General features: G+C 69.2%; 54 protein-coding genes and 1 pseudogene (1 of these 55 only partly in view). 20 read left to right on the plus strand and 35 right to left on the minus strand.

The window, feature by feature from the left end; all coding sequences use genetic code 11:
* The first annotated feature begins 889 nt into the window (after nucleotides 1-889).
* The gene (locus tag ACFVAV_RS24810; RefSeq protein ID WP_379037601.1) at nucleotides 890-1612 is read left to right on the plus strand and encodes a hypothetical protein; all 723 of its coding nucleotides are present in this window, start codon (nucleotides 890-892) and stop codon (nucleotides 1610-1612) included.
* 27 nt (nucleotides 1613-1639) lie between these two features.
* Nucleotides 1640-3535 carry an endonuclease/exonuclease/phosphatase family protein gene (locus ACFVAV_RS24815; protein ID WP_379037602.1) on the plus strand — a complete coding sequence of 632 codons (1896 nt, stop codon included), beginning with the start codon at nucleotides 1640-1642 and terminating at the stop codon, nucleotides 3533-3535.
* A 135-nt stretch (nucleotides 3536-3670) separates the two neighbouring features.
* Here ACFVAV_RS24815 and ACFVAV_RS24820 read toward each other — a convergent pair whose 3' ends face one another.
* Complete coding sequence (locus tag ACFVAV_RS24820; protein WP_379037603.1) at nucleotides 3671-4198, minus strand: 2'-5' RNA ligase family protein; 528 nt, start codon at nucleotides 4196-4198, stop codon at nucleotides 3671-3673.
* A gap of 96 nt (nucleotides 4199-4294) precedes the next feature.
* Nucleotides 4295-4450: pseudogene (locus ACFVAV_RS24825) on the minus strand (ATP-binding protein); the annotation flags it as partial.
* 515 nt (nucleotides 4451-4965) lie between these two features.
* On the opposite strand from ACFVAV_RS24825, the gene ACFVAV_RS24830 reads away from it, so the two are divergent.
* A complete protein-coding gene (locus ACFVAV_RS24830; RefSeq protein ID WP_379037604.1) occupies nucleotides 4966-5628 on the plus strand; it encodes a trypsin-like serine protease in 663 nt (220 codons plus the stop codon).
* A gap of 178 nt (nucleotides 5629-5806) precedes the next feature.
* Here the strand turns inward: ACFVAV_RS24830 and ACFVAV_RS24835 are convergent, their stop codons facing one another.
* The 8 genes from ACFVAV_RS24835 to ACFVAV_RS24870 all read right to left on the minus strand — a co-directional run bounded on the left by ACFVAV_RS24835 (nucleotide 5807) and on the right by ACFVAV_RS24870 (nucleotide 14697).
* Nucleotides 5807-7186 (minus strand): hypothetical protein, encoded by a 1380-nt coding sequence (locus tag ACFVAV_RS24835; RefSeq protein ID WP_379037605.1) that lies wholly within the window; start codon nucleotides 7184-7186, stop codon nucleotides 5807-5809.
* Nucleotides 7187-7195: 9 nt separating this feature from the next.
* Nucleotides 7196-8032 carry an ABC transporter permease gene (locus ACFVAV_RS24840; protein WP_379037607.1) on the minus strand — a complete coding sequence of 279 codons (837 nt, stop codon included), beginning with the start codon at nucleotides 8030-8032 and terminating at the stop codon, nucleotides 7196-7198.
* A gap of 20 nt (nucleotides 8033-8052) precedes the next feature.
* Entirely contained in the window at nucleotides 8053-9000 is a 948-nt protein-coding gene (locus tag ACFVAV_RS24845; protein WP_379037609.1) for an ATP-binding cassette domain-containing protein, read from the minus strand.
* Nucleotides 8997-10310 (minus strand): glycosyltransferase, encoded by a 1314-nt coding sequence (locus ACFVAV_RS24850; protein ID WP_379037610.1) that lies wholly within the window; start codon nucleotides 10308-10310, stop codon nucleotides 8997-8999. The genes ACFVAV_RS24845 and ACFVAV_RS24850 overlap by 4 nt, the downstream gene beginning before the upstream one ends.
* Nucleotides 10311-10314: 4 nt before the next feature.
* Nucleotides 10315-11742, minus strand: coding sequence for a condensation domain-containing protein (locus ACFVAV_RS24855; RefSeq protein ID WP_379037611.1), 1428 nt, complete (start codon nucleotides 11740-11742; stop codon nucleotides 10315-10317).
* 412 nt (nucleotides 11743-12154) lie between these two features.
* A complete protein-coding gene (locus tag ACFVAV_RS24860) occupies nucleotides 12155-13408 on the minus strand; it encodes a diacylglycerol/lipid kinase family protein (protein ID WP_379037788.1) in 1254 nt (417 codons plus the stop codon).
* Nucleotides 13409-13529: 121 nt separating this feature from the next.
* Nucleotides 13530-13961 (minus strand): acetyltransferase, encoded by a 432-nt coding sequence (locus ACFVAV_RS24865; protein WP_379037612.1) that lies wholly within the window; start codon nucleotides 13959-13961, stop codon nucleotides 13530-13532.
* A 202-nt stretch (nucleotides 13962-14163) separates the two neighbouring features.
* Nucleotides 14164-14697 (minus strand): hypothetical protein, encoded by a 534-nt coding sequence (locus ACFVAV_RS24870; RefSeq protein WP_379037613.1) that lies wholly within the window; start codon nucleotides 14695-14697, stop codon nucleotides 14164-14166.
* Between the two features lie 101 nt (nucleotides 14698-14798).
* Here ACFVAV_RS24870 and ACFVAV_RS24875 point away from each other — a divergent pair, with 101 nt between their 5' ends.
* From ACFVAV_RS24875 to ACFVAV_RS24885, 3 genes are all read left to right on the plus strand, one after another.
* On the plus strand, nucleotides 14799-15251 hold the full coding sequence (locus tag ACFVAV_RS24875) for a hypothetical protein (RefSeq protein ID WP_379037615.1): 453 nt from the start codon (nucleotides 14799-14801) through the stop codon (nucleotides 15249-15251).
* Between the two features lie 102 nt (nucleotides 15252-15353).
* Nucleotides 15354-15923 (plus strand): hypothetical protein, encoded by a 570-nt coding sequence (locus tag ACFVAV_RS24880; RefSeq protein WP_379037617.1) that lies wholly within the window; start codon nucleotides 15354-15356, stop codon nucleotides 15921-15923.
* 69 nt (nucleotides 15924-15992) lie between these two features.
* The gene (locus ACFVAV_RS24885; RefSeq protein WP_379037618.1) at nucleotides 15993-16364 is read left to right on the plus strand and encodes a YybH family protein; all 372 of its coding nucleotides are present in this window, start codon (nucleotides 15993-15995) and stop codon (nucleotides 16362-16364) included.
* Nucleotides 16365-16386: 22 nt separating this feature from the next.
* On the opposite strand, the gene ACFVAV_RS24890 is transcribed toward ACFVAV_RS24885, so the two are convergent.
* A complete protein-coding gene (locus ACFVAV_RS24890) occupies nucleotides 16387-16728 on the minus strand; it encodes a hypothetical protein (RefSeq protein WP_379037620.1) in 342 nt (113 codons plus the stop codon).
* Between the two features lie 260 nt (nucleotides 16729-16988).
* Between ACFVAV_RS24890 and ACFVAV_RS24895 the strand changes: the two genes are divergently transcribed.
* On the plus strand, nucleotides 16989-17705 hold the full coding sequence (locus tag ACFVAV_RS24895) for a hypothetical protein (RefSeq protein WP_379037621.1): 717 nt from the start codon (nucleotides 16989-16991) through the stop codon (nucleotides 17703-17705).
* Here ACFVAV_RS24895 and ACFVAV_RS24900 read toward each other — a convergent pair.
* From ACFVAV_RS24900 to ACFVAV_RS24935, 8 genes are all read right to left on the minus strand, one after another.
* Nucleotides 17695-18033: a 4Fe-4S dicluster domain-containing protein gene (locus tag ACFVAV_RS24900; RefSeq protein ID WP_379037622.1), complete on the minus strand. Its 339-nt coding sequence runs from the start codon at nucleotides 18031-18033 to the stop codon at nucleotides 17695-17697. The genes ACFVAV_RS24895 and ACFVAV_RS24900 overlap by 11 nt on opposite strands.
* A complete protein-coding gene (locus ACFVAV_RS24905) occupies nucleotides 18030-19619 on the minus strand; it encodes an FAD-binding protein (protein ID WP_379037623.1) in 1590 nt (529 codons plus the stop codon). Before ACFVAV_RS24905 ends, ACFVAV_RS24900 begins: the two co-directional genes overlap by 4 nt.
* A 61-nt stretch (nucleotides 19620-19680) precedes the next feature.
* Nucleotides 19681-20616: a TauD/TfdA dioxygenase family protein gene (locus tag ACFVAV_RS24910; protein ID WP_379037624.1), complete on the minus strand. Its 936-nt coding sequence runs from the start codon at nucleotides 20614-20616 to the stop codon at nucleotides 19681-19683.
* Between the two features lie 106 nt (nucleotides 20617-20722).
* On the minus strand, nucleotides 20723-22063 hold the full coding sequence (locus ACFVAV_RS24915) for an LLM class flavin-dependent oxidoreductase (protein WP_379037625.1): 1341 nt from the start codon (nucleotides 22061-22063) through the stop codon (nucleotides 20723-20725).
* A 14-nt stretch (nucleotides 22064-22077) separates the two neighbouring features.
* On the minus strand, nucleotides 22078-22971 hold the full coding sequence (locus ACFVAV_RS24920; RefSeq protein ID WP_379037627.1) for an ABC transporter permease: 894 nt from the start codon (nucleotides 22969-22971) through the stop codon (nucleotides 22078-22080).
* Nucleotides 22964-23824 carry an ABC transporter ATP-binding protein gene (locus tag ACFVAV_RS24925; protein ID WP_379037629.1) on the minus strand — a complete coding sequence of 287 codons (861 nt, stop codon included), beginning with the start codon at nucleotides 23822-23824 and terminating at the stop codon, nucleotides 22964-22966. The genes ACFVAV_RS24920 and ACFVAV_RS24925 overlap by 8 nt, the downstream gene beginning before the upstream one ends.
* Complete coding sequence (locus ACFVAV_RS24930; protein WP_379037632.1) at nucleotides 23821-24903, minus strand: ABC transporter substrate-binding protein; 1083 nt, start codon at nucleotides 24901-24903, stop codon at nucleotides 23821-23823. The genes ACFVAV_RS24925 and ACFVAV_RS24930 overlap by 4 nt, the downstream gene beginning before the upstream one ends.
* Before the next feature lie 309 nt (nucleotides 24904-25212).
* On the minus strand, nucleotides 25213-25953 hold the full coding sequence (locus ACFVAV_RS24935; RefSeq protein ID WP_379037633.1) for an IclR family transcriptional regulator: 741 nt from the start codon (nucleotides 25951-25953) through the stop codon (nucleotides 25213-25215).
* A gap of 239 nt (nucleotides 25954-26192) precedes the next feature.
* Here ACFVAV_RS24935 and dhaK point away from each other — a divergent pair, with 239 nt between their 5' ends.
* From dhaK to ptsP, 3 genes are read left to right on the plus strand one after another with little or no spacing between them, the layout of a single operon-like run.
* A complete protein-coding gene (gene dhaK, locus ACFVAV_RS24940; RefSeq protein WP_379037634.1) occupies nucleotides 26193-27194 on the plus strand; it encodes a dihydroxyacetone kinase subunit DhaK in 1002 nt (333 codons plus the stop codon).
* A complete protein-coding gene (dhaL, locus tag ACFVAV_RS24945; protein ID WP_379037635.1) occupies nucleotides 27194-27814 on the plus strand; it encodes a dihydroxyacetone kinase subunit DhaL in 621 nt (206 codons plus the stop codon). Before dhaK ends, dhaL begins: the two co-directional genes overlap by 1 nt.
* Nucleotides 27811-30288, plus strand: coding sequence for a phosphoenolpyruvate--protein phosphotransferase (gene ptsP, locus ACFVAV_RS24950; RefSeq protein WP_379037636.1), 2478 nt, complete (start codon nucleotides 27811-27813; stop codon nucleotides 30286-30288). Before dhaL ends, ptsP begins: the two co-directional genes overlap by 4 nt.
* Before the next feature lie 360 nt (nucleotides 30289-30648).
* On the opposite strand, the gene ACFVAV_RS24955 is transcribed toward ptsP, so the two are convergent.
* The 10 genes from ACFVAV_RS24955 to ACFVAV_RS25000 form a co-directional block, all read right to left on the minus strand.
* Nucleotides 30649-31320, minus strand: coding sequence for a class I SAM-dependent methyltransferase (locus ACFVAV_RS24955; RefSeq protein WP_379037637.1), 672 nt, complete (start codon nucleotides 31318-31320; stop codon nucleotides 30649-30651).
* A 254-nt stretch (nucleotides 31321-31574) separates the two neighbouring features.
* Nucleotides 31575-32333: a hypothetical protein gene (locus ACFVAV_RS24960; protein ID WP_379037638.1), complete on the minus strand. Its 759-nt coding sequence runs from the start codon at nucleotides 32331-32333 to the stop codon at nucleotides 31575-31577.
* Between the two features lie 144 nt (nucleotides 32334-32477).
* Complete coding sequence (locus ACFVAV_RS24965; RefSeq protein WP_379037795.1) at nucleotides 32478-32651, minus strand: hypothetical protein; 174 nt, start codon at nucleotides 32649-32651, stop codon at nucleotides 32478-32480.
* 36 nt (nucleotides 32652-32687) lie between these two features.
* Nucleotides 32688-34076: a hypothetical protein gene (locus ACFVAV_RS24970; protein WP_379037639.1), complete on the minus strand. Its 1389-nt coding sequence runs from the start codon at nucleotides 34074-34076 to the stop codon at nucleotides 32688-32690.
* 15 nt (nucleotides 34077-34091) lie between these two features.
* Entirely contained in the window at nucleotides 34092-34916 is an 825-nt protein-coding gene (locus tag ACFVAV_RS24975; protein WP_379037640.1) for an ABC transporter permease, read from the minus strand.
* 29 nt (nucleotides 34917-34945) lie between these two features.
* On the minus strand, nucleotides 34946-35911 hold the full coding sequence (locus ACFVAV_RS24980; RefSeq protein ID WP_379037643.1) for an ATP-binding cassette domain-containing protein: 966 nt from the start codon (nucleotides 35909-35911) through the stop codon (nucleotides 34946-34948).
* Nucleotides 35908-37164, minus strand: coding sequence for a glycosyltransferase (locus tag ACFVAV_RS24985; protein ID WP_379037645.1), 1257 nt, complete (start codon nucleotides 37162-37164; stop codon nucleotides 35908-35910). The genes ACFVAV_RS24980 and ACFVAV_RS24985 overlap by 4 nt, the downstream gene beginning before the upstream one ends.
* 2 nt (nucleotides 37165-37166) lie before the next feature.
* Nucleotides 37167-38594 carry a condensation domain-containing protein gene (locus tag ACFVAV_RS24990; protein WP_379037646.1) on the minus strand — a complete coding sequence of 476 codons (1428 nt, stop codon included), beginning with the start codon at nucleotides 38592-38594 and terminating at the stop codon, nucleotides 37167-37169.
* 301 nt (nucleotides 38595-38895) lie between these two features.
* On the minus strand, nucleotides 38896-39840 hold the full coding sequence (locus ACFVAV_RS24995; RefSeq protein WP_379037647.1) for a hypothetical protein: 945 nt from the start codon (nucleotides 39838-39840) through the stop codon (nucleotides 38896-38898).
* A 50-nt stretch (nucleotides 39841-39890) separates the two neighbouring features.
* Nucleotides 39891-40580, minus strand: coding sequence for a TVP38/TMEM64 family protein (locus tag ACFVAV_RS25000; protein ID WP_379037648.1), 690 nt, complete (start codon nucleotides 40578-40580; stop codon nucleotides 39891-39893).
* Between the two features lie 177 nt (nucleotides 40581-40757).
* Between ACFVAV_RS25000 and ACFVAV_RS25005 the strand changes: the two genes are divergently transcribed.
* From ACFVAV_RS25005 to ACFVAV_RS25035, 7 genes are all read left to right on the plus strand, one after another.
* Nucleotides 40758-42629: a methylmalonyl-CoA mutase family protein gene (locus ACFVAV_RS25005; RefSeq protein WP_379037649.1), complete on the plus strand. Its 1872-nt coding sequence runs from the start codon at nucleotides 40758-40760 to the stop codon at nucleotides 42627-42629.
* The gene (gene scpA / locus ACFVAV_RS25010) at nucleotides 42629-44893 is read left to right on the plus strand and encodes a methylmalonyl-CoA mutase (RefSeq protein WP_379037650.1); all 2265 of its coding nucleotides are present in this window, start codon (nucleotides 42629-42631) and stop codon (nucleotides 44891-44893) included. The genes ACFVAV_RS25005 and scpA overlap by 1 nt, the downstream gene beginning before the upstream one ends.
* 44 nt (nucleotides 44894-44937) lie before the next feature.
* A complete protein-coding gene (meaB, locus tag ACFVAV_RS25015; RefSeq protein ID WP_379037789.1) occupies nucleotides 44938-45984 on the plus strand; it encodes a methylmalonyl Co-A mutase-associated GTPase MeaB in 1047 nt (348 codons plus the stop codon).
* A gap of 58 nt (nucleotides 45985-46042) precedes the next feature.
* Nucleotides 46043-46408, plus strand: coding sequence for an ArsR/SmtB family transcription factor (locus tag ACFVAV_RS25020; RefSeq protein WP_379037652.1), 366 nt, complete (start codon nucleotides 46043-46045; stop codon nucleotides 46406-46408).
* The gene (locus ACFVAV_RS25025) at nucleotides 46405-46878 is read left to right on the plus strand and encodes an SRPBCC domain-containing protein (RefSeq protein WP_379037653.1); all 474 of its coding nucleotides are present in this window, start codon (nucleotides 46405-46407) and stop codon (nucleotides 46876-46878) included. The genes ACFVAV_RS25020 and ACFVAV_RS25025 overlap by 4 nt, the downstream gene beginning before the upstream one ends.
* Nucleotides 46879-47014: 136 nt before the next feature.
* Complete coding sequence (locus ACFVAV_RS25030) at nucleotides 47015-47644, plus strand: NAD(P)-dependent oxidoreductase (protein WP_379037654.1); 630 nt, start codon at nucleotides 47015-47017, stop codon at nucleotides 47642-47644.
* 122 nt (nucleotides 47645-47766) lie between these two features.
* Nucleotides 47767-48813, plus strand: a complete 1047-nt coding sequence (locus ACFVAV_RS25035) for an alpha/beta hydrolase (RefSeq protein WP_379037655.1) — start codon at nucleotides 47767-47769, stop codon at nucleotides 48811-48813.
* Here ACFVAV_RS25035 and ACFVAV_RS25040 read toward each other — a convergent pair whose 3' ends face one another.
* From ACFVAV_RS25040 to ACFVAV_RS25050, 3 genes are all read right to left on the minus strand, one after another.
* The gene (locus ACFVAV_RS25040) at nucleotides 48814-49695 is read right to left on the minus strand and encodes an amidohydrolase family protein (RefSeq protein WP_379037656.1); all 882 of its coding nucleotides are present in this window, start codon (nucleotides 49693-49695) and stop codon (nucleotides 48814-48816) included. It lies immediately after the preceding gene.
* Entirely contained in the window at nucleotides 49692-50735 is a 1044-nt protein-coding gene (locus tag ACFVAV_RS25045; RefSeq protein ID WP_379037657.1) for a nucleoside hydrolase, read from the minus strand. Before ACFVAV_RS25045 ends, ACFVAV_RS25040 begins: the two co-directional genes overlap by 4 nt.
* Before the next feature lie 129 nt (nucleotides 50736-50864).
* The gene (locus ACFVAV_RS25050; protein ID WP_379037658.1) at nucleotides 50865-52079 is read right to left on the minus strand and encodes an FAD-dependent monooxygenase; all 1215 of its coding nucleotides are present in this window, start codon (nucleotides 52077-52079) and stop codon (nucleotides 50865-50867) included.
* Nucleotides 52080-52182: 103 nt separating this feature from the next.
* Here ACFVAV_RS25050 and ACFVAV_RS25055 point away from each other — a divergent pair, with 103 nt between their 5' ends.
* Nucleotides 52183-52752 carry a TetR family transcriptional regulator gene (locus ACFVAV_RS25055; RefSeq protein WP_379037660.1) on the plus strand — a complete coding sequence of 190 codons (570 nt, stop codon included), beginning with the start codon at nucleotides 52183-52185 and terminating at the stop codon, nucleotides 52750-52752.
* A 28-nt stretch (nucleotides 52753-52780) separates the two neighbouring features.
* Here the strand turns inward: ACFVAV_RS25055 and ACFVAV_RS25060 are convergent, their stop codons facing one another.
* Nucleotides 52781-54178 carry a CoA transferase gene (locus ACFVAV_RS25060; protein WP_379037662.1) on the minus strand — a complete coding sequence of 466 codons (1398 nt, stop codon included), beginning with the start codon at nucleotides 54176-54178 and terminating at the stop codon, nucleotides 52781-52783.
* A gap of 42 nt (nucleotides 54179-54220) precedes the next feature.
* On the opposite strand from ACFVAV_RS25060, the gene ACFVAV_RS25065 reads away from it, so the two are divergent.
* Complete coding sequence (locus ACFVAV_RS25065; RefSeq protein WP_379037663.1) at nucleotides 54221-54973, plus strand: thioesterase II family protein; 753 nt, start codon at nucleotides 54221-54223, stop codon at nucleotides 54971-54973.
* Here the strand turns inward: ACFVAV_RS25065 and ACFVAV_RS25070 are convergent.
* Both ACFVAV_RS25070 and ACFVAV_RS25075 read right to left on the minus strand, forming a co-directional pair.
* Nucleotides 54954-55337, minus strand: coding sequence for a DUF2784 domain-containing protein (locus ACFVAV_RS25070; protein ID WP_379037664.1), 384 nt, complete (start codon nucleotides 55335-55337; stop codon nucleotides 54954-54956). The two genes, ACFVAV_RS25065 and ACFVAV_RS25070, sit on opposite strands and share 20 nt — an antisense overlap.
* Nucleotides 55338-55411: 74 nt before the next feature.
* Complete coding sequence (locus ACFVAV_RS25075) at nucleotides 55412-56842, minus strand: SDR family NAD(P)-dependent oxidoreductase (RefSeq protein ID WP_379037665.1); 1431 nt, start codon at nucleotides 56840-56842, stop codon at nucleotides 55412-55414.
* Here ACFVAV_RS25075 and ACFVAV_RS25080 point away from each other — a divergent pair.
* On the plus strand, nucleotides 56829-56898 hold the 5' end (the start) of the coding sequence (locus tag ACFVAV_RS25080) for a TetR/AcrR family transcriptional regulator (RefSeq protein WP_379037666.1). The gene runs 731 nt beyond the window's last position; only the first 70 of its 801 coding nucleotides appear in the window; it begins with the start codon at nucleotides 56829-56831; its stop codon lies off the right edge, out of view. The two genes, ACFVAV_RS25075 and ACFVAV_RS25080, sit on opposite strands and share 14 nt — an antisense overlap.

The raw sequence follows: 56898 nt of genomic DNA on the forward strand, positions 1-56898 counted from the left end.
CCTCCACGCCGACATGATCATCCACGTGGTGATGCAGTCACCCCTTGAGACCAAGGTCACAGGCCGACTGTCGTCTGAAGTAACAGCAGGTCAGGATGGGTATTTGGTCCCAAATAGCTACACCGAGCCGATCCTGCACCGCCGTCGCCGCGAGTTCAAGGCCGCGCAGAAATAGTGGTGTCGAGTGCTTGAAAAGTAGCTCATAGCAGCTCTTTTCGCTTGCGGCCCCGCGTCGGAGACATCCGAGGCGGGGCCGCTGCCGTCACTGGAGATCAGATGGGGCATCCTCGGCCGTTCGCCTTGTCATGCAGGAAGGCGACTTTCGGAGCAATCGTGAGTCCACCTGGCGACCGTTCGAGTCGTCATGAAGCTCGAGCCCACGGGGGACGGGCGCGCCCACCGTTGCCCGCGCTGCTCCCCGCGCGAGCGGGGATGGGGTTCCCGTAGAACTCGCCGAATTTCGGGCGGGTTGGCCGACGCATCGAGTGAGCCCGAACACCGCGACCCACCGGTGGTGCCGAAGCGATGGCAGCACGCGCAGGTTGCCTGTGCCGGCGCCCCAGAGCGCTGAACAGAGGAGGCTCAGTTGGGGGCGGCGTCGCCGCCGATCGCTATGGGGTCGGTGCCTAGCCGCCGTGCTGGCCGCCGCGGGCTTCGCCGAACTGGGGCGCAGGCAACGGCCTGCCTCCGGCGATGTCCGCGCCCACGCCGCGCTCGCCGTGCGCGCACTGCCGTAGGCGGTGGGCGCGGAATCGAGTACCGCACTACTCGCGCCGAGTGCCCAGCCCCGGACCGACAATCGGAGTCATCACCTGATATCGGCGGGTACCTCGCACGATGAGGTCCGGGGTGCACCGTCGCCGGACGGGTGCGACCGAGGAGGTGCGCGATGCCGAACTTCAACGAAGATGTCGTCATCAAGGGTCATGATCTGGTGCTGAAACACGCGGGCGGCGACGTCCTGGCCCGGCTCGACGAGAACGGCAGCCTGACCATGCACCGGGAGATCGCCGGGAAGGCCGTCCAGGTTCTTCAGTTCGCCGCGGGCCAGATCTTCGGCGCCCCGTTCACCGTGCTGGTCGTCGGCGCGGATCAGGCACCGGGCACCATTCAGGTCCGCGGCAGCATCGTCGTCAAGGACGGGAAGAACGAGGAACGGATGAAACTCGACGGCGACAAGGGCGACATCGTTCTCAGCAACGCCGACGCGGCCGAGGATTTCGAGGTCGCCACCGGCACGGACGTGGCTGCCGGAATGGTCATGGTGCTGGGTGAGGACGGCAAGCTCACCCCCTGTACCAGCGCCTACGATCAATCGGTGGTCGGCGTGATTTCCGGTGCCGGTCGGTATCGACCCGGACTCGTGTTCGACCGTGGCGCCGAACCCGACGACCATCGAGTGCCCATCTCGGTCATGGGCAAAGTGTCGTGCCAGGCGGACGCGAGCTTCGGCAGCATCCGGGCGGGCGATCTGCTCACGACATCACACAGCCCCGGCTGCGCGATGAAGGCCACCGACCCGACGCGTGCGTTCGGCACCACCATCGGAAAGGCGTTGGGCCCCTTGACCGATGGCCGGGGTCTGGTCCCGATCCTGATCAGTCTGCAATAGCGCAGCTACGGCGGCGGAGGCTCTACCATGTCCATCAGTGTTCGTTCGAAGCTGTCGACGGCGACGTATCCCGTCAGTCTGAAGAAGCTCGCCGGGTGGTACGGCGTCACCGGCCTCCGCGCGATCCTCGACCACGCGTGGCTCGGCGAGGCGACCAGCGATGCCGCTTCGACCGACGATATCGGTGGCACCTACCGCCGTTTCACCAACGGCGTCCTGTACCGCTACACCCACGACAACGGCAAACGCGTCGTCGGCGCGGTCCCGAAGGGCGGCGTGTACGGGCTGTGGACGAGGTCGCATCGGCAGCGCGGGCCGTTCGGCTATCCCGTCGGGCTGCCCGAGTTCAGCGAGAACAAGACGGTATGCCAATTCGAGGGCGGCACAATCACTTCGAGGGCGGAGAAACCTCGCCAGGTCATGTTCTACAACACCGCGCTGATCGGGGTGGACGTCCTCGGCGTCACGCAGGACCGGTTGACGGGGACGATGTGGGGCATCAAGATCGTCGACGAGAAGGTCTACGGGGGTCGCGGCCGCGCCAAGCAGCTGAAGGTGCTGATCGACAGGGTGTCCGAATCGACCGCCGATGTGGTGGTGCTCGCCGAGATGATGGGCAACAGCGACCGCGCCCAGCTCATCAAGGCGGTCAGGGCGAAGTTCCCGCACAGCGTGGAAGGCCCCGACGAGAAGGACCCCGAAGAGGACAGCGGGCTGCTCATCCTCAGCCGCCACCCCCTCTCACCCCCACTCGCCGACGCGCCGCACAAGGGTGACGTGTGGGGCACCGTCTACCGGTCGTGCTGCGGCGTCGACTGCTGGGCCAACAAGGGCGCGTCGATGGTGCGTGTCTCGCCGAGCGACGGACCGGCGTTCTACGTGGTCGGCACCCACGTGCAGAACGGCAACTCCTCCGACTGCGCCTGGCCGACCAACGCCGGCGTCGGCACCGGCGCGGCCGAGAAACGCGAGGCCCAGCTGCGCCACCTCGACTCCTGGATCATGGGCGTGCGCGACCTCGACCTGCCGGTCGTCATCGTCGGCGACTTCAATATCGACGTCAATGCGGCGACGGGCCGCGAGATCCTGTCGAAGAACCTGCCCGACGCCGACGACCTGTGGCTCGAACACAAGCGATGGCTGCCCGCGACCGCGGACCACACCGACCCGATCACCAGCCCCCACGGCAGCGACAGCAATTACGAACCCGGCCGCCCCCGCCGCACCGGAGTATCGACGCGAAAGGGAACGCGGATCGATCTGGCGTTGCTCGACCAGGGTGAACGCATCACCGCCCACGTCACCGGGATGGAGGTGTGGCCCTACGAGCTCGAGCGCGGCATCGACCTGTCGGACCACTTCGCGATCACCGCCGACCTCGGCATGTCGACGGTGACCCACAAGCTGACCAGGAAGGTCCGCACCACCACCGCCCGGTTGAAGTACCTGCACGCACTGGAACTGTCCGACGGCCTGTTCACCGGCGGCGTGCTGCAGCACTGGTCGAAGAAGGACCCGGACGAAATCGACGTCGCCGGGCGAATCCACAAAGGCAAGCCGGGTACCGCGGGCCGCCCGAGCGCCCGCGTCGGGGACACCGAGATCACCTTCTCGATGGGTGAGCGCCACAAGTTCGCTTCCGACCCGGACAAGACGCTGGTCTTCGACGGCACCGACGACGTCCACCTGGAAATCACCGTCGAAGAAGTCGACACCGCAGGCCCTGTCACCACGGACCGCACCGCGATCGGCCGAGACCGCGACGTAGTTGCCCCCAAGTCCTCCCAACTCCTCCACGCCGCCGGCGGCCGCCGCTACGCACCCCACGTGATGTACGGAAAAGGCGCCGAATACGTAGCCATCATGGAGGTCGACGTCGCCCTTGACCCCTTCCCCCACCGCCGCGAGCGCCCTACCCCCTAGTCCGCGCAGCCTCAGCGACCGAACAGACCCACTCGCGGATACCGTGAATTTGGACGGCACCCATCGGGCGTGGTTCCCCGATGACCAGGCAGCCCGCAGCAGGATGGAAGTCCAGCCGCTGAACGGGTGCGACCGTCAGAGGAGTGGGATTGTTCGTCCCGTTTCCAGTTCGACCATGTGGATCTGCGTTGCTCGCGCGGTGATCGCGGTGTAGGGGTGTAGGCATTCGATCGCTCGCATGAGTGCGGGCGCGTTCAAGTCCATTGCCAGCGTGCAGTGTGGAACCCAGTTCCCTGGCCGGTAGTGATCCCACAGTCCGGTGCTGCCCGTGGTGATGGCCGCGTGCACTGCCGAGTGCGTGTCCAAGAGTGCGGTGTTTGCGGTCACGCCAAGGAAGAGAACGGCCAGTTCGCCTGGAAAGGTGCCCAGCACCGGCATTGTCAGCTCGGACCCCGGAATCTCACCGAGGAGCTGGCGCGCACGATCGTCTACCTCGAACTGTTCGGCCACGGCTAACGTGACGTGTGGATGGTGTCGCTGGTGCGACCTCGTAGCCAGGCTCGACAAGCCGGCATCTTCCAGGCGGCTCCACAGTTCCCGCACGGCGGCGTCACCGGCCGAGTCGAAGAAGAGTTCCAGCGCGTATGTCACGACATTGATCATCGCAGGCTTGGTCGGGGCGTGGCGGGTAGCGACCAAGGTTCGGCCGCAACAGAATTCACGTTTGCGCGTGGAGGGTTAGGCCGTCGCCGAGGCAGCGCGTTCGGTGAGTACCTGGAACAACAGTTCCGCACCGCGCTTGTCGAGTTCCAGGTAGCCGAGTTCGTCCAGACAGATCAGGTCCACTCGCCCGTAGCGGGCGATCGTTGTGGACAGTTGTTTCTCGTCAGCTGCTTCGACGAGTTCGTTGACCACCTATCGTCTGATTGCGGGATTGCCGGAGAGAGTCGGCATGCGGTCGTCTCGGCCGAGAAGCGCCTGTCAGCGGCGATCACCCCGATGGCCCGTTCATCGCCACCGGGCATCGAGTCCGGGTACTCTTCTTCGAGCATGTGGTTGATCGTCTACGCAGTTAGCCGTGTTGGGATGTGCGGATGAGTTCGACCCGTTCGTGGCAGCCGCTGACGTTCGCGCTGGTCGCTGCCCATTTGCTTGGCGACCGGGCAAAGTCTGCCGGGACCGCCGAGCGGATCGACGCGCCACCGGTCGGGGCGGGTATGTGCTGGTCACAGCGACGGAAGTGGCGGCTGAGATCGGCGCCTGGCCCTCCCGCCCGGCAAGTTCACGGTCGAAACCATGGCGATGCCGGCCATGCCGACCGACCCGAACCAACCGGTGAGCCCGCCAAATATTCGCACCGGTTCCCCCGTGACCCGGCCCGGATGGCGGGCCGACATCACAGCTGAGCATTGTCGAGAAAGGGAACACCCGTGAATCTCGAGAAAACCATCTCCGCTGCATTCTGCGCCCTCGGCCTTGCCATCCTGCCCGCAGTTCAGGCACAAGCAGACGACCACGTCGTCGTCGGCCCGGGGACCTCGATCGGAACCTGCACCATCGCCTCCGTCGGCACCGACAACCACGGCAACCTTGTCGCGCTGACCGCCGGGCACTGCATGCGCGTCCCGCACCAGCGCGTGAGCGTCGGCGGCCGAGAGGTCGGGAATTTCGCGGCGTGGTCCAGCACGTGGCCTTCGAAGCTCTTCCAGGAGGACGCCCAGCTCGACTACGCGGTGATCAAGCTCGACCCCGAGGTCGTCACGCCCACCAACCTCACCCCGGAGGGCCATCGTGTCGACCGCATCACCCCTTACCCCGATCCCAGACAGCTGCTGTGCAAGTACGGCCAGGTCACCGAGCACACCTGCGGCAAAGTGCTGGAACGCGACCGCAACGCTGTGCGGTCCTGGCAGCTGGTCTTTCCGGGCGATTCCGGTGGTCCGGCCTACGTGGGCTCGGCGCTGGTCGGCATTGCCTCCTCGATCAACCTGATGCGCGTCTGGGCCCCCGTCCAGTTCACCGGAATCGGCGGCGTGCTGGCGGATCTCGCGGCCCAGGGCGGCGTCGGCGCCGGCTTCACCCCGATCAGATAACGGGCGGCCCCCGCGTAGGTGGCCGATCCTGCACCGGCGTCGTCGCGAGTTCAAGGCCGCCGACAACGGCTGATCGCGCTGACCGGAACCCCCGGTCGGACCTCGTGTCCGGCCGGGGGTTCCGGCATTTCCGGGCGGACCCGCAGCATCGCTCGAGCTCGGCGGGTCGTGCTGACTCTCACCAGAAGTGGGGTGTGAGGCCCCAGAAGTCGAATTCGGCGGTGAGTAGGGCGCGGAGGGCGGCGCGGGTGGGGAAGCGGTCGGGGTCGGCGCCGGTGACGGCGAGGGTGGCGGTGTGGCCGTCGGTGGAGAAGGAGAGGTTCACGCCGACCTCCACTCGGCGGAACATGTCGGGGTCGCCGGTGCAGACAACGGGGCGCATGAGGACGGCGACGGCGCGGTGGTTTCCGATGGCGGCGACATCCTGGGCGGTTTCACCGAGGTTGGTGCACAGGCATTCCGGGGCTTTGGCGGTGCGGGCGAAGTGGTGCAGGACGAAGCGGGGGAGGATCATCTGCAGGGGTTGCAGGTGCTGGAGGGCCGGGGTGGTGGCGGGGTCGCGGTAGGCGGTGGCGGCGCGCTTCACCGCGGTGCGGACGGTGGCGAGGTCGATGCGGTCGGTGGTGCTGTAACGGACCGAAATCGGCAGTCCGGTGGTGGCATTCGCGCGGGGATCGTTCGCGGTGCGCATCGAGTGGGGGATGTCGACGCGGATGTCGGCGGTGTTGCCGACGCGGCCGCTGCGACCGAGCAGGCCCGCGCCGAGGGCGATCAAGAGGCCGTTGGTCGTGCCGGAATGCGTTGCGGCGACAGCGTTCCACTGGTCCAGGTCGAGTTGTGCGACGGCATCCGCGGGCGACCATCGCTCGGGCAGTGGCAGCGGGGGAGTCGCGGGTCGGGGAGTGCGTTCGGGCTCGGTGACGGCGCGAGCCGCGAGAGCGGCGCGGATGCCTTTCACCACCGCGCGCAGCTGCGCGCCTGCATCGGAAAGGTTCGCGCTCAGCGTGTTTCGGGGAGCGCTGCCGACGAAACCTCCAGAACTTGCCGAGCGGTCGGGCTCCTCGGCTTGCGCCAGCCGGGCCAGCGCGTCACCGACGGCGAACAGCACCGCGCCGCCGTCGGAGGCGACGTGCGAGGTCACCAGCGACACCAGGGTCCCGCCCGCCGTGGTCGGGGCCGCGGACAATCGCCACACCAGACCGGCCTCGGGGTCGAAATCCACCCGGGTCTGGGCGAAGTACCAGTCCAGGATCTCGTCGCCGCCGACGGGCACCAGGTCCCAGCCGAGCGGGAGCGATGCCGTGGCAGGGACCCAGTACGGGCGGGCGAAAGGCACCCGGGTGCCCTGCACGCGGCGGGCAAGGAAACCCTGGGCGAGCTGGGCGTGCAAGTGGTCGAGCAGGTCGCGGCCGAGGGGTTCGTCGAACCGCCAGGCGAGCTGGTTGACCAGCGCGTTGCCGTAGAGGCTGTGCAGTTTGAGGAACAGGTCGTCGTCGGCGGTGAGCCGGTTGACGGCGGTGGGCAGGGCAACGGACGGGGCGTGGGAGATGAGCGTCATGGGAGATCCTCAGCGGGCGCGCAGGGTACGGACGGTCAGGGGCGCGAACACGGCGACGACGACGAGCGAGGCCACGACCGACCAGCAGGCATCGGCACCGGCAGTTCCGTTCTCGGCGAGCGTGCGCACCGCGGACACCAGATACGACACGGGGTTGTAGTCGGAGACATAGCCGAGCCAGGTGGGCATCGATTCCTCGGGCACCAGCGCGTTGGAGGCGAAGCTGAGGAAAGTGAGCACCAGCATCGACATGCCCTGCACGGCGGCGGGCCGCGACACGGTGACGCCGATGAACGCGAACAACCAGCTGATCGCGGTCGTCGCCAGCACGACCAGCACCGCACCGGCCAGGAAACCGATGGGGTGCGCGGGCCGGTAGCCCATGGCGAATCCCACGATCACCACTGTCGTCGCGGCGATCACATAGCGCGTCGCCCCGGCGAGCAGCGCCCCGGCGACCGGCGCGGATCGGGCGATGGGCATGGCGACGAACCGGTCGAAGACCCCCGACCGGATGTCCTCGGACAGCTGAACCCCGGTCGCGACCGACGACGTGAGCACGATCTGCACCAGCACACCCGGGATCAGAATCGGCAGATACGCCTCCATGCTGCCCGCGATGGCGGTGCCGAAGATGCTGCCGAACAGCAACGGTCCGACGATGGGCAGCAGGATGGCGTCGTAGAGCAGCTGCGGACTGTGCCGGAAGGTGAGCAGTCCGCGCCACGCCATCATGAGCGACTGGAACAACGAGGCGCGCAGGCTGACGTGGGTGACGCGCGGACGGCGATCGATCGTCGCGGGCGCGGTGCGCGCGACAGCGACTTCTGCGGTGGTGGCGGTCATGGTGGTCTCGGCTTCCGTGATCAGGCGGCGGCGCGTGCCGTGCCGGTGAGAGCGAGGAACACCTCGTTCAGGTCGGGTCGGTCGACGGCGAAACCGCGCAGCGCGATGCCGGCGGCCCGGCAGGCCGCGACGATGTCGGCGGCGGTGCCCGCGTCGGACAGGGCGACGGTCAGCGTGCCCGCCGACGACCCCTCGGGAACTTCGCCGGTCAGTTCGGCGACGATCGACTCGGCGTGCGCGGACTGGCTCACGTCGGCGAGTTCCAGGCGCAGCACCTGGTCACCGATGGACGACTTGAGTTCGGCGGCGGTGCCCTCGGCGACGATCGTGCCGCGGTCGATGACCGCGATCCGATCGGCCAGCGCGTCCGCTTCCTCGAGATACTGGGTGGTGAGCAGGACGGTCGCGCCGCGGGCCACGAGCTTGCGGATGATGCCCCACATGCGGTCACGGGTGTGCGGGTCGAGACCCGTCGTCGGCTCGTCGAGGAAGATCAGCGGCGGATCGGTGATCAGCGTCGCCGCCAGATCGAGCCGCCGCCGCATACCACCCGAGAACTGGCCGACCGGGCGATCGGTGACCGCGGTCAGCTCGAACTCGTCTAGGAGTTCGGCGCTGCGCGCGGCGGCTTCGCGGCGGGACAGCCCGAGCAGTCGCCCGAACAGGCGCAGATTCTCACCGGCGGTGAGGGTTTCGTCGACGGAGGCGTACTGGCCGGTGAGCCCGATCATCGAGCGCACCGCGGTGGCATCGCGCACGATGTCGTAGCCGAAGACCTCCGCGCTGCCACGATCGGGACGCACCAGGGTCGCCAGCATGCGGACGGTCGTAGTCTTGCCCGCACCGTTGGGGCCGAGCAGGGCGAAGACCGTGCCCGCGGTGACAGTCAGGTCGACGGCACCCACGGCCGTGAAATCGCCGTAGGACTTGCCGATCCCGGTGGTGCGGATGGCGATGTCGGTATTCATGGGAGCCTCCCGGCGGCGTTGATCAGTTCGGGGGTGACCGGTGCGAGTGCTTCGACGGCGTCGGCGGCTCGCTCGACACCATCGGTGGCGAACCCCGCTGCGTAGGCCGCGGCGCGGCGACGGAGCTCGGCGGTCGCGACCCGGTCGAGCAGTGTGTCCAGGCGCGGGCCGGTGAGCGAGCGGGCCGGAAGCGTCGCGGCCAACCCCAGCCGCTGCAGCGCCTGACCCCAATAGGGCTGATCGGCCTGGACCGAGCAGATCACCTGCGGCACACCGGCTCTCAGCGCGGCGGCGGTGGTACCCGCGCCGCCGTGATGCACCGCCGCCACACACAGCGGCAGCACCTCGGCATGATCGACCTGGTCGACGACGGCCATCTCGGCATCGATAGCGGGCGTGATCGTGGCCCAGCCCGAAGCCAGCAGCAGTCGACGGCCCCGTCGCGCACAGGCGGCGCGGAGCATGGTGACGAACTCGGCGGGATCGCCGACATCCATGGAGCCGAAGCCGACGTAGATCGGCGCGGAACCGGCAGCCAGCCACTGACGGAGTGTCGTCGGAGCATGCAGTCGGGACGTGGTCCCGGTGGTTTCCTCGCCGTAGCCGGCCGGTTCGCCGGAAACGCTCCGGGACTGCGCGGACTCTGTCGCCGCGGTGAGGAAACTGTCGACATCGACCGGGAAACCGGTGAAGGGGCCGGGTAACTCGTCACGCAGGCCGGGAAAGAGGGCAGGGTCGTACGCCTGGATGCGCACCTGCGCTGCGGGCTTACCCGCGGGCAGGACCGGAGCCAAGGCAGTGGCCCTCGCACGGGCCAGCGCCCTCCAACCCCAGCGGTGCACAACACCGGGGACCCGCTGCGCCCACCGCACGGGCACGACCGGAACGACCGTATTGGGCTGGATCGGGAAGAAATGCACCGCCGCGAACGGCACCCCTGCCTCGCGTGCCACGACCGCCGCGGCTTCCTCGCCCGCCATCCCGGCCACCACCACATCGTGACCCGGTGCCAGCTTCCGCAGATCGGCGAGCGATTCCGGCACTCCGCGCCGCTGCAGCTCGAGCAGGGCCCGCCACCGGGCACGCGGATCACGCGCACTGAACCGTGGGTCGGCGCGCTGGGTACGCAACAACTCCGCGCTGTCGCGGCCGAACGGGACGGCCGGTACTCCGCATCCGGTCGCGAACCCGACGAGATTCGGGGCGAGCGCCAGGGTCACCTCGTGCCCCCGGGCGATCAGTGCGCGAGCCAGCAGAATGCCGGGCTGGGCGTCGCCCCGGCTGCCGGTGAAGGCCAACAGTGCCCGCATCGGCTCACACCGCCTGCGCGACGACCGAGCCGGGCGCACCGATGACGGGTGCGGGCACGTCGGCATGGACAGCCGCGGTGATCGAGGACAGCGCCTCGCCGAACGCGGTGAGGAACTCGTCCATCACCTCGGCGGGCAACCCGGCGGGGTACCGGGTGGAGACATAGAGGCCGTCGTCGGCCCGCACGACCCACAGGAAGACCTCGTCGGCCGAGTACGACTCCGCGCGGAGGGTCCGACCGCGCAGGGCGGCGACCAGCTCGTAGCCGGGCAGCACCCGGATATCGAGGAAGGAGATCCCGAACCGGGGTGTCTCCTCGACCCCGAGCACTTCGAGCACCCGCGACCAGGACGCGTCGTTCGCCGTCCGCGACCGGCGCAGGGCCGTCCGCGCACTCTCCAACGCGGCGGCGATGCCCGCGCCGGGCGCCACGGTGATGTCGACCGGGACGACATTGACGAACCAGCCCATCGACTCCAGCCAGCGCAGGTCGGGCCGGGTCGCGATCGGCATCGCCGTGCGCATCCGGTCGGTGCCGAACCGCCGCTGATGCGCCACCGCCAGCGCGGCGAACACCGCCACCGACATCCGGTGCCTGACCTGATCGAGCACCGCCTCGACCTGTTCGAGCTCGACTAGGTCCAGCAGGCGGCGCGACACGCTCGGCTGCGGCTGATCGGCCGGGGCGGGTCGATGCGCGTGCGGGGCGAAGCGCGGCATCGTGCCGTCGCCACCGGCGAGGAACTCCCGCCACGTCGCGACCGCGGGCGAGTCGGCATGCAGCTCGGCGGCGGCCGCCCGTTCGATCACGGCGAAATCGGCCGCGCTGCCGAACGTGGCCGATTCGCGCGCCGGTTCGCCCGCCAGGACCTCGCGGTACAGGGTGCGCAATTCGAGGATGAGGATGGCCTGGGAGTAGGCGTCCATCACCGAGTGATCGGCGGCGACCAGGACGGTGAAGTCGCCGCTGCCGGCATGCTCGACCGTCGCCGCGAGCAAGTGCGGCCACACCAGCGGCGAGAGCCGCAGTTCCAGTGCGCCGCTGAGGAATTCGTTGATCCGGGCGCCATCGGTGAGCCCGTCGACCTGCTGCTCGGTGATGTCGACCGCGGTGGCGGCGACGAGCCTGCGCGGTTCGCCGCCCGATTCGAGGCGCACCGTGGTGCGCAGCCCCTCGTGCCTGGCGTGCCAGCGGCGCAGCGTCTCGCGCCAGGCGGCGCGATCGAGCGGGGCATCCATCTCGAAGACGGTGCCGATCCAGCGGCCACGGCCCGGCTGCGGATCGGCGGGGTCGACGCTCGCGCAGTAGCCGGCGTGCACGCTGGTCAGCGGCCGGTCGTCGAGCTGCCAGGCGTCGGCGGGAAGTTCGGGAGTCCAGATCGACAAGCGGCCGGGACGGATCGCGAATTCGGACAGGTGGGTGTATTCCATGGCCGGGTTCACCTCGTGACGAATACATGCCGAAGCGGCGGAAGACGGAAAAAGGGGCACGTCGATGTGTCACCACTGGTGCTCTGGAACTTCGACGGCGGATATTCCCGGGAAGCCTCGGCGAACTAGATGATATAGCCGGAGCGCTGAAACTTATGCTTGTGATCGCCGTCACGAGTCTCGTGAACAAAACTTGACGACGAGCGGTTTATGTCGATGAATCGGCGAATTGTCGCTGGCGCACAGAATATTTCGGATAGAAGTACTTGCGCACATCGGTGTCCCCCGATACTTTTGTTCACCCGGGGTCGGCGCGCGATGTCGTCGTCGTCACAGCGCAGGTGATTCGTAGTCCGGTGCTGGTTCCCGGCCGTTCACCCTGTGCATTTCGGCAGGGGGTGAAATGCCGGAATCACTCACTGCGTTCGGTGCCGCCGTGAATGGCCAAGTCCCGCAGTCGGACCCAATCGATCGTGGGCGCGGTGGCAGGTGTTCCCGGCCGGTTTCGCGGTACCCACACGCGCAGCGCGCCCGGTTCGATGACGCAGCGCACGGGCGTGTCGAACTGGAGGGATTCGCCGTCGACGCCGACCGGGATCCGCGGTGCGTCGGTGTCGACGATGACCTCGAGCGTGGTCCGCTGCGTCAGGCCGTGGCTGCGGGTGCGACGGATCAGGCCGACCGCGGCGCGGGTGTTCGCGACCGAGAGGGTGACCGCGCCGAGCGTGCCGCGATCGAGGCGATCGCGCCGGCTCAGGCCGGCGAGGTCGCTGGTGCCGTAGGGATTGTTGCTGACCAGGATCGCCTGCGGCCCCGCGACCGCCGTCCCATCGATGCGCGCGACGAGCCGGTTGCCTGCGTGCCCGGCGAGGAGATCGGGAAGCAATCGCAACACTGTCGCGGTCTTGTCGTCACGGTAGGCGGGACTGCGCACGATCTCGGCGTAGACGCCGAAAGACGCGTTGTTGACGAAGGGCAGGCCGTTGATGCGGCCGAGGTCGACGCGCAGCTCCACGCCGTCGCGGAGGGCGTCGAGCCCGGCGGCGGGATCGGCCCGATCCAGGCCCAGGTCCATCGCGAAGTGATTCCGGGTCCCCGCGCTGAGTACCAGGAACGGCAGTTCGTGTTCGGCCGCGATGCCTGCCACCAGCGCTTGGGTACCGTCACCGCCCGCCACTCCGAGCAGGTCCGCGCCTCGGGCGACGGCCTGCCGGGCCAGCGCCTCGACATCGACGTGGCCCTCCAGCAGGACGACTTCGGCGCCGAGTTCCTCGGCTTTGCGCCGCAGATCGAACTTCTCGACCTTCCCGCCGCCGGAACGCGGATTCATGATCAGGAACGGGTGCCGGGCCTGCGGGGCGGGACGTTCGTCCGCTGTGGTGCGGCTACTCCCGGTGCGCAGGGCGACGCGTGCGCAGGCGACCGCCAGCAGGGCTGACCCGGTGGCGAGCAGTACCACCCACAACAGGTGGGCGCGCACGAAGACCACGACGACGAAGATCGGCGACAGCACCGCGATCCCCAGCGACACCCAGCGCAACAGCCCGTACCTGGTCAGAAACCAGTACAGCGCGGCCGCCGTGACCACGACGCCGCCGGTACCGACGATCAGCAACCCGAGCGTCCCCACCACTCCCGCGAACAGCACCGGAACCACGGCTGCCATGGCGGCGAACAGGAAGGCCGCCCTGGCCGCCCAGCACCGGATCCGGGCCGCGGAGTCGTCGTTCACCGTGGGGCCCGCCGATCGTCGAGTCGCTCGTCGCCACACATCGTCGGGGTGGGGTTCAGCGTTGGGGCTGCCAGGCGATGAGGGCCCAGATGATGACCACGCTGAGCCCGATGATCAGGAGGGACCACGCCGGGTAGTAGGGCAGCGACAAGAAATTCGCGATGATTACCAAGGCGGCGATTCCCAGCGCGCAGTATCGGCCCCAGGTCGATCCCAGTACCAGGCCGACGCCGACGACCAGACCCAGTACGCCGAGTACGACATGGACCCAACCCCAGGTCGTCGTGTCGAATTTGTACACGTATTCGATTCCGGCGACATACAGTTCATCGTCCCGCAGGGCGGAAATGCCCTGTAGGACAGAGACCGCCGCCATGATGAGAAGCACGCACGCGGCCGTGACAGATAATCCCTCCGCGGCGGCCTGCCGCTGAAAAGGCTCTTCCACGGGCGGGGTGCGGTGCGTCGGCGATGTATTACCGGTCATTCTCGACTCCTCGGGGTGGTTGACGGCGGTAGATGTCGAGGTGGATCTGGTCGGCCGCGCCGATGCCGACCTGCACCGGCGCCGAGACGGGCGCACCGGCGGTGGTGGTCCGTCCCTACGGTCGGCCGACTTCAGCCAACCAGCGCACCGCGTCGGCGGCCTCACCCGGAACGGGTGAATCCCGTGGCGGGCGAGATCCCGGTCAGTGGGTCAAGATGACCTTGATCGCCACGATGGTGGTGGCCGCGCAGCTCAGGAGTATCGCCCCGGCCAGCGTCGAACGGTCGGGTCGCCGGCCCTGGAGCCGGTGGATGACGAAGGCGATGCCGCCGATCCGCACCAGCATCACCACCTCCGCGAGCACTTGCGCGGTGCGCGGCTCGAGCCACCCGAGGGCCGCGGCCGCCAGAATCGCGCAGGGCAGGACCGCCGAGCTGAGGATGGGCAGCGAGTCACGCAGATTCGCCCATCGCTGCGGTGGGGATTGCGGTGGGTTCTGCCGTACCGATCGACCGACGCTCTCGGCGAAGGTGTGCGCGATGAACGTGGACAGGGCGGTTCCGAGGACGACGAGGATGCCGACGTTCCCGGCGGACGGCGCGACCGGGATCAGCGCGGCGAGGATCAGGACGTTGCCGTAGATGTAGGCGCTGATGCGGCTGGCCGCGTTCCGCTGGTCGAGCGGGAACTGGGAGAACAAGGGTCTGTGCAGGAGCTGGTGCCTGTTGCCTGCCATCGGTCCTCACCGTGTTCGTCGGGGCGACTCCGGTCTCACTTCGGAAAGGTTGCTACCTCGGAACTATATTCGAGGTTCGCGACGGACTCACGGCTGGTCGAGTGTCCGTATTCGCCCGGACGCGGCGTCAGCTCCATGGCAGCGACACCGGCTCGATCTCGTGGGCGAATATTTCGACGGCGGAATTCTGCGGGCCGTACGCATCACTCGACAATGCGCCCGACCGGCAATTGATCGGCCGACGTGTCGACGGCGAGCGCAACTCGAGCACCGGGAAGATTTCGCGCCGGCACCCGTCTCACCTGCCGGAACGGCGATCACGTTGTCGGCGAGCCGAATGCGCGCGGGCGTTCGCTGGAAATGCTCCAGTGCGCCGATATCGCGTCGTGATCGGCTGCGGCGAGTTGCTATGGTGGGCAAGCGAATCGTTCATCCGAATGTTAGGAAGCTTGATGGGAAGCACTGCTCTCGACGTTATTGCCCTGCTGGTCAACCGTGCCGCCGGTTTCTGGAACTGGATGGCGACCGGCTCGGCGGGATTCCCGCCGCTGTGACGGTGTGACCTGTGCGCGCGAAACCCCCGAAAGCCCCTCGGCTTTCGGGGGTTTCGCCGTTTCCCGGCGGGCGGATCCGCCGGGGCTCCGTAGGGTGGGGCCATGACGACCGTGGAGACCGGGGCCGTGACACCGACCCGGCGCTGGGCGCTGGCGATGCGCACGTCGGTGGCGTTGGCGACCGGGGCGATCGTCGCCCTGCTGCTGAACGACGCCACCGAGTTCGACCTGCTGGTCGTGTTCGCCGCCGTTGTCGCACTGCTGGTCGCCGGCGTGCTGTGGATGGTCTTCGCGCCGATCGGGTGTGCGCGATACCGCCGCTACGGCACCGTGCTGATCGCGCCGCTGGTGGTCCTGGCCGGAATCGGCGTCGCAGCGGCGGGGATCCCGGATCGGGTGGCGTGGTGGCTGTCGGAATCGGCGATGACCGAGGCGGCGCTGGGGGAGTGCGACGATGCCGACGGCGGCTGGGTCGGCGTCGTCCGGGTGTACTCGATCGCGAGCCGGGACGGCGGCTGCCTGTTCGGGATCGGTGACTCGCTCGGCGGCCTGGCCCACTTTCCCGCCGGTTCCCGGCCGCCGGTGCACGTCCCGTCGGCGTACCAGCCTGTCTACACGCCGTTCGACGGGAACTGGTACCGGTTCTCCGTGGATCTGCACGAGGGGCACTGAGACGGACGTCCGGTTCTGTCGGACCCCGGCGTTACCGTTGGCGCACAGCCCATGTCGAGGAGGGTGACGATGACGGACAGTGTCGACGGTGTGCGGGAACGAGCGCAGCGCCCGGAGGATCTGAGCCGGCTGGTGGTCGAACGGCTGAATGCCGGCGACGTGGACGGCTTGGTCGAGTTGTACGAATCCGATGCCGTGCTCGCCTTGCCGGACGGCGTCGTGGCGACCGGAATCGAGGAGATCCGGGCCGCCTACGCGCGCTTGGTGGCCGCCCGCCCGGTGTTCCAGCCGGGTCCCCAGGCGCCCGCGCTGCGGGCCGGTGATCTCGCACTGACCTCGTCCCGGCTGCCCGGTGGCACCGGCGCGACCGTCGAGGTCGCGCGCAGGCAGCCCGACGGTAGCTGGCGCTGGATACTGGACCAGCCGAACGTGCTCGGCTGAGCAGGTCCGCACATCCGCTGCGTCAGTTCTGGTTCAAGCCCGTCGACAGCACGACGACGACCTTGTCCTGGGTCACTTCGCTGACCCGGATATCCATGCCGTTGGATGCCTGCGACTGGCCGACCGGCACCGTGACCTGCTGACCGCCGATGCTCAACGTGACGACGTCACCGTTGACGGCGACCAGTTCGGCATCGATGCCGAGGACCGAGGCCTTCGCGTTCACCCCGCGATCGAAGGTGACGGTGCAGCCACTCACGGTGCACTCGGAGGTGGTGCCGTGGCCCGTCATGGTGCAGGCGGACACAGCGAAGGGAAGCAGGAGGGCGAACGCGGACAGCGCGATCAGCCGACGAACAGGCATGACGGCCAGTGTAGTGCGAATCGGCCGGTCGCCGCGAAAAGCGTGGACTAGGGATCGAAGGTACAACGGATCGGTCTCGCCGTGTTGCGGGCCTGCCACGCCGGTAATAGCGTCGCTGAGAGGTAACTGGCATCGCAGCATTGGTGCCGATCGTGTCCGGTGCGCGTCGGGGTGACTGGTCGAAGCTGTCGATGGCGGACAGATCTGCCGGTCAGCCGGGTGGTCGCTGGAAGCGGCGGCGGAGATCGGGAGGTGGGACCATGATCGCGGGCGAGATGACTGTTGCCAGCCGCTGGTGGTGGCGGCCGGGGTGGACTCCGGGACGTTCGTTCTATGACTGGCAGGTCACCCCGACACAGCCGGTCGCCGACAAGCTGGTGGAGATCTTCGCGCCCACTCTCGCCCGGCTGCCCGGGCTCGAGCAGGTCGACGCGGCCCGCCTGCGCATCGGTGTGCAGGGGATCGGCTTCGTCGACGGGGTGAAGGGGGTGCACCTGGCGGCGCTGGTCGCGGGCGCCAGGGCGCGGCTGGCCGACCACGCGCCGTTCCAGATCGCCTTCGGCCCGCCGGTGATCGCCGCCGACTCGGTCCGCCTGCCGATCGCCCTGCCTGCGGAGCTCCTGAGTGTCCGCGCGGACCTGACCGGCGCGCTGACCGACGTGTGGATCCGGGAACGCATTCCCGAATTCGGCGAGCCGCTGCGCCCGTACCTGGCCCTGGCCCACGCCACCCGCCCCACGCCGGTCGAGTCGCTGCGCGCGGCGTTCGCCGCGGACGGCTTCACCGATTTCACCCTCGACGACACGGTCTCGGCGATCTCACTGGTCGAATTGCAGTGCGAGAAAGGGCGATACGACTTCGCCGAGGTCAGCACCGCCGACCTGCTCCGGGTGCCGGAACCGGTCGTCGAACCCACCGTCTTCGACGATCCGCTCTTCGGCGCGCTGCGGTGGCCGGAGGACGTCCTCAGGGGTTGAGCCGGGGCGGCGGTGCGCCGTGCGGCAGGCGCGGACCCACTGCGATGCGGGCGCCCGCGGTCCGGCCGTGGCCCCAGCCGAGCTTCTCGCGGTATCGGCCGATCTGGTCGGCCGGGAGTGTGGCCGTCGCCGGGAGCGGCGCGGCATCGGGGGCCACGTAGAGCGCGTCCGCCGGGCAGTAGGCCTCGCACATGAAGCAGGTCTGGCAGTCGGATTGCCGGGCGATGACCGGTATTCCGGCGTCGGTGCGGTCGAAGACGTTGGTGGGGCAGGCCACCACGCACTTGTCGCAGCCGATGCAGTCCTGCGCGCGCAGCAGTTCGATCACGACGCCACCGCCAGACCGGAGTTGCGGGTTTCGGCCGTGCCGACCCACGGTGCGTCGAGACCACCGGAGAGCACGTGATGATGCTGCGCCGGGTCGGTGCCCGGATGGTCGGCGCGCTTGCTCATGCCACGAGTCTCGGTGCGCGACAATGTCGATCGGTACATCAGCCTGCCCACTGCGATGATCGCCGCGGCCTGCCTGGCCCGCACCCGCTCGTCGCCGGTCGCGCCGCCCAACTCCTGCGCCGCCGCACTCCACAGCTCGTCCAGGCGGGCGAGCGCGGGCCGCAGCCGATCGCCGTGGCGCAGATAGTTCTTCTCGAACGGGATCAGCTCGTGCTGCGCGGCCGTCACCACCTCGGCGGCGGTCAGTGATCCGGAACCGTTGGGCCGCAACCCGACTCGGCCCGCTGCCTCGACCTCGCCGCCGCGGGACGCCGCGCGGGCATAGCGCGCGGCGCCTGCCCCTGCCCAGCTGCCCGACGACATCGCCCACGCCGCATTGTGACTGCCGCCGCCGGTGAAGCCGCCACAGATGCGCTCCCGGGTGGCCGCGTCGCCGGCCGCGAACAAGCCGGGAACCGTGGTGGCGCAGTCGTCGTCGACCACATCGATGCCGCCGGTGCCGCGCACGGTGCCTTCGGCGAGCAGGTCGATCTCGAAACGCTGGGTGAACGGGTCGATGCCGCGCCGGTCGAACTGGAGGAAGAAGTTCGGCTGACCGAGGCGCATCTGCGCCTGCACAGTCGCGTCGGCGCGATCGAGCTGAGCGAACACCTTCTCCTGCACCAGGGTTCGTGCGATCACCGACCGGCCCTTGGTGGATCCCGCGTCCTCCAGTACTCGCCCGTCCTCGCCGAAGAAGGTGGCGTAGCCGTAGTACGCGGTCTTGGTGATCGTCGAGCCTTTCGGCACGATCGCGTAGGCGTTGGAGAACTCCATCCCCGAGAACCCGGCGCCGACCTCGGCCGCCATCAGCGCGCCGTCGCCGGTGTCGACATTGGTGCCCAGCGCCCCGGACAGGAATGCGCAGCCACCGGAGGCCAGCACCACCGCGCCCGCGGTGATCCGGTAGTCGCGGTCGAGCTGACGCTGATGACCCGCCGCACCGCGGACGGCGCCCTTGTCGTCGACGAGCAGTTCCAGCGCGGGGGAGTGATCGTGGATCCGGACCCCGATCCGCCGAAGCCAGGCGCGCATCCGGCGCATGTACTCCGGTCCCTGCACGCCGGTGCGCAGTTGCCGGCCGGTCGCCGGGTCGACCGGGAACGGGTAGCGGCCTTCGACGGCGAGCCGGTGCATGTTCGTGTAGGTCTGGTCGAGGACGCGGTCCATCCAGTAGTGGTCGGCGAGATGGCCACCCAGTGCTTCGCGGGCAGCCTTGGCCGACGCGCGCGCCTCGGCTTCCGGCGCGACGTACCAGACGCCGGTGCCCGACGGCGCGGTGGCGCCGCTGGTTCCGCAGTACCCCTTGTCGACCAGGATCACCTCCGCACCGGTTTCCCGGGCGTGGATCGCCGCCCAGCAGGCGGCCGGGCCGCCGCCGATCACCAGGACGTCGGTGCTGGCGTGCCAGGTTTCGCTCATCGAATCGTTCTCCTGTCGGGAACCGGTGCCCGGCCCGGAAGGCCGGGCACCGGAAGGGTTTTCAGGCGCCGGTGAACTTCGCGCCGGCCACCGAACTGGACGCCACACCGTCGACGCCGACCGGGATGTCGCCCTCGAGGGTGGTGCGGTAGAGCACCCGGGTGACGTCGAGATGGTCGAGATCGCTCGGGGCCAGATGCGCGGTGGCGCGGTTGTCCCAGAACGCGATGCTGCCCTTCTCCCACCGGAACCGGACGGTGTAGGCGGGGTGGGAGATCTCGTCGAAGAGCAGCTGCAGCAGGGCATCGCTCTGCGGCGGGGTCAGGCCGATGATCCGGGTGGTGAAGCCGGGATTGACGAACAGCACCCGCTCACCGGTCACCGGATGCACCCGCACCACCGGGTGTTCGGTCACCAGCGGCGATGCCGCGATCTTGCGGGCGTAGTCACTGTCGGCGTCCCACGGCGGGATCCGGCCACCGAAGCGGTGCTCGGCGCGCAGGCCGTCGAGGAAGGTGCGCAGCGATTCCGGCAGACCGGCGTAGGCGGCGGCCAGATTGGTCCACTGGGTGTCGCCACCCTGCTCCGGGGCGATCTCCGCGCGCAGGATGGAGGCGGCGGGCGGGTTGATCAGCGGGGAGACGTCGGTGTGCCACTGGTTGGTGTAGCTGAACTTCCTGCGGCCGAACCGCTTCTCGTAGAGGCGGCTGTCGACGGCGAGGATCTCCGGGTGCTCGGTGGGCGCGTCGTCGTCGTAAGGGTGCGACGGGGTGACGGCACCGAAGCGGCGGGAGAACGCGATCTGCTCGGCGTGGCCGATCTGCTGATCGCGGAAGAACAGCACCTTGTGCCGGTGCAGTGCCGTGGTGATCTCGTCGACGTGGGCGTCGGTCAGTTCCGCACGCAGATCGATGCCGGTGACCTCGGCGCCGATGTGCCCGGCGACCGGGGCGATCTCCAGTGTGGTGGCGGTGCGGGGGCTTTCGATGGTGGTCATGTCATTGGTCCTTCAGGGGAGCCGGGCGGGGGCGGGAGCGTTCATCGGCCTGGACAGGAACTGCTCACCACTCGCATGAGCTCGATGTCGAGTCGCCGGGTGTGCATCAGGCGCTCACCCGTGAATCACGCGGGGCGAACTGGCTTTCGACCGGATCGAGGCCGTAATGGCCGCGCAGCGTGGTGGATTCGTAGTCGGTGCGGAACAGGCCGCGCTCCTGCAGGATCGGCACCACCCGGTCGACGAAGTCCTCGAGGCCGCCGGGCAGATACGGCGGCATGATGTTGAAGCCGTCGGCCGCGCCCGCCTCGAACCAGGTCTGCAGCTCGTCGGCCACCTGCTCGGGGGTACCGGCGAAGGTGCGGTGCCCACGGCCACCGCCCAGTTTGCCGATGAGCTGGCGCACCGTGAGATCCTCGGTCTCGGCCAGCTCTTTGACCAGCGTGAACCGGCTCTTGCCGCCCTCGATCTCGCTCTCGGCGGGCAACGGGGGCAGCGGAGCGTCCAGTGCGTGCGCGGTGAGGTCGACGCCGAGCATGGACGAGAGCTGCCGCAACGCGTAATCGGGCGAGATCAGCTCGGTGAACTCCTGCTCGAGTGCCTTGGCTTCCGCCACGGTGTCGGCGATGAACGGGACAAGGCCGGGCAGGACCTTCAGTTCGTGCTCGGCCCGACCGTACTTCGCCAGCCGGGACTTGAGATCGCGGTAGAACCGGACGCCCTCGTCGACGGTGCGCTGGGCGGTGAACACCGCCTCGGCGCGGTGCGCGGCGAACTCCTTGCCCGACTCCGACGATCCGGCCTGCACCAGCAGCGGCCTGCCCTGCGGACCGCGCGGCGAATTGAGCGGGCCGCGCACCCGGAACCGCTCCCCGGCGTAGTCGAGGGTGTGTACCCGGGTGGGATCGGCGAAGACGCCCGCCTCGGCGTCGAGCACGATCGCCTCGGACTCCCAGCTGTCCCACAGCGCGACGGCGACGTCGACGAATTCCTCCGCGCGTTCGTAGCGGCGGGCGTGTTCGGGGATCGCGTCGAGGCCGAAGTTGTAGGCCTCGTCGACGCTGCCGGAGGTGACGATGTTCCACCCGGCCCGGCCCGCGCTGATGTGATCGAGCGAGGCGAACTTGCGGGCCAGGTTGAACGGCTCGTTGTAGCTCGTCGAGGCGGTGGCGATCAGGCCGATGCGCGCGGTGGCGGTGGCGATCGCCGACAGCAGCGTGACCGGCTCGAACACCGCGAGGGTGTTCCGTTCGATGCGCGGGCCGACGGCGAGAGTGTCGGCGAAGAAGACCGAGTCCAGCTTGCCCCGCTCGGCGATGCGGGCCAGGTTCTGGAAATGCCGGACGTCGAGCACCCGGTGCGCGTCGGTGCGCGGGTGGCGCCAGGCCGCCTCGTGGTGGCCGACGCCCATCAGGAAGGCGTTGAGATGGAAGGTCTTGCGGGACATGGTCGAGCTCCTGGTCAGGCGTCGGTCGGCGAGGTGCGCCAGCGGGAGAGGCGGCGTTCCAGTGCGACGAGGGCGAAGTTGAAACCGAGACCGATCAGCGAGATGGCCGCGATGCCCGCGTACATCTGCGGGATCTGGAAGTTCTGCTGGGCGGCGGTGATGAGGTAGCCGAGGCCGGCGCGGGCGCCGACCATCTCGGCGGCGATGAGCACGAGGATCGAGCCCGCCGCCGCCATTCTGATTCCGGTGAAAATGGACGGGATGGCCGCGGGCAGGATCACCTTCTGGAACAGCCGCAGCGGCGAGAAGCCCAGCGACACCGCCGATTTCACCAGCAGCGGGTCGACGGTGCGGACGCCGGTGATGGTGTTGAGCAGGATCGGGAAGAAGGTGGCGTAGCCGATCAGCGCGATCTTGGACGTCTCGCCGATCCCGAGAATCAGGACGAAGACGGGAAGCAACGCCAGGGCAGCGGTATTGCGGAACAGCTCGAGCACCGGATTCAGGAAATCCGATACCGGTTTGTACCAGGCGATGGCGATGCCGACCGGCACCGCGATCACCAGGGCGATCGAGAAGCCGGTGATCGAGCGGGTGAGACTGGCCGAGATGTGCTCGCCCAGTTGCCCGTTGGCGGTGAGTTCGGCGAACGCCTGCACCACCACCGAGAACGGCGGCAGGAACACCTCGTCGACCAGCCCGAGCCGCGGCGCGAGTTCCCACGCGCCGAGCAGCAACGCGAAGGCGAGCAGCGGTTTGGTGATCCGCACCAGGGTGGTGGTGGTCGTGCGTGCGGCGCGGACGAGCCCCGCGGGGACAGCCGGTCTCGGGATCGTGATGCCGCGGGGCGCGGCCGGTTCGGCGATGACCTCGCTCGGGCGGACGAGCAGGGGGACGGCGCTAGACATGGGCGGGACTCCTGTCGGTGGACGCGTCCGCTTCGGCGGCGCTGTCGTCGGTGGCGAGCTCGAGCCGCTGGGCCCGGCTCACCTCGCTCTGCAGTTCGCTCCAGATGCGGTGGCGGTAGTCGCGGAACTGTTCGCTGGAGCGGACATCGATGTCGCCGGTGCGGTCGATATCGATGTCGATCACGGCCTTGACCCGGCCCGGCCGGGACGTGAGCACCGCGACGCGCTGCCCCAGATACACGGCCTCGTCGATGCCGTGGGTGATGAACAGGATGGTCTTGCCCGTCGTGCGCCAGATGCGCAGCAGTTCGTCCTGTAGCGACTCCCTGGTCTGGGCGTCGAGCGCGGCGAACGGCTCGTCCATCAGCAGCACCTCCGGGTCGAAGGCCAGGCTGCGGGCGATCGCGACGCGCTGCTTCATACCGCCGGACAGTTCGTGCGGGTAACGGTCGCCGAATCCGGCCAGGCCGACCAGTTCCAGGTAGTGGTCCGCGATCTGTTTGCGTTCCCTGCGCGCGACACCCTTGGCCTCCAGCCCGAACTGGATATTGGCGCGGGCGGTGCGCCACGGCAGCAGCGCGTACTGCTGGAACACCACTCCGCGATCGAGGCCGGGCCCGGTGATCGGTGCCCCGTCGAGCAGGATCTGTCCGGAGCTCGGTGTGCTCAGGCCGCCGAGCAGGTCCAGCAGGGTGGACTTGCCCGAACCGCTGGGTCCGACCAGCACGAGGAACTCGCCCGCGCCGACCTCGATCGTGATGTCGTCGATCGCGGTGAACTTCTCGGCCGCGCCACGCACGGCGAACTGCTTGCCCACCGCGTGCAGCGCGAGTTTGGCTGTGGTGCTGCTCATTTCGCGGCCACCACCTCTCCGGTCGGGCCGCTGGCCGGCTGGTAGGTGCCGTTGGCGTAGGGGTTGTCCTTGTTGGTGAACAGATCGGTGGCGGCGATCTTGCCCTTGGGCAGTTCGCCGTTACGCTCGAGCCAGTCGATCCAGATCTGGATCTCCTTGTCCGCGATCACCGCGCCAGGGACCGGAATGCCGGAGCTGCGCCAGTAGTCGAGCAGTTTCAGGTTCTCGTTGCGGCCGCGCTGGGTGATGATCTCGGTGAACTTTGCGATCACCTCGTCGCGCGGCGTGATCTGCAGCCAGCGGGTCGCGCGGGCCGTGCCCTGCACGAAATCCTTCACCGCGTCGCCGTTCTGGGCGATGTAGTCCTTGCGGAAAACGTAGGTGCCGTAATCGAATTCGCCGAAGATGTCCTTGTCGGTGAACAGCGGACGCAGGCCGCCGCGCGGCACCGCGGTCTCCCGGTACACGCCGCCGAGTGCGGCGACGTCGATCTGGCCGCTGCGCAATGCCTCCTCGGTATTGACCGGCGGCACCACGATCAGCTGGACCTGCTTGATTTCGGCCTCGCTCAGTCCCTGCTGATGCAGCCATTCCCGGGTGACGAATTCGTGGTGCGCGCCCAGGGTGTTGACACCGACCTTCTTGCCGATCAGGTCCCTGGCACCGGTGATGCCGGAATCGTCGCGGACGAAATAGCCGGTGAACGACTTGGCGTCGGAGCCGTAGGAACTCAGCACCGACTGCACGGGGGCGCCGCCGGCGGCGAGCTTGACCACCGCGCCGTTGAACGCGCTGCCGAATTCGATCTGCTTGGTGGCGGCGGCCTGGATATTGGCCGGTCCGCTGGTGGTGTCGCCTTCCCACTTCAAGCTGATCTTGCTGAAGTAGCCGAGGTGGTCGGCGAGTTCGAAGGTGGTGACCAAGCCGGTCTGGCCCTGATAGCGCAGCACGGTCTTGCCGTCGGCGGTCGTCGGCGCCTCGGCGGCGCCGCACGCGGTGACCACTGCGAGGGCGGCGGGAGCGACGAGCGCGGCGGCGAGCGCACGCAGCGGACGTCGTCGGAAGATGGTGGACAACATGATTCGGGATTCTTTCGACGGCACGCGTGATCGCGCGGCGGGCCACACAGGCGCACGCCGCGACGATCCGCGCGAACGGATTACCGGGAACGGGAAGGGCGAATCGGCGACGGAGAATGCCGCCGCGCTGTCAGCTGCGACAGAATCCGGGAGACAGGCGCATCAGGTCCACCGTTCGGCGGCGGACGAGCGCGGGGGATTCGATCATGTCGGGACTTTCCTGAGAGGTGCGGCGAGGGTGCGCCGCATCGAATTCCATAGTGCACCTGCAGATATCGACCGGGCAATGCCCTTTTCGCATCGTGGAAATCATGGTGCGCCGAATCCCGTACCAGCGGCGGCGGTGTGAAAATACGGACCGATACGCACCGCGATCTGGTGCATCGCGGGCACGACGGCGCGCACGAGTTCACGGTCGAGGCGCACCGCGCGCGCCTGCACACCGAGCGCGCCCCAGACCTGCCTGTCGGGTCCGAGTACCGGAACGGCGATCGCGCGGATCGGTTCCTCGCTGTCGATCTCCTCCACCGCGAACCCGCGCCTGCGCACGGTGTCGAACAGTTCGCCGTTGCTGCGATCGGCCCTGGCCGGCGTGTGCGCCAGCAGCGCGTGGCCGACGGCGCTGGCATTCAGCGGTCGGCGCTCCTGCGGAATCTGGTTGTGGCAGAAGTGCATCGGTGGCCGCGCCTGGAAGACGGTGAGGGCCTCCTGCGCGTCGGGCACACTCAGGCTGACGGTGATCTTGATGCCGGCGGCGAGCGCGTACAGGTGCGGCGCGGCGGCATCGAGACCGAGCCGCGACAGCGCGGGCCTGGCCAGGCAGGCCAGACCGTGCCCGATCCGGTAGCGGTCGGTGGCCGGGTCCTGCTCGAGCAGCCTGCCGCGCACCAAGGCCTGCGCGAGCCGGAAGGTGGTGCTCACCGGCAGCTCCGATCGTTGCGCGAGCTCGCTCAGCGACAACTCCGGATCGCCCCCGTGGAAGCAGTTCAGCACGTGCACCGCGCGGTCGACTGCTTGCGCGCCGGAACGTGGCGGTTCGGTGACGGTCATGGCGGACTCCCTCTCGACGGGTGCCGTGAACTATCGCCACTCCCGTGAGCAGGCGCAATGCTTCCGCGCAGCGTCAGCGGAATTCGAGGGCACCGGCCCGCGGAAGCCGGGCGCGGGCGGCACGCCGGTCGAAGGTGCCCTTTCGAGGAATCGCTCGCTGGCTTGGGTGACCCAGGCAGAATCGATCCCCACGGATGGTCTGCGTATACCGCCGACACGGCCACCTGAGGAGAACGCAGATGAAGAAACTGATCAATGACCCGGCGACGGTGATCCACGACGCGCTGGCTGGTCTCGCCGCGGCGCATCCGGAGCTTCGGGTCGATCTGGACAACCGTCTGGTGTTCCGCGCCGAACCGCCGATGCCCGGCAAGGTGGCGCTGCTCTCGGGTGGTGGCTCCGGGCACGAGCCGCTGCACAGCGGGTTCGTCGGTCTCGGCATGCTCGACGCCGCTTGTGCCGGTGAGGTTTTCACCTCGCCGGTGCCGGACCAGATCGTGGCCGCGACCGCCGCCGTGGATGCGGGCGCCGGAGTGCTGCACCTGGTCAAGAACTACACCGGTGACGTGATGAACTTCGAGATGGCCGCCGAACTGGCCGCTGCCGAGACCGGCGCCACGGTGCTGTCGGTGATCATCGACGACGACGTGGCCGTGCAGGACAGCCTGTACACCGCGGGCCGTCGCGGTGTCGGCGGCACGGTGGTGGTGGAGAAGATCGCGGGCGCCGCGGCCGAACAGGGCCGTCCGCTGGCGGCGGTGGCCGAGGTCGCGCGCACGGTGAACGAGCGCACCCGGAGCATGGGAATGGCGCTGACCTCGTGCACCGTGCCCGCCGCGGGCAAGCCCACCTTCGAGCTCGGCGAGGGCGAGATGGAGATCGGTGTCGGCATCCACGGCGAGCCGGGGCGCCGCCGCACGGCACTGGCGCCGGCCGAGGACGTGGCCGCGATGCTGGTCGAGCCGATCCTCGCCGATCTGCCGTTCGCCAGGGGCGACAAGGTGATCTGCTTCGTCAACGGGCTGGGCGGCACCCCGCTGCTCGAGCTGTACATCGTGTTCGGCGAGGTCGCCCGGATCCTCGCCGCCCACGGCGTCGAGATCGCGCGCTCACTGGTCGGCCCGTACATCACCTCGCTGGAAATGGCCGGCTGTTCGGTGACCCTGACCAAGCTCGACGAGGACCTGCTGACACTGTGGGACGCGCCGGTGCGCACCCCCGCCCTGCGCTGGGGAGCGTGATGACGACGATCGATGCGACCCGGTGGCTGCGCGCGTTCGCCGCACTGATCGACGAACACACCGATGAACTCACCGCGCTCGACGCGGCCATCGGTGACGCCGACCACGGCAGCAATATGCAGCGCGGCACCACGGCCGTCGTCGCCGCGCTCGACGACGATCCACAGCCGACCGCGGGCACGGTGCTCAAACAGACCGGCATGGTCCTGATCCGCAGCGTCGGCGGCGCGAGCGGACCGCTCTATGGCACGTTCTTCCTGCGCAGTGCTACCGCGACCGGCGACGGCGCGCTCGACGGGCCGACTTTCGCCGCGGCCTTCCGGGCGGGACTCGACGGCGTGGTGGCCCGTGGCAAGGCCGAATCGGGGGACAAGACGATGGTCGACGCGCTCGCGCCCGCGGCCGACGCACTCGACGAGCAGGTTGCCGGCGGCGCCGACCTGGCGGTGGCATTGGATGCCGCGCTGGCCGCGGCGACGACCGGCCGCGACGCGACCATCCCCCTAGTCGCCCGCAAAGGCCGTGCTTCCTATCTGGGGGAACGCAGTGCGGGACACCAGGATCCGGGCGCGACCAGCGCGACCCTGCTGGTCGCCGCGGCGAGGCAGGCGCTGCGGTGATCGGGATCGTCGCGGTCTCGCACAGTCACCTACTCGCGCACGCGACGGTCGCGCTGGCCGGGGAGATGCTGCGCGGGCAGGCGGTGCGGATCGAGATCGCGGCCGGGCTGGAGGAGCAGACCTTCGGCACCGACGCCGTCGCCGTGTCCGAGGCCATCGCGGCCGCCGACAGCGGAGATGGGGTGCTGGTGCTGATGGATATGGGCAGTGCGGTGCTGTCGGCCGAACTCGCGCTGGATCTGCTGGCGGGGGATCATCGGGTTCGTCTGTGCGCGGCGCCGTTCGTCGAAGGTCTGATCGCGGCCGCGGTGTCGGCGGCGGGCGGGGCCGATCTGGACGAGGTGGCGGCCGAGGCATCGAATGCGCTGGCAGGCAAGCAGACTCACCTCGGTGCTGGTGCCGGGAGTGCCCCGCCCGGGACTTCGGAGAGCGAAAAAGTACAGCGAGCCGCCGAAATCGCCCGCGAGATCGAGTGGAACGGCAGGGGGTTCGCCGTAGCCGAGTCCGGCCCGGTGTCACGGGCCGAATTCGTCGTCGACAATCCGCACGGTCTCCATGCGAGGCCCGCGGCCCGGCTGGTCGGGGCGGTGCGCGGACTCGACAGCTCCGTGCTGCTCGGCAATCTCACCACCGGCACCGGTCCCGCGCCCGCCTCGAGTCTGAGCCGGATCGCCGCGCTGGGCGCACTGGCCGGCCATCGCCTCGAAGTCGCGGCGACCGGCGCCGACGCGGCGGAGGCCGTGGACCGGGTACTCGCCCTTGCCGCACGGCATTTCGACGAAGCACCCGGCTTCGTGGCCGAGGTTGCGCCCGTAGCGCGCGGGACCGGTCCGCTGCCCGCCTCACCCGGTATCGGAATCGGGCCGAGCTGGCAGCTCGCCGCCGCCCAGTTCGACACTGCCGACCTCGACGATCCCGGCCGAGCCGAGACCCCTGCTGGTGAGCGACGCAGGCTCGATGCCGCCATCAATAGGGTGCGCGCTGAGATCGACCGGCTGCGGCTGACGGTCGGGACGGAAGCCGGCATCTTCGAGGCACATCAGGTGCTGCTGGACGACACGGAAGTGCTCGATGCCGTCCATTCCCGGATCGCTGCGGGGACGGGCGCGGCCCTCGCCTGGGCTCGCGTGCTCGATGACGGTGCGGCGGAACTGGATCGGTTGCCCGACGAGTACCAGCGGGCGCGCGCCGGTGATCTGCGGGCCGTGCGCGACCAGGTGCTCGCCGAACTGACGGGGCGTGCGACGCGATTGGTCAGCCGCGCAGGGGTTCTCATCACAGCCGACCTCACCCCCGCCCAAGCCGCCGTGCTGGATCCGGCGCAGGTCACGGGCATCGTGCTGGCCAACGGCAGCCCGACCGCGCACAGCACGATTCTGGTGCGCGCACACGGCATTCCGGCCGTGGTCGGCGCAGGCCCGCGCGTGCTGGAGACCGCGGCGGGGACCACCGTCGCGCTCGACGGACAAACCGGTGCGCTGGTCATCGATCCGGACCCGGCGGCGCTGGCCGAGTTCACCGAACGTGCTGTGGCGCAACAGCATCAGCGCGACGCCGCCCTGGTGGCCGCAGGCAAGCCAGCAGTCACCCGCGACGGCGTTACCGTGCATGTAGCGGCGAACATCAGCGACCTCGCCGACGCGTCCGCCGCCGTGCGCAACGGCGCCGACCTCGCCGGGCTGGTCCGCACCGAATTCCTGTTCCTCGGCCGGGCAGACGCACCATCGATCGACGAACAGGAACAGGCCTACCGCGCCCTGGCCGAAGCTCTCGACGGGCGCAAACTGATCCTGCGCACCCTCGATGTCGGCGGCGACAAACCCCTGCCCTACATCGAACAGGCGCCCGAAGCGAATCCGTTCCTTGGCATGCGCGGAATCCGCCTCACCCTCGCGCGCCCCGAGCTGCTGCGCGATCAGCTGACCGCGATCGGCCGGGTCGCCGCCGACCACCCCGTCGGGGTGATGTTCCCGATGGTGACCCAGCTGTCGGAACTCCTGGCGGCCCGCCACATCCTGAGTGAGGTTGTCCCGCCGGACATTCCGCTCGACATCGGCATCATGGTCGAGGTCCCCGCGACCGCGGCCAAGACCGCCGCCTTCGCCGGCCACGTCGACTTCCTCAGCATCGGCACCAACGACCTCACCCAATACGCCATGGCCGCCGAACGCGGCAACGAAGCCCTCGGCTCCCTCGCCGACCCCCTCGACCCCGGCGTCCTGCATCTGATCGACACCGTGAGCCGGGCAGCCACGGGCAGGGCACGAGTCGCGGTCTGTGGCGAAGCGGCCGCCGACCCGGCCGCGGCCCCGGTCCTGCTCGGCCTCGGCGTCCACGAACTCAGCGTCGGCCCGCCCTCCATCCCGCTGGTGAAAGCCGCCGTCCGGGAACTGGATTCGACATCCTGTCGCGCGCTCGCCGCGCGCGCACTGACCTGCTCGTCAGCCGAGGAGGTCAGAGCGCTGATTCCCTGAACGACCGATTCCCTGGATATCGCCGAGGTCGACCGCACCGGAGCGCCGATCGTGATGCGATGTCCCGCAACGAGTTCGGCGTAGGAGGAGATGATCGTGGTCTCGGTGGGGCCGTCGCGAGGAAACGGCCGTTCAACGCGCGCGTCGGAGCCCCGCCTGCGCACTCGGATCGGCCACCGGCAACGACCGCTGGTGACCGGCCGCTCCAGGTCCGTCGTCGTCGGAACCCTGCGGCGGGTTCGGGTACGCACCGGGCCGGACAGCCGGACAACACCTGCGTCGAGGTCGATCGCGAGCGCGTGATGGTGGCCCTGGTCATCGCTGTCACCACTGCCTTCGTTCTGCGCGAACTCGATCGATTCACTCTTCTGGATCGTCAATCCGCCGACGCGCGAGAATGATTCCCCCGAGCGTGCTCTCGGCTGATGTGAGAGTCCTGTGTGTCTCGACGACGAAGCCGGCATCATTGAGCCACGCACACATCTGACCGTGCTGGCGACGATGGACATATACGTTCATCTGGTGCCCGCCATAGCCCTGCGTCGTCAACTGAGACTCGTCACCGACATGGAAGCCGAGTAGCAACGGCCCACCGGGCCGAACTACTCGCTGGAAGTGCGCGAAGACCGAACGGATCTCGTCGTCGGGAACGTGGATCAGCGAGTACCAGGCGACCAGACCAGCCATCGAGGCGTCGTTGAAGACGAGATCGGTCATAGAGCCGAGATCGAACCGGAGGCCAGGGTGATCACGCCGGGCCACCTCGATCATTCTGGGCGACAGGTCGATTCCGAACGCGTCGACCCCCAGCCGACATAGGTGAGCGGTGATCCTCCCCGCCCCACACCCTACGTCCGCAACTGGGCCCCCGCCCTCGGCACGCACCTGGTCGGCGAACAACGCCAGGACAGCACGCTCATCGGGCGTTTCATCCAGAAGGTGACGCGTCAGATCTGCATAACTGGCAGCGACGGTGTCGTACGACGTCCGCGTGTCTTCCAGCCAGTCGGCGGCGTTCGGTCCCGTTCCCACGACCGCAGGCTACCCAACAGCCCAGGCAGGACAACCCATAGCCAGAGAAGCTTGCGTGAGAAGCTCGCTCGCGCCGGCCACCCCACCGGCCGGTCCGCGACCTGACCGCGGCCGAGCTGGCCGAAGCGGGCCGGAAATACCCTCTGCGCAGCAATCCGATTCGCATGCGTGGTCGGCGTCCAAGCACGCGATTCCGGCGAAGACGCCGGCCGCCGCTGGTCCCGGCACGGACGCGGTCGATCAGTCGATGACGATCAATCTGCAGACCCCGGATGTGGATACGGCATTCCAGAATCCGCACGATACTTCCGATAGCCCACGAATTTATCTTGCAGGTATTCCTCGAGCGCCCGAGCACGTTCCCGTGAGTCGCTGTCGTTCATTCCGATAGGTCGGCGAAGATACCAATCCATCGACCGGGAAACAGATCGATATTCGCCATTGCACACGCCGAGCACTATCGCCGCGCGAAAAGCGACAGGGTCGATATTCCATCGCGCGAACGACACCCGCTGCCGATGGCAAGCGGCGGCGAGAAGGCTGTCGAACGTCGACCATTCGGCAAACCACGCACTGCCGCGCTCTGTGACGATGCGGAACAAGCCGCAGACAACCTGGGCGACCTCGCCCACCTCGAAAATCTGCGGTGCCATCTGACTGTCGACGCCGATGAGGTCTGTGAGAGATGTCTCCACAATGGTTCCCGGTATCTCGGGACCGAGGTTCGCGTGCAGTCGGGCGGCTTCGGGAAGCGAGTTGAATATGCCGGCAACCGCATCGGATACCATGGCGATCCGTCCGAAAACCTGATAGGCGCCAGAGCTTCGCCTGAATACCGCGATTCGAATCTGCCGCCGGAGATTCAGCGCATCGATGTCGCCGTCGGCCAGGACCATGTTTTCGGCCTGATCCGAATTATTCGACAGCTTTTCCGCGGGGATCCGCACATACCCGATTTCGGAGAATTTCGATTCGACTTCAAGGATCAGCCTGGTCACGATCGTGCGGGTCACGTCGCCACAGTAGCCCCCGCAGCGGAGAAGATTCGAGGGCTACTCACGCTGCGAGGAACTGCTGTTCAACACGCTGCGCCGGCGCCTCGGCTGCGCACTCGGATCGGCCACCGGCATCGATCGCTGGTGACCGGCCGCTTCAGATCATTTGTCGTCGGAATCCTGCGGCGGGTTCTGGTGCGTAGCTGGGCCGGAGAGGCGGACCACGCCCGCGTCGAGGTCGATCGCCAGCGCGGGAGGGTGGTCCTGGCCGTCACTGTCACCGCTGCCCTCGTTCTGCAGCTTCTTACCCGGAAACAGTTCGCCCATGATGCCCACGGCTCCACGATAGCGAGTCGCGAGCCGGCGGGCCCTCTACCAGAAGCGCGGGGTCAGCCCCCAGTCCGTGAATTCCGCGGCGAGGAGTTCCTGGAGGGCGGCGCGGGTGGGGAAGCGGTCGGGGTCGCCGCCGGTGACCACCAGGGTGACGGTGTTGTCGTCGCAGGAGAAGGCCAGGTTGACGCCGACTTCGATCTGCCGGAACAGGTCGACCGGGCCGGGGTTGACGACCGGGCGCATGATGACGTCGCGAGCCCGGTGTGCGCCGAGGACGGCGATGTTCTGCGCGGTGCGGCCCATATTGGTGCACAGGCATTCGGGCGCCTTGGCGGTGCGCGCGAACTTGTGCAGCACCACCTTCGGCAGCAGCATCTGCACCGGCTGCAGGTGCTGGATCGGTGGGATGGTCTCGGGGTTGCGGTAGGCCAGGCCCGCCGCCTTGAGCGCGGCGCGGATCGCGGGGAGATCGGCGCGTTCGCCTGCCCGGTAGGTGACGCTGATCGGCAGGCCGGTGGTGGCATTGGCGCGCGGATCGTCGGCGACGCGCATCGAGTGGGGGACGTCGACGCGGACGTCGGCGCCGTCGGCGACGCGGCCGCTGCGTCCGAGCAGACCGACGGCGACACCGATCAGCAGGCCGTTGGTGGTGCCGCCGTTGGCCGCGGCGACGGCATCCCAGTCGGCGAGGTCGACCTGGACGATCGTCTCGGCGGCCTGCCAGGTCTCGGCGTGCGGCAGGCGTGGCTCGGCCGGGCGCGGATTGCGGGCCGGTTCGCTGACCCCGCGGGCACGGCGCGCGGCGCGCACACCGCGGGCGACGGCACGCAACTGTCCCCTGGCATCGGCGAGGTCGGCGGCGAAGCGGCCCGAGCCCGCCACCGGGCCGACGAGACTGCCCGCACTGGCGCCGCGGTCGGGGGTCTCACCGCGATTGAGCCGGTCGAGGGAATCGACGATCGCGTGCATCATGCCGCCGCCGTCACAGGCGACGTGCGAGGCGACGAGGGTGACGACGGTGCCACCGGACTCCGTGTGCGCGCCGGCGAGCTGCCACACCAGACCGCGTTCGGGGTCGAACTCCACCGCGGCCTGCTCGAGGAACCACGCCAGCACCGCGTCGTCGGGCAGCGGCGTCGCCGACCAGATCACCGGCAGGGACTCCGTGGCGGGCTCCCAGTGGGCCCGCGCGATCGGGAACCGGGTGGTGCGGACCCGGCGGGCGATGAACCCGGTCGCCAGATGCGCGTGCCAGCGCTGCAGCAACTCGGGGTCCAGCCGCTCGTCGAACCGGTAGGCCAGCTGGTTGACCAGGGCGTTCGGGTAGAGGCTGTGCAGTTTGAAGAACAGGTCGTCGTCGGCGGTGATCCGGTTGAGGCCTGCCGGTCCGGCGGCGACGGCCGCGACGGTGGGGGAAGTGACGGTCATCGGAAACTGAACTCCTCATCGGGAACGGAGAGTGCGCACGGTCAGCGGCGCGAAGACGGCGACAACGACCACCGAGGCCACCAGCGACCAGCACGCGTCGGCGCCGACGGTGCCGTGGGCGGCCAGCTCGCGCACCGCGGAGACCAGGTAGGACACCGGATTGACGTTCGAGACGTGCTGCATCCAGGTGGGCATGGATTCCTCGGGCACCAGGGCGTTGGAGGCGAAACCGAGGAAGGTGAGCACGAGCATGCACATGCCCTGCACCGCGGCCGGCCGGGCGACGGTGGCGCCGATGAACGCGAACAGCCAGCTGATCGCGGTCGTGGCGAAGACGACCAGGACGGCGCCCGCCAGGAATCCGGCGGTGTGCTCGGGCCGGTAGCCCATGCAGAAGCCGACGATCACCACCGTCGTCGCGGCGATGAGATAGCGCACCATGCCCGCCAGCAACGCCCCGGCAACCGGTGCGGAGCGGGCGATCGGCATGGCGACGAACCGGTCGAACACGCCCGAATGGATGTCCTCGGACAGCTGCACACCGGTGGCGACCGAGGAGGTCAGCACGATCTGCACCAGCACACCGGGAATCATGATCGGCAGATAGGCCTCCATGCTGCCCGCGATCGCGGTGCCGAAGATGCTGCCGAACAGCACCGGTCCGACGATGGGCAGCAGGATGGCGTCGTAGAGCAGCTGCGGACTGTGCCGGAAGGTCAGCAGCCCACGCCACGCCATCATCAGCGAATGCCGCAGGGCGGCAAGCGCACTGACACGGGTGACCCGCGGAGCCCGCACGACCTGTGTGGGCTGTGCGGCGGTCTCGGTGGTGAGAGTCATGGCGGTTCTTGAACTTTCCCGGAGGGCGGTCACGCCACGCCGACGCTGTCGGCGGTCTTCGCGTGCCCGGTCAGCGACAGGAACACCTCGTTGAGGTCGGGTCGGTCGATGGCGAAGCCGCGCAGGGTGATGTCGGCGGCGCGGCACGCGGCGACGATGTCGGCGCCGAGCGCGACATCGTGCAGGGCGACGGTCAGCGTGCCGGTCGAGGAGCCCTCGGGGATGTCGCCGGTCAGGTCCTTGATCAGTGTCTCGGCACGGCGCAGGTCCGCGGTGTCGGGGATGTCGAGGCGCAGAACCTGTTCACCGATGGACGCTTTCAGCTCGGCGGCGGTGCCCTCGGCGACGAGCGTGCCACGGTCGATCACCGCGATCCGGTCGGCGAGCGCGTCGGCCTCCTCCAGGTACTGGGTGGTCAGCAGCACGGTCGCGCCGCGGTCGACGAGTCCGCGCACGATGCCCCACATGCGATCGCGGGTGTGCGGGTCGAGGCCGGTGGTCGGCTCGTCGAGGAAGATCAGCGGTGGGACGGTGATCAGCGTCGCGGCCAGATCGAGGCGGCGGCGCATGCCGCCCGAGAACGCGGACACACTGCGACGGGCGACGGCCGAGAGCTCGAACTCCTCGAGGAGCTCATCGCTGCGCTGCGCGGCGTCGCGCCGGGACAGTCCGAGCAGCCGCCCGAACAGGCGCAGATTCTCACCGGCGGTGAGGGTTTCGTCGACGGAGGCGTACTGGCCGGTGAGCCCGATCATCGAGCGCACCGCGGTGGCATCGCGCACCACGTCGAAGCCGAACACCTCGGCGCTGCCGCGATCCGGGCGCAGCAGGGTCGCCAGCATGCGGACCGTGGTCGTCTTGCCCGCGCCGTTGGGACCGAGCATCGCGAACACCGAACCGGCGGGAATGCTCAGGTCGATGCTGCCGACCGCGGTGAAGTCACCGTAGGACTTGCCGAGTCCGCTGGTGCGGACGGCGATTTCGGTGCTACTCACTGCTGCCTCCCGGCATGGTCCAGTTCGGGTGTCGGGAACGACACGGGGACAAGGGCTTCCACCTCGTCGGCGGCGAGGGTGACGCCGCTGTCGGGGAAGCGGCCCGCGTAGGCGGCGGCGCGTGTGACCACATTCGGATCGGCGACCCGGTCCAGCATGGCCGCGAGCGCGTCCGCGCCGAGATCGGCGGCGCGCAGCGTGTCGGCCAGGCCGAGCCGCGACAGCGCGCGTCCCCAATACGGTTGATCGGCCTGGATCGAGCAGATCACCTGCGGCACACCGGCACGGAGAGCGGCGGCCGTCGTGCCCGCCCCGCCGTGGTGCACCGCGGCGACGCACCGCGGGAACACCGAGGCGTGGTCGACCTGGTCGACGATCGCGACCTCCGCGGACAGCTCGGGCTCGATGCCCGCCCAGCCCGCGGCGAGCAGCAGCCGCCTGCCGCGCCGGGCGCAGACCGTGCGCAGCATCGTCACCAGCGCCGCCGGATCGTCGACCGCCATCGAGCCGAAGCCGACGTAGATCGGTGCCGCGCCCGTGTCGAGCCAGGCGGCCAGCGCGGGATCGATCGGGCCGCCGAGGAACCCGTCCGTGTCGACGGCGAACCCGGTGATCGGGTGCCGATCCGGCAGTTCCGCCGCCAACCCGGGAAACAGGTCGACGTCGTAGGCCTGGATCGACACCCGGTCCGGCAGCGGATGTTCGACGATCCCGAACTCGGCCAGCGGCTCGGCCAGCGCGGCGTCGCGCGCCCACCGCAGCCCCGACCAGATTCGCCGGTTGAGCGCACCGGGAATCCGCTCACCCCACGCGGCCGGCACCACCGGCACCGAGTGATTCGGGTGGATCGGGAAGAAGTGCACTGCGGCCAACGGCAATCCGACGCGCCGCGCGACCTTCTCGGCCGCTTCCTCACCCGCCATCCCGGTCACCAGCACGTCGTGGCCCGGCGCCAGGACGAGCAGGTCGCGCACCGCCTCGGCCACACCGCGCCGCTGCAGATCCAGCACCGCACGCAGCCGCTGACGCGGGCTGAGGCTGCGGAACCGGCGATCGGCGTGCTGGGTGCGCAGCAGTTCGGCACTGTCGCGACCGAAACCGACGGCGGGGATACCGTGTTCGGTCGCGAACTCGACGAGATTGGGGGAGAGCGCGAGCGTCACCGAGTGCCCGCGGACCCGCAGTTCGCGGGCCAGCAGGATGCCGGGCTGGGCATCGCCCCGGCTCCCGGTGAAGGCCAGCAGTGCACGCATCGTCAGCCCGCGCTCAGCGCTGCCGACGCGGCGTCGGCGACCGGTGCGGCCGCGGCGGGCGCGGCGAGAGTGGTGACCGCGTAGATGGCCCTGGCGAATTCGGTGAGGAAGCGGTCCATCACCTCGGCGGGCAGACCGGCGGGGTAGCGGGTGGAGACGTAGAGACCCTCGGGGCCGCGCACGACCCAGAAGTACACCTCGTCGGTGGAGTACGAGACGGCACGCAGTGTTCGTCCGCGCAGGTCGGCGACCAGTTCGTAGTCCGGGAGCATGCGGATGTCGAGGAAGGACGCGCCGAAGGTCGGGCCCTCGAGCGCGCCTGCCATCGCCAGCGAACGGCCCCAGGAGGCGTCGTTGCAGACGTGGGCGCGCTTGAGTGCGGCCCGGGTGACCTCCAGCGCGACGGACATGTCGGCGCCCGCGGGCAGGGTGATGTCGACCGGGACGACATTGACGAACCAGCCCATCGACTCGAGCCAGGTCAGATCGGGCCGGGTCGCGATCGGCATGATCGTGCGGAAACGGTCGTCGCCGAACACTTCCCGGGACGCGGCGGCGAGCGCGGCGAAGACGGTGACCGAGAGCCGGTGCTTGATCCGGCCGAGGGACGCCTCCACCTCTTCGAGCTGCTCGAGGGTCAGCAGCGTGCGCGAGACACTGGGCTGGGCGTGCTCACCGTCGAGCGCGGCGACCATGCCCTCGGCGAAGCGCGGCATGGGCGAGCCCGGCTCACCGACGAAGTCACGCCACACCGCGACGGCGGGGGAGTCGGGGGTCAGCTCCTCGGCCGCGGCCCGCTCGACGGCGGCGTAGTCGGCGGCGCTGCCGAAGGTGGCCGAATCGCGGATCTCGCCGCCGGTGCGGACGGCGGTGTAGAGGGTGCGCAGTTCGAGGATGAGGACGGCCTGCGAGTAGGCGTCGAGCACGGAGTGGTCGGCGGCGACCAGGACGGTGAAGTCGTCGGTGTCGTGCGCGACGGTGGCCACCAGCAGGTGCGGCCACACCAGCGGGGAAAGGCGCAGTTCCAGTGTGCCGCAGAGGAAGTCGTTGATCTGGTCGCCGTCGGTGAGATCGGCGACCGGAACGCCGGCCACGCGCACCGTGCCGGGGGCGGTGGTCACCCGGTGGTAGTCGCCGTCACCGGTGGGGGCGACGGTGGTCCGGAACCCTTCGTGGCGGTCGTGCCACAGCTCCAGCGTCTTGGCCCACACCTGCGCGTCGAGCGGGGCGTCCATCTCGAAAATGGTGCCGATCCAGCGCCCGCGTCCCGGGCTGGGATCCTCGGGGTCGAGGAACCCGAGGTACTGGGAGTGGACGCTGGCGAGCGGGCGCTCGTCGTCGTACCAGGAACCGGGAGATGCGAGTTCGGGCGTCCAGATGGACAGTGCGCCGGAGCGAATCCGGAATTCGGACAGGTGGGTGTATTCCATGCGGGGGTCACCTCGGGTGCAGTGCAAGCCGAAATCGGCGCGAACGGGGAATGTCGGTGATCGCGGTCGCGTCACCGGGTGTTGCTCTGGATCCCGCACCGGATGTAGCTGGCGAACCCTGGGCTATCCCGAGTCTATAACTCTGAGAGTTTTCTGAAATACGCGTTAGTCACAACTGGTCTATGTGAAGAAGCTCACTTTCAAATTGTGTCGGATCACCAGCGTAACCCGGTGCCCCTGAAGTAAGGGGGTTTCTGTTCAGAAATCGGCGCAAGGCGCCTGGCTGGGTTGTGACCTGCGGTTATGGTGCTGCTGGAGCGCCGTACTCGGCGAGAACAGTGCCGTGCCGGACCACACCGGACAGTCCTGGCAGCTCGGTCGGGGGCGACCAGGATCGGAATCCGTCATAGCTGTCGCTGAAGAAGTAGCGGCCGTCGAGGTAGGCGTCGAGGTAGATCCGGTGCCCACCGTCGGGCAGCCGGACCACCGACTGACCCTCGCGCGGACCACCCCACCCGGCCCAGTCGCCGGTGGCCACGAAGGCGTAGGGCCCGATCGGGCGGTCGGCCACGGCGAGTTCGATCAGCTTGGAGTCCTCGTTCTTGACGAACGCGAACACCCGGCCTGCCAGGCGCACCAAGGTGGTGTCGATGTATCCGAGGGAACCCGGCGTGCCGGGGCCGAGCCCGAGCAGGGGAACCGGCGGCGCCCAGGTCGTGAGCCCGGCGTCGAGGGGGATCAGCAGGTGCGGGGTGAATCCGCGTCCCCAGGTGAGCGAGACGATGATGCCGGCCCGGCCCGCGGCGTCGGCATACCACTCCGGCGCCCATGCGCCCTCGAGCCGGCCCGGCACGAGCATCGTGATATTGCCGAGGGGGGTCCAGGTGATCCGGTCGCGGCTGCGGGCCAGGCCGATCGCGGTGGCATCCCCGGCGATGGTGTAGGTGAGGTAGTAGTTGCCGTCGCTGTGCAGCAGGATGCTGGGATCGCGGACCAGGCCCGACGGCGGCGTGAACGCGTGCTCCCTGACGGCGGTGAAGTCGGTGCCGTCCGTCGATTCGTAAACGGCCAGGGTGGTGTCGCTGTCGGCACGGAACGCGGTCATGGTGTACCGAACCGGTGCGCGGTCCGGGTCTGCCCCGACACCGGGCCCGAGTGCGGACTGCGCCCGCGCTGTGCCCGTGGCCAGCAGCGGCAGCCCGGTCAGCAGTGCGAGTGCGGATCTGCGTCCCACGGTCATCGCCATGACCTGGGATTGTCCGGCCGAAACAGCGCCGGGTGCGGCAGGCGCGCCGGTCAGCTGCGGACGTTCACCGGTTCTGCGTCCGGGGTGGTTGCCGTGACGGCGGCTACCGGCATCCGCGCGTCCAGGACCAGCCCCAGCAGGCCGATGGACAGGCAGACGGCCGACACGGTGACGGCGATCGGACTGGTCCCGCCCGCCAGGGAACCGGCGAGGATCACCGTCGAGATCGTGCCGGGCGCTGAGCCGACGAGCGTGGCGACCAGATAGGGCAGCACCTTGACCGAGGACAGTCCGCAGCAGTAGTTGACGATGGAGAACGGCGCGAGCGCGATCATCCGCAGCGCGGCCACCGCCAGCCAGCCACGCTGGGCCAGCCGGTCATCGATCGCCCGCACCGCCGGATGACGCAGATGTTCGGCGACCCGGGCGCGCCCCACCGCGCGGACCCCCAGCAGGGCGAGTGTCGCACTGACTCCGGTCGCGCCGAGCGCGATGACCGAACCGAGGACCGGGCCGAACAACACCCCGCTGGTCACCGTCAGGACGGTGCGCGGAACCGGTGCCACGGCGACGAGCGCATAGAAGAGGAAGAACAACACCGGCAGCAGCGGCCCCGCGCCACCCGCCCACTCCCTGATCTGCGCCGGGCCGGGCAGCGGAACCAGCATCGCCACCACGAACAGCACGGCGATCCCGGCCAGGGCCATGAGCAGGCGCGGGGATCGGATCAGTCGAGACACCGCGTCAGCGTACCGGCCGGTAGGGGATGGCCCCAGTGAGTGGACAGGGTGTCACAGTTAGCATCATGGATGAACCGGACACATCCTGGTTCGCCGCAGTATCCGCTGCTGGGCTGATGCTGCCGGATCGGCAGTACACCGGGGTGCGGTCGTCGAATGGAAGAGAGAACAGCAGCTATGCCGATTGGTTCAGAGTCCGGGGCGGGGCTCGCACCGGATCCGGTGCCCGAATACGCCGCATGGCGCAAGGGCGTGGCGGGCGTGCTGGCCAAAGCGCGACGGGTCGAGGCTGCCGAGCTCCCCGCGGAGCCCGAGCATCTGCTCGACGAGACCACCTATGACGGGCTCACCATCGCCCCGCTCTACACCCGCCGTGACGAGCTGCCCGAGCAGCCGCTGCCCGGCGCGTTCCCGTACGTCCGTGGTGGCAGTGCCACCCGCGACCCGCAGCGCGGCTGGTTCGTCGCCGCCTTCGCCGGATCCGCGGACGCCGCGGCCACCAACCGGACGATCCTGTCCTGGCTGGAGAACGGCGTCAGCGCCGTCTCGCTCGGCGTCGGGGCCGACGGCGTCGCGATCGCCGACATCCCCACCGCGCTGACCGGCCTGCTCTTCGAACTGGCCCCGCTGACCCTGGTCGCGGGCGCCGACGTCGACGCCGCCGCCGACCAGGTCTTCACACTGCTCGACGGCTACCAGCTCGCCGACCGCGCCGAGATCCAGGTCGGGCTCGGCGCGGCCCCGCTGACGAGCGCGTTCGCCGGCACCGCCGACATCGACACCGAGCAGGCCGTCGCGCTGGCGACCCGCGCGATCGCCCGCCCCGAGACGGTGCGCGCGATCACGGTGGACGGCACCGCCTTCCACAACGCCGGTGCCGCCGACGCCCAGGAACTCGGCGCGTCCGTCGCCGCAGGCCTGGCCTATCTGCGCGCGCTGACCGCCGCGGGTGTCGACATCGCCGACGCGCTCGGTCAGCTCGAGTTCCGCTTCGCGGCCACCGACGACCAGTTCGCCACCATCGCGAAATTCCGTGCCGCCCGGCGCCTCTGGGCCCGCGTGGCCCACGTGTGCGGCGCGCCCGCTTTCGGCGCGGCCCCGCAGCACGCGGTCACCTCGGCCGCCATGATGACCCAGCGTGACCCGTGGGTGAACCTGCTGCGCACGACCCTGGCCGCCTTCGGCGCCGGTGTCGGTGGCGCCGATTCGGTCACCGTGGCGCCGTTCGACTCCGCGCTGCCCGCGGGCGAACTCGGTGTGTCGCAGTCGTTCTCGGAGCGCATGGCCCGCAATATCCAGCTGCTGCTGCTCGAGGAATCGCGCCTGGGCCACGTCCAGGACCCGGCCGCCGGTTCCTGGTACGTCGATTCGCTGACCGACGAACTCGCCGCCAAGGCCTGGGAATTCATGCAGGAGATCGAGGCCGCGGGCGGTTACCCCGCCGCGCTCGCCGCCGGTCTGGTCGCCGAGCGCATCGCCGAGACGGCCGCCACCCGCGCCGCCGACATCGCGCACCGCAAGACCGCGGTCACCGGCGTCAACGAATTCCCCAACCTCGCCGAGACGCCGCTGTCGGAGCAGGCGCGCGCTGATGTCTCGGTCGCCCGCTACGGCGCCGCGTTCGAGTCGCTGCGCAACCGTTCCGACGCGTACCTGGCCGCCAACGGCGCCCGCCCGAAGGCACTGATCGTGCCGCTCGGCCTGGTCGCCGAACACAACGCGCGCACCATCTTCACCGCGAACGTGCTGGCCTCCGGCGGCATCGAGTCGGTCAACCCCGGCCCGCTGACCGTCGACGGCATCGCCGCCGCCGCTGCCGAATCCGGGGCGCGGATCGCGGTCCTGTGTGGTGCGGACAAGCGCTACGGCGAGGAAGCGGGCGCCGCGGTCGACGCGTTGCGCGCCGCCGGCATCGACACCGTACTGCTGGCCGGACCGGAGAAGTCGGTCGCGCAGTACAGCGGTACACAGCGTCCCGACGGGTACCTGACCCTGCGCATCGACGCGGTCGCGGTCCTGTCGCAGCTGCTGGAGAAGGTGGGAGCCTGATGACCACATCCGATATCGAGCACCTGATCGGTAGTTTCGCCGAGGTGCCGCTCACCGAGCGGGCGCCCGAGTCCGCCGACGTGGACGACGCGCAGGTGAAGGAGTTCGTGGCCGAGGCCGCCGCGGCCAACCACACCACCGCCGACCAGCTCACCTGGGCCACGCCCGAGGGCATCGACGTGCCGCCGGTGTTCACCAAGGCCGACCGGGATGCTGTTGTCGCGCAGGGCTATCCGCTCGACACGGTGCCCGGTGTGGCGCCGTTCCTGCGTGGTCCGTACCCGACCATGTACGTCAACCAGCCGTGGACCATCCGCCAGTACGCGGGCTTCTCCACCGCCGCCGACTCGAACGCCTTCTACCGCCGCAACCTGCAGGCCGGTCAGAAGGGCCTGTCGGTCGCCTTCGACCTCGCCACGCACCGTGGCTACGACTCCGATCACCCGCGCGTGCAGGGTGACGTCGGTATGGCCGGTGTCGCGATCGACTCGATCCTGGACATGCGCCAGCTCTTCGACCAGATCCCCCTGGATCAGGTGTCGGTGTCGATGACCATGAACGGCGCGGTGCTGCCGATCCTGGCGCTCTACGTCGTCGCCGCCGAAGAGCAGGGCGTCACGCCCGAACAGCTGGCCGGAACCATTCAGAACGACATTCTGAAAGAGTTCATGGTCCGCAACACCTACATCTACCCGCCCAAGCCGTCGATGCGGATCATCTCCGACATCTTCGCCTTCACCAGCGCGAAGATGCCGAAGTTCAACTCGATCTCCATCTCGGGCTACCACATCCAAGAGGCCGGTGCGACCGCCGATCTCGAGCTGGCCTACACCCTGGCCGACGGTGTGGAGTACATCCGCGCCGGGATCGCGGCGGGCATGGACGTCGACAAGTTCGCCCCGCGCCTGTCGTTCTTCTGGGCCATCGGCATGAACTTCTTCATGGAGGTCGCCAAGCTGCGCGCGGGCCGCCTGCTGTGGAGCGAGCTGGTTTCCAAGTTCGAGCCCAAGAGCGCGAAATCGCTATCGCTGCGCACCCATTCGCAGACCTCCGGCTGGTCGCTCACCGCCCAGGACGCCTACAACAATGTGGCGCGCACCTGCATCGAGGCGATGGCCGCGACCCAGGGCCACACCCAGTCGCTGCACACCAACGCCCTCGACGAGGCGCTGGCCCTGCCGACGGACTTCTCCGCGCGCATCGCCCGCAATACCCAGCTGCTGATCCAGCAGGAGTCCAACACCACCCGCCCGATCGACCCGTGGGGCGGCTCGTACTACGTCGAGTGGCTCACCCACCAGCTGGCCGAGCGGGCCCGCGCGCACATCGCCGAGGTGGAGGCGCACGGCGGTATGGCACAGGCGATCTCGGAAGGCATTCCGAAGCTGCGCATCGAAGAGGCCGCCGCCCGTACCCAGGCGCGCATCGACACCGGGCAGCAGCCGGTCATCGGCGTCAACAAGTACCAGGTCGAAGAGGACCACGAGGTCGAGGTCCTCAAGGTCGAGAACTCGCGCGTGCGCGCCGAGCAGATCGAGAAACTGGAACGCCTGCGCGCCGAACGGGATTCGGCCGCCGTCGAGGCCGCGCTGGCCAACCTCACCCGCGCTGCCGCCGCCACCGAGGGCGGGATGGAGAACAACCTGCTGGCTTTGGCCATCGACGCCGCCCGCGCCAAGGCCACCGTCGGTGAGATCTCCGACGCACTGGAGAAGGTGTACGGCCGCCATCAGGCCGAAATCCGTACGCTCTCCGGTGTGTACCGTGACGAAGCAGGCAAGGCATCCAATATCGGCGCGGCTATCGCGCTCGTCGAGGAGTTCGCCGAGGCCGAGGGCCGTCGCCCCCGCATCCTGGTCGCCAAGATGGGCCAGGACGGCCACGATCGCGGGCAGAAGGTGATCGCCACCGCGTTCGCCGACCTCGGCATGGATGTCGACGTGGGCCCGCTGTTCCAGACCCCCGAAGAGGTGGCGCGCCAGGCGGCCGACAACGACGTGCACATCGTCGGTGTCTCCTCGCTGGCCGCGGGTCACCTCACGCTGGTGCCCGCCCTGCGGCAGGCGCTGGCCGATGTCGGCCGCCCCGACATCATGGTCATCGTCGGCGGTGTGATCCCGCCCGGTGACTTCGACGAGCTCTACGAGGCAGGCGCGGCGGCGATCTTCCCGCCCGGCACCGTCATCGCCGACGCGGCCATCGACCTGCTGAAGAAGCTGGCCGCCTCTCTCGGCCACGAGATCGGCGGCGGCACAGCCGAATGAGCGACGCCGCACACCCAGCCGGGGGTGGGGAGCCCCACCCCCGGCTGGGCACCACCGCGGGTGTCGGGGCCCCGCGCAACGGCGACCGGACCGTCACCGGCGTCCGCCGCACCATCGATATCGACGCGCTCGCCGGCGAGGTGAAGGCCGGTCAGCGCTCGGCCCTGGCCCGCGCGATCACCCTGGTGGAATCCACCCGCGCCGACCACCGCGAACTGGCCCAGCAGTTGCTGCTGCGGCTGGGCACCGAGCCGGGCACCGTGGTGTCCAACCGGGTCGGCATCACCGGTGTCCCCGGCGTCGGCAAGTCGACGTTCATCGACGCGCTCGGCATGTATCTGCTCGGCAAGGGGCATCGGGTCGCCGTCCTGGCCGTCGATCCGTCCTCGACCCGCACGGGCGGTTCGATCCTCGGCGACAAGACGCGCATGGCCCGGTTGTCGCTGGAGGCCGACGCGTTCATCCGGCCATCGCCCACCGCGGGCACCCTCGGCGGCGTCGCGAAGGCCACCCGCGAGACCATCGTGCTGCTCGAGGCGGCCGGCTACGACGTGATCCTGGTCGAGACGGTCGGCGTCGGCCAGTCCGAGGTGACTGTCGCCAACATGGTCGACGTCTTCTGCTTCCTCACCCTGGCCCGCACCGGCGATCAGTTGCAGGGCATCAAGAAGGGCGTGCTGGAACTGGCCGAGCTCGTCGCGGTCAACAAGGCCGACGGCAAGCACGAGATGGAGGCCAAGAGCGCGGCGCGCGAACTCCAAGGCGCCCTGCGCCTGATCCATCCGCACGACGCCCTCTGGCGTCCGCCGGTGCTCACCATGAGCGGCCTGGAGGGCCACGGCCTGGACAAGTTCTGGGACACCGTCCTCGAACATCGCCGCATCCTCACCGACGCGGGGGAGTTCGCCGAGAAGCGCCGCCGCCAGCAGGTCGACTGGACCTGGACCATGGTCCACGACCAGATCCTGCGCCGCCTCGCCGACAACCCGGCCGTGAAATCCGTTCGCGCCCACATCGAATCCGCCGTCCGCGACGGCACCCTCACCCCGGCTCTCGCCGCCGAACAAATCCTCAGCGCCTTCGACGCCTGACCAGAATTTTCGCAACCAGGGGTTGCGCGAACTCTTGTCGGTGTGAATACTTAGGTATGTGCCTAAGTATTCATCGGGTGAGCCGGACGGAGGGCTCGACAGTGTCTTCCGGGCGCTGGCGGATCCGACTCGGCGGGCGATCGTCGAGCGGCTCGCTCGCGGGCCCGCGTCGGTGTCAGATCTCGCGGCGCCGTTCGAGGTCGCGCTGCCGACGATCGTGCAGCACCTGAAGGCGCTGGAAGCAGGACAGATCGTCAGCTCGGCCAAGCTCGGCCGCGTGCGCACCTATCAACTGGTGCCGGGGGCCTTCGGGTTCGCGATCGACTGGTTGCGGCAGCAGCGGCCACCGGCCGAACGACAGCTGGACCGACTCACGGCACTACTCGTGGAATCAGTGAACAACGCAGAGGGAGAACAACAATGACCGACACCGCTACCCGCTCCATCGCCCACGCCCAGTTCGCCATCGAGCGTGACGTGCCCGTCGCCCCGGCCGTCGCGTTCCAGGCGTTCGCCGATCCCACCATCAAGAGCAAGTGGTTCGGCGGCGAGGAAGGCTGGGAACAGGGCGAGGTCTCCGCCGACTTCCGCGTCGGCGGCGTCGAGATCAACGAAGGCACCTTCCAGGAGACGATGACCTCCCGTTTCGTCGCCACCTACACCGACATCGTCGAGAACGAGCGCCTGGTCTACACCTACGACATGTGGCTCAACGGCGCCCATATCTCGACCTCGGTGGCCACCTGGGAATTCGAGCCGACCACCATCGGCACCAAGCTCACCCTCGTCGAATTCGGCGCCCACCTCGACGGGCACGACACCGGCGCCCAGCGTGAGGAGGGCACCCGCGAACTCGTCGAGGCTCTGGCGAAGTACCTCGAATCGGTCGCCTGACGCGGTTCGCCCGTGCCCCTCTGCCTCCGCGCCGCCGTCAATATCTCAATGGTGAGATACATCATGATTAACTAACTCAATGTTGAGATATATTCGACATGTCAGTGGGTCGGGTTGTCGCACAGGAGGATTGATCATGCGGATCGCGGTGTTCGGAGCGGGCGGTGCCGTCGGCAGCCGGGTGGTGGCCGAGGCGTTGGCGCGCGGGCACGAGGTGACCGCGGTGGCGCGGCGGGCCGTCGCGGTGCCGGACGGAGTGCAGGTGCGGATCGGTGACGCCGGGTCTGCCGACGACGTCGAAAAGTTCAGTGCCGGACAGGATCTCGTGATCGCGGCGACGCGCCCCGCGATGGGGCGCGAGTCCGAACTGCCCGCGGTCGCGGCGGCGATGCTCGACGGTGTGGCCCGCAGTGGTGTGCGGCTGCTCGTCGTCGGCGGCGCGGCGACGCTGATGGTTCCCGGCGCCGGGGTGCTGTTGCACGAAACCCCGGACTTCCCCACCGAACTCGCCGCGATCGCGCGGGCCTGCGCTGAGCAGCTCGCCGCGTGCCGAGCCGATACGGAGGCCGACTGGGCCTATCTGAGTCCGCCCGCCGAGCTGATTCCGGGTGAACGCACCGGAAGCTACCGGGTCGGCGCCGACGAACTGCTGGTCGACGTCGCCGGAGTGTCGACCATCTCGATGGAGGATTTCGCGGTCGCCCTGCTCGACGAGGCGGAGCGCCCGGCGCATCGACGTGCCCGCTTCACGGTTGCGGCGTCCTAATTCGCCCAGGGGCCATTGTTTCTGGTGACGAATCGGTAAGGAACCGGTAACGGCGATGTGATCTCCGCCGATACTGTGACCGACCGCACTGAGTGGTCTGTTTTCAGTAGGAGGCTCGATCGATGAGGTGCCGCGGCGCGGTCTCGGCGTTGGTGGCGGTGCTCGTCGCCGTGGGTTCGACAGTGGCCGGTGCAGGTGGCGCCGGTGCCGAAGGGGCGGAATCGGTTGTCGCGGTGACGAATCGAGCGGTCGCCGTCGACGGGTCGCGGGCCGAGGTGGCCTCGGTCGACGGCCGCCAGGTGACGGTGCGGATCTACTCGGCGGCCATGGCGCGCGAGGTGTCGGTGAAGGTGCAGCGGCCCGCGGACACCTCGGTGCCGCGGCCGTCGCTCTATCTGGTGAACGGCGCCGGTGGCGGTGAGGACACCGCCACCTGGGAGCACAACACCGATGTCGTGGACTTCCTGGCAGGCAAGGACGTCAATGTCGTCATGCCGGTGGGCGGTGCGTGGAGCTACTACACCGACTGGCGCGAGCCGGATCCCACCCTGGGCGTGAACAAGTGGCGCACCTTCTTCCTCGACGAGCTGCCCGCGCTCGTCGACACGATGTTCGAGACGACCGGCCGGAACGCGATCGCCGCGAACTCCATGACCGTCACCTCGGTTTTGCAGCTCGCGATCGCGAAACCGGGCCTGTTCCGCTCCGTCGCGGCCTACAGCGGCTGCGCGCAGATCAGCGATCCGGTCGGTCGGCAGTTCGTGAACGTCGTCGTCGGCACCGGCGGCGGCGACGCGTCGAACATGTACGGCCCGCCCGGTGACCCGGAGTGGGTGGCCAACGATCCCGTCGTCAACGCCGAGGGACTGCGCGGCACCAAGCTGTACATCTCCAACGGCAACGGCCTGCCCGGCGAGCACGACAAGCTCGGCGACCCACACCTGATCACCTGGGGGCCGGTCGGTCTGGCCAACCAGATCGTCGTCGGCGGCGTGATCGAGGCCGCGACCAGCTGGTGCACCAAGAACCTGCAGGACCGGCTCGACGAACTCGACATCCCCGCCACCTTCGACCTGTCGACCCAGGGCACCCATTCGTGGGGCTACTGGCAGAAGGCGTTCAAGAACTCCTGGCCGCTGCTCGCCGAGGGGATGGCGATCCCCGCCTGATCAGCGCAGGCCGAACAGCGCGACCGCGTTGTCGTGGCACACCTTGCGCAGCCAGTCCGGCCCGAGGTCGAGACGCTCGAGCGCCTGGACGGCCTCGGCGTACGGGTACGGGATATTGGGGAAGTCGCTGCCGAACAGGATGCGATCGGCGAAGCGGCGCAGGCGTTCTCGCTCGGTGGGCGGGAACGGCGCCCCGCCCTCGCTGAAGTCGGTCCACACCATCGTCGTGTCCAGATACAGCCGTGGGTACTGCTCGGCCAGGTCGAGGAACTCGCTGTACTCGGGGGTTCCCATGTGCGCGATGATCAGCCGTAGCGCCGGAAAGCGGCGCAGTAGTTCGGCAATGGGCCCCGGTCCGGTGAATTCGCCGGGGGCGGGACCGGATCCGCAGTGGATGAGCACGGGCACACCAGCCTCGGCGAGGATCGCCCACACGGGGTCGAGCAGCGGGTCCAGCGGTGAGAACGCGCCGACCTGGATGTGCACCTTGAAGACTCGCGCACCACCCGCGATCGCGGCGCGGACGTACTCGGGCGCCTCCGGTTCCGGGTAGAAGGTCGCGGTATGCAGGCAGTCGGGTGTGCGGGCCGCGAAATCGGCGGTCCACTCGTTGAGCCAGGCAGCCATCTGCGGCTTGTGCGGGTACACCAGCGACGTGAACGCGCGGACGCCGAAGTCGCGCAAGGTCTTCAGCCGCACCTGCTCGTCGTCGCGGTAGGTGATCGGCCACGGGCGTCCCGTCAGCGGGCCCGCCTGGTCGAAATACGCCCACACCTTGCGCATCACCTGATCGGGCATGAAGTGGGTGTGCACGTCGACGATCGCGGGCAGCTCGAGGCGGCGGCGGAAGTCGGCGAGATAGGCGGTGGTATCGACGGTCACGATGGCGGCTCCGGGTACAGGCGGCGGGCGAGATCGCCGACGCGGGTGACGAGACGTTCGAAGAAGACGGCGGGATCGGTGCCGATCACGATGTCGGCGTTGGGTTCCCGGCCCCACATGCCCGCCCAGTCGGCGACGGTGGTCGCCCGGGTGATCGTGCCCGCCAGTTCGACGTCGACGGTGGCGGGACGGGTCAGCGCCAGAGCCGGGTCCAGCGCGACCGCGGCGGCGAACGGATCGTGCATGTGCGCGAGATAGCCCAGGTCGTACTGATCGTGGAAGTCGAAATAGAACCGCACCGCGTCGACGAGATACCGGATGATCGGATTGCTTGCCGCCGAACGCCATTCGGGGGCGTCGCCGGCGGCGACCCGTTCGATCGGCGCGCTGTGCGCGGCCTCGGCCAGCCGGGTCAGGTGCTCGGGCCGCATCTCGATGGACTCGGTGATGTCGAGCGCGCACACCAGCGGCCTGCGATCCGGCGGCGCCGCCGAGAACGCGTCGAACACCTCCTTGGCCGCCTCGGGGTCGACGTGGATGTTCCACTCGTTGGTCGGTGTGGTGTTCCCCGGATGATTGAACGCGCCGCCCATGATCACCAGGCGCTGCAGCAGCCGGGGCAGCTCGGGTTCGCTACGCAGGGCAAGGGCGAGGTTCGTCAGCGGGCCGGTGCACAGGCCGATCGCCGAGCCGGGGTTCGCACGCGCCAGGTCCACCCACATCTGCGCCGCGGACCGGTCCGACAGCGGACGAGTCGAGACAGGCAGCTCGGCATACCCGAGGCCCTGCGGGCCGTGGGTGTCCTCGGTGGTGCGCAGCGGCACGGCCAGCGGCACATCCGCGCCCGCGGCCACCTCGATCTCGTCCGCGCCGCCCAGATCCAGCAGGGCGAGGGTGTTCGCCGCCACCTGCGCGGTCGGCACATTGCCCGCGGTCGCGGCGATCCCGATGATCTGCGCCTCCGGTGACGCCAGCAGATACAGCAGCGCCAGCGAATCGTCGATTCCGGTATCGACATCGAGGATGATCTGCTGTGCCACAGGTCGAGGGTAGCCGCGGCTCGAGATCCGGAAGATCTTGCACCTGCTCTGGGACAAGCGCGTCGAGCGAGCCGCGGCAAGCACCGGCCGAGTCCGCTGGTGCGCCCGGGTCCCGCGGAGGCCGGTGGATCAGTAGGTCGGCAGGGTGAACTCCTCGGTGTGGCCGAAGAAGATCTTCTTGGTGATCGGCCGCATCGGCCGCGACATCATGATCCGCACGTTCACCTTCGACAGGCTGGTCATGAGCTTGGTGTGCGGGAGCATCATCGCGATGCCGCCGCCGGGAATCTCCTTGGCCTTGGCCAGGAACGGCGTGATCGTGTCCTGATAGCGCTGCAGGGCGCCGGCCAGGTCCGCCGGCGTGGCGGCGATCTCGGCGGCGAGCACATAGGCGCCGACCACGGCCATCGCGGTGCCCATGCCGGTCATGGGGGAGCCGCAGTAGCCCGCGTCGCCGACCAGCGTGACCCGGCCGACGGCCAGTTCGGGCACGTCGACGCGGGCGAGCTCGTCGAAGTAGAAATCGGGGGTGGTCTCCATCGCGGCGAGCACCGCCGGGGCGTGCCACCCGGCGTCGCCGATCGCCCGGCGGATCAGGGCACGCTGGGCGTCGGGGTCGCGACGCAGGGCAGGGTCGGCGTCCGTGCGGACGGTGATGATCGCCTTCGCGGTAGCCGGATCACCGTCGGGGCGGATACCGAGCATGGCGCCGGGTACCAGACGCATGCCGAACCAGCCGGGCTCCACCTGCGGTGGGGTCGGCATCGTGAAGAACGCGCCGTAACCGCCGAGGTTGGTGCTGAACTGCTCCTCCGGCCCGAAGACGAGCCTGCGGGTGGCCGAGTGCACGCCGTCGGCGCCGATCACCAGGTCGAATCGTTCGGTGCGGCCCGAGGCGAAGGTGACCTCGACGCCCGTGCTGTCCTGGTCGATCTGTTCGATCCACTCGCCGTAGCGGTAATCGAGGTGGCCGTTGTCGGCGGTCGCCAGGGCATCGAGCAGGACCTGGTTGAGGTCGCCGCGGGTGATCTCGATCTCGGCGACCGCGCCTTGGCCGTCGAAGTCCGCCATCGCCATGCGGGCGTACACGCGGCCGTCGCCGTCGATGTAGGACATGCCGCGCTCGTCGAGCTGGTACTTGCGGATGCCTTCCATCAGGCCCATCCGCTCGGCCGCTTCCCGGCTCGGCCCCCGCAGATCCACGGCCTGGCCGCCGGGGCGGGGGACGGCGGCGCGCTCGACCACGGTGGTGCGAATGCCGCTGCGCAGCAACTGGAGTGCGACCGCGTTGCCCGCGATCCCGCCGCCGGAGACCAGAACGTGCAGGGGGCTGGTGGTGGTCATGGTGTTTCCCGTCTGGAGAACGAATGTCTTAGACATATGTCTAACATGCGGGTGGCACGTATGTCTAGAACAAATGTCTAAGACATTCGGGTAGTCTCGCGGCATGGGTAATCGAGAAGACCTTCTGGCGGGGGCGCGCAAGGTCATCCTGGAACGCGGCGTGGCCAAGGCGACCGCGCGCGATATCGCCGCGGCCGCCGGGGTGAGCCTGGCCGCGATCGGCTATCACTTCGGGTCCAAGGAACGGCTGGTCACCGAGGCGCTGAGCGAGGCACTCGGCAACGCGATCGGTGACGCGATGGAAGAGCTGATCGGCGCGGGCGCCGGCACGTCGCCGCTGGCCGGGCTCACCCGGCTGTGGAACGGAATGCCCGCCGTGTTCGCCGACAATCACGAGGCGATGCTGGCCAGCCTGGAGAACATCGTGCGGATCGTGCGTTCCGACGAGGCACGCGCGCAGCTCGGTGACCAGCTCTCGGGTGCCTATACCGATCTCGCGGCGAATCTGCGCGCGGCGCATCCGGAACTCGACGAGGCGCAGGCCGCCGCGATCAGCCGGTTGTACTTCGTCCTCGCGCAGGGCCTGGGTGTGCTGTGGTTGCTGAATCCGGGTGAAGTGGTGGCCGACGGTGATCAGCTGGCGGCGGCGGTGCGCGCGCTCGCGGGGAAGTGAGCGGCCACGACAGGGTGCTGTTGTCCGGTCAGCCGGGGTGGAAGTGGTTCGGTGCGTCGATCCAGAAAGGCTGTGCCGATCCGTACGGTGGTGCGGGCCAGCGGTAGTCGTCGTAGCCGGCGAATGCCGGTGCGGCAGTGACCACTTTGCCGTGGGCGACCGTCATCGCCGGCTCGGGTGGTGTCGCGGTGGCGTGGTCGGGGGCGCGGTCACCGGCTGCCTGGAGCCAGGATGCCGTGCGGGCCAGCGAAACCCGGACGTCCCGGCCTGCACCGTCGTGGGTTCGCGCCCGTAAGGCGTCGATGACGCCCGCGGCGAGGAGATAGCCCGAACCGTGGTCGAGTGCCTGTGCGGGCAGCGCGCCGGGGCGATCCGGAGCGCCCTCGAGGAGCGAGATGCCGGACGCCGCTTGGACGATGCTGTCGAAGCCGCGACGATCGCCCCACGGCCCGGTCGTGCCCCATGCCGACACAGACGCGTCGATGAGGCCGGGTCGTGCGGCGGCACGCACCCCCGCCGCGGCGAGCGCGCCGGGCCGGTAGCCCGTCACCAGGACGTCGGCGGCGGCGAGGAGGTCGGTGAAGGCCGCGAAGTCGGTCCGCAGGTCGAGCAGCGTCGAGCGTTTGCCCTGGCAGGTGTCGGCGAACTGCCAGTCGATCTCGGGCAGCGCCGGCGGGTCGATGCGGAGCACATCGGCGCCGAGCAGGGCCAGCGTTCTGGTCGCGACCGGACCTGCGAGTACGCGGGTGAGGTCGAGCACGCGGATGCCGGTCAGCGGCCGATCGATGGTCGGCGTAGCCAGGGCGCCGCCGGTACGCGCGCGTCCCGGCCGCGCTGCGTCGGTGCCGGAGAGCCGGTCCGCACGCAGGTCGACGGTCACCAAGGGGCCCGTGGCAGCGGCACGACCCATCGGGCTGTCCGCCCACTCGGCCTCCGTGCGGACGCGCACCGCGATGGCGCCCACCGTGGCGGCGGCGTCTTCGATCTCCGCGCTCTTCATCGTGGCGAACCGGGCGGCGAGCCGGGTGGCGTCGGCGTCGGCGGACAGGTCGGCTGCCTGCAGAATCCGCGCGCGGTGGTGTGGGTAGTTGGCATGGGTGCGTACCCAGCCGTCGCTGCTGCCGAAGAAGCCGGACAACTCGGCGAAGATCGACGGCGCCGCGCCGCCACGACGGAACAGCCGCTCACTCGAGAAGGCCGCGCTGATCCGGGCCGGGTCCAGGCGCACCGGCCGGGGTGCCAGGCCCAGCGCCTCGCGAAAGCGATTCGCGGATCCGGCGGCTGTGGCCACCGATCCCGCGGCGAGCGCCCACACCGGTAGCGTGGCGGCCAGCCGGGCGCCGGGATCGGGCTCGTCGTCGATCGCCGACGGCTCGAGCCCCAGCCCGGTCTCATAGGCGTGCACGAGCTGCTGCGCGGTGGTCACGCCGCTCAGCCTAGCTACGACAAGGACGATGAGGAGTGTGATGTGGGCGTGAATACAGCGGCGACGGAATGGATTCGGGTACTGCGGGCCGACCCGGCGGCACACAGGCGACTCGTGTGCTTTCCGCCGGGCGGCGGCTCCGCCACCGCGTACCGGGAGCTGGCCAAGCACCTGGGTCCCGGCATCGACGTGACCGCGGTGCAGTACCCCGGCCGCCAGGATCGGCTCGGCGATCCGGTGATCACCGAGATGCACGCGCTCGCCGATCGGATCGCCGAGGATGTCCTGCGCCGATCCGGCGCGGCGCGGGTGCTGTTCGGGCACAGTATGGGCGCGACAGTGGCCTACGAGACCGCGCGACGCCTTGCCGCGGCGGGCAGGCCGGCCGCCGGTTTGATCGTGTCCGGTCGTCCCGCACCGGCAGTCGTCGAGACCGGTCGCCTGCACCGCGCCTCCGACGCGGCCCTCATCGACGACCTCGAGCGCCTCGCCGCCGACCCGGCGCCGGTCCGATTGCTTCGCACCGAGCCCGGCCTCGCCGACCTGGTTCTGCCCGCGGTCCGCGCCGACTACCAGGCGGTCGAGACCTACCGGCACCAGCCGGGACCGGCGCTGACCTGCCCGGTCGTCGCGCTGGTGAGCACCGAGGACCCGACCACCACCATCGACCAGGCCGAACAGTGGCGCACGGTCACCGAGGGGCCGTTCAGCATGCGCACGTTCCCCGGCGGGCACTTCTACCTCGACGAACAGCCCGCCGCGGTGGCGCAGGAGATCACACGGCATCTGAACTGAGCCGGCGGTGGCGCTGCTGGTACAGGCGCACATAGCCCGCCCACGACACGAGGACGGCCAGGGCGGCGGCGAGCCGCACCACGCCGAGCGCGCTGTCCGGATAGATCACCCCGGTCAGATAGTGGTCGATGAATCCGGCCGCGGGCAGCTCGGCTAGCGCGGCGCTGCGGCGCGCCCAGTTCTCGGCATGGGTCAGCGGGCATTCGAAGCCGATCAGGATGGTGCCGAATCCCCACGCCGCGGCCAGCAGATGCAGGCCGATCGTGCGGGGCCACCGCCACGCCAGGAAACCGCCGGCGACCACGTACGCGATGAACGCGACGTGGGTGACGGCGATCAGCTCGGCCAACACCCGGAACGGCACATGTTCAGATTAAGTGGCCGTTCGCCGATCGGAATCATGATCGACATTCCGGTTCGGCATCGCTCGGGTCGCGACTACCAGGGGGAGGGCTGGTAGTCCTTGAGGAAGCAGCCGTACAGGTCGACGCCGTTCTCGCCCTGGACAATCGGGTCGTAGACGCGGGCGGCGCCGTCGACGAGGTCCAGCGGCGCGTGGAAACCCTCTTCGGCCAGGCGCACCTTCGTGTAGTGCGGGCGCTCGTCGGTGATCCAGCCGGTGTCGACCGCGGTCATCAGAATCGAGTCGGCCTCGAACATCTCCAGCGCGCTGGTGCGGGTCAGCATGTTCAGCGCGGCCTTGGCCATATTCGTGTGCGGGTGGCCCGGCCCCTTGTAGCCGCGGCTGAACTGGCCTTCCATCGCCGAGACATTCACCACGTACTTGCGGCGGCCCGTCGCGGCGGCCATCGCCGGACGCAACCGCGACACCAGGATGAACGGCGCGACCGAATTGCACAGCTGCACTTCCAGCAGCTCGGTGGCGTCCACCTCGGCGACGGTCTGCACCCAGCTGTTGGTGTGCGCGAGATCGGGCACCAGACCGCCCGCGTCGATCGCCACGCCCGCCGCGATCCGCTCCGGGGTGGCCGAGCCCGCGACCAGCGCCAGCTCGGCGACATCGGCGGCCGACAGCGACGGCGTCAGCGAAGCGGTCAGCGCCGTGGGGTGGGCCTGCATGGTCTTGCCGAAAGTGACCATCTCCGGCAGCATTCCGGCCGGCAGCGGCGCGGTCTCGGCGTCGACCAGGGCGCTGTAGGCGCCTGCCGAGCGGCGCACGGTCTGGGCGGCGTTGTTGATCAGGATGTCGAGCGGGCCCTGCGCGGCGACATCGTCGGCCAGCGCGACGACCTGCGCCGGATCACGCAGATCGATGCCGACGATGCGCAGCCGGTGCAGCCAGTCGGCGCTGTCCTCCATCGCGGCGAAGCGGCGGATCGCGTCGTTGGGGAAGCGGGTGGTGATCGTGGTGTGCGCGCCGTCGCGCAGCAGCCGCAGCGCGATGTACATGCCGATCTTGGCGCGGCCACCGGTCAGCAGGGCGCGCTTGCCGGACAGGTCGGTGCGGGCGTCACGCTTGGCGTGGCTCGCGGCCGCGCAATCGGGACACAGCTGGTGGTAGAACGCGTCGACCTGGGTGTAGCGCTGCTTGCAGATGTAGCAGGGACGTGCCCGCAGCAACGTGCCCGCGCTCGCGCCGGTGGTGGCCGAGCTGATCGGGATGCCCGCGGTCTCGTCGTCGATGCGCTGCGGCGAGCCGGTGGCCGTGGCCGCGATGACCGCGCGGTCGGCGGTGGCGACCTGCTCCCTGGCCTCGATGCGGCGGCGCTGCTTGAGCTTCTTGAACATGTGCCCGACAGCTCGCTGTACCGCGATCGAATCGGGGTGTTCCTTCTCCAGCTGCCCGGCTTGTTCCAGTACCCGCAGACAGGTCGCCAACTCGTCCGGATCGATCATGTTCTCGGTCATCGGGGAGTGCGGCATTCCTTCGTGCGGGAGCGGGGGACGACACTTATTGTCGCATT

Origin of the sequence: Nocardia sp. NPDC057663 (assembly GCF_042799895.1) — a bacterium.
Lineage (GTDB): Bacteria > Actinomycetota > Actinomycetes > Mycobacteriales > Mycobacteriaceae > Nocardia.

Coding starts and splice junctions, on each gene's coding strand:
- ACFVAV_RS24855 (WP_379037611.1), bottom strand. CDS start 11,742: ATGGAATACACCCACCTGTCCGAATTCGCGATCCGTCCCGGCCGCTTG.
- ACFVAV_RS24935 (WP_379037633.1), bottom strand. CDS start 25,953: ATGACCGTCACCGAACCGCCACGTTCCGGCGCGCAAGCAGTCGACCGC.
- ACFVAV_RS24890 (WP_379037620.1), bottom strand. CDS start 16,728: ATGCCTGTTCGTCGGCTGATCGCGCTGTCCGCGTTCGCCCTCCTGCTT.
- ACFVAV_RS24870 (WP_379037613.1), bottom strand. CDS start 14,697: ATGGCAGGCAACAGGCACCAGCTCCTGCACAGACCCTTGTTCTCCCAG.
- ACFVAV_RS25075 (WP_379037665.1), bottom strand. CDS start 56,842: ATGACCGAGAACATGATCGATCCGGACGAGTTGGCGACCTGTCTGCGG.
- ACFVAV_RS24915 (WP_379037625.1), bottom strand. CDS start 22,063: ATGTCCCGCAAGACCTTCCATCTCAACGCCTTCCTGATGGGCGTCGGC.
- ACFVAV_RS25035 (WP_379037655.1), top strand. CDS start 47,767: ATGAGGTGCCGCGGCGCGGTCTCGGCGTTGGTGGCGGTGCTCGTCGCC.
- ACFVAV_RS24985 (WP_379037645.1), bottom strand. CDS start 37,164: ATGCGTGCACTGCTGGCCTTCACCGGGAGCCGGGGCGATGCCCAGCCC.
- ACFVAV_RS24970 (WP_379037639.1), bottom strand. CDS start 34,076: ATGACCGTCACTTCCCCCACCGTCGCGGCCGTCGCCGCCGGACCGGCA.
- ACFVAV_RS24815 (WP_379037602.1), top strand. CDS start 1,640: ATGTCCATCAGTGTTCGTTCGAAGCTGTCGACGGCGACGTATCCCGTC.
- ACFVAV_RS24850 (WP_379037610.1), bottom strand. CDS start 10,310: ATGCGGGCACTGTTGGCCTTCACCGGCAGCCGGGGCGACGCCCAGCCC.
- ACFVAV_RS24995 (WP_379037647.1), bottom strand. CDS start 39,840: ATGGCGATGACCGTGGGACGCAGATCCGCACTCGCACTGCTGACCGGG.
- ACFVAV_RS24920 (WP_379037627.1), bottom strand. CDS start 22,971: ATGTCTAGCGCCGTCCCCCTGCTCGTCCGCCCGAGCGAGGTCATCGCC.
- ACFVAV_RS24840 (WP_379037607.1), bottom strand. CDS start 8,032: ATGACCGCCACCACCGCAGAAGTCGCTGTCGCGCGCACCGCGCCCGCG.
- ACFVAV_RS25005 (WP_379037649.1), top strand. CDS start 40,758: ATGCCGATTGGTTCAGAGTCCGGGGCGGGGCTCGCACCGGATCCGGTG.
- ACFVAV_RS25025 (WP_379037653.1), top strand. CDS start 46,405: ATGACCGACACCGCTACCCGCTCCATCGCCCACGCCCAGTTCGCCATC.
- ACFVAV_RS25055 (WP_379037660.1), top strand. CDS start 52,183: ATGGGTAATCGAGAAGACCTTCTGGCGGGGGCGCGCAAGGTCATCCTG.
- dhaL (WP_379037635.1), top strand. CDS start 27,194: ATGACGACGATCGATGCGACCCGGTGGCTGCGCGCGTTCGCCGCACTG.
- dhaK (WP_379037634.1), top strand. CDS start 26,193: ATGAAGAAACTGATCAATGACCCGGCGACGGTGATCCACGACGCGCTG.
- ACFVAV_RS24925 (WP_379037629.1), bottom strand. CDS start 23,824: ATGAGCAGCACCACAGCCAAACTCGCGCTGCACGCGGTGGGCAAGCAG.
- ACFVAV_RS24990 (WP_379037646.1), bottom strand. CDS start 38,594: ATGGAATACACCCACCTGTCCGAATTCCGGATTCGCTCCGGCGCACTG.
- ACFVAV_RS24860 (WP_379037788.1), bottom strand. CDS start 13,408: ATGGCAGCCGTGGTTCCGGTGCTGTTCGCGGGAGTGGTGGGGACGCTC.
- ACFVAV_RS24975 (WP_379037640.1), bottom strand. CDS start 34,916: ATGACTCTCACCACCGAGACCGCCGCACAGCCCACACAGGTCGTGCGG.
- ACFVAV_RS24885 (WP_379037618.1), top strand. CDS start 15,993: ATGACGGACAGTGTCGACGGTGTGCGGGAACGAGCGCAGCGCCCGGAG.
- ACFVAV_RS24810 (WP_379037601.1), top strand. CDS start 890: ATGCCGAACTTCAACGAAGATGTCGTCATCAAGGGTCATGATCTGGTG.
- ACFVAV_RS24845 (WP_379037609.1), bottom strand. CDS start 9,000: ATGAATACCGACATCGCCATCCGCACCACCGGGATCGGCAAGTCCTAC.
- ACFVAV_RS25030 (WP_379037654.1), top strand. CDS start 47,015: ATGCGGATCGCGGTGTTCGGAGCGGGCGGTGCCGTCGGCAGCCGGGTG.
- ACFVAV_RS24905 (WP_379037623.1), bottom strand. CDS start 19,619: ATGAGCGAAACCTGGCACGCCAGCACCGACGTCCTGGTGATCGGCGGC.
- ACFVAV_RS24930 (WP_379037632.1), bottom strand. CDS start 24,903: ATGTTGTCCACCATCTTCCGACGACGTCCGCTGCGTGCGCTCGCCGCC.
- ACFVAV_RS24835 (WP_379037605.1), bottom strand. CDS start 7,186: ATGACGCTCATCTCCCACGCCCCGTCCGTTGCCCTGCCCACCGCCGTC.
- ACFVAV_RS25050 (WP_379037658.1), bottom strand. CDS start 52,079: ATGACCACCACCAGCCCCCTGCACGTTCTGGTCTCCGGCGGCGGGATC.
- ACFVAV_RS24895 (WP_379037621.1), top strand. CDS start 16,989: ATGATCGCGGGCGAGATGACTGTTGCCAGCCGCTGGTGGTGGCGGCCG.
- scpA (WP_379037650.1), top strand. CDS start 42,629: ATGACCACATCCGATATCGAGCACCTGATCGGTAGTTTCGCCGAGGTG.
- ACFVAV_RS24910 (WP_379037624.1), bottom strand. CDS start 20,616: ATGACCACCATCGAAAGCCCCCGCACCGCCACCACACTGGAGATCGCC.
- ACFVAV_RS24820 (WP_379037603.1), bottom strand. CDS start 4,198: ATGATCAATGTCGTGACATACGCGCTGGAACTCTTCTTCGACTCGGCC.
- ACFVAV_RS24865 (WP_379037612.1), bottom strand. CDS start 13,961: ATGACCGGTAATACATCGCCGACGCACCGCACCCCGCCCGTGGAAGAG.
- ACFVAV_RS24880 (WP_379037617.1), top strand. CDS start 15,354: ATGACGACCGTGGAGACCGGGGCCGTGACACCGACCCGGCGCTGGGCG.